General features: G+C 68.9%; 55 protein-coding genes, 2 tRNA genes, 1 pseudogene and 2 riboswitches (1 of these 60 running past the window's edge). Of the genes and pseudogenes, 39 read left to right on the top strand and 19 right to left on the bottom strand.

Translation table 11 applies throughout. The features are described from left to right. Positions 1-848 carry the 3' portion of an Asp-tRNA(Asn)/Glu-tRNA(Gln) amidotransferase subunit GatB gene (gatB, locus tag ACWGID_RS28425; protein WP_452201598.1) on the top strand. The gene continues 652 nt to the left of window position 1, outside the view, so the window shows 848 of its 1,500 coding nt (coding positions 653-1,500); the start codon falls outside the window, past its left edge; it ends in the stop codon at positions 846-848. 36 nt (positions 849-884) lie between these two features. Here gatB and ACWGID_RS28420 read toward each other — a convergent pair whose 3' ends face one another. The 4 genes from ACWGID_RS28420 to ACWGID_RS28405 all read right to left on the bottom strand — a co-directional run bounded on the left by ACWGID_RS28420 (position 885) and on the right by ACWGID_RS28405 (position 5,419). Next, on the bottom strand, positions 885-1,427 hold the full coding sequence (locus ACWGID_RS28420; RefSeq protein WP_452201596.1) for a general stress protein: 543 nt from the start codon (positions 1,425-1,427) through the stop codon (positions 885-887). 73 nt (positions 1,428-1,500) lie between these two features. Then, complete coding sequence (locus ACWGID_RS28415; RefSeq protein ID WP_452201594.1) at positions 1,501-2,445, bottom strand: PQQ-dependent sugar dehydrogenase; 945 nt, start codon at positions 2,443-2,445, stop codon at positions 1,501-1,503. 311 nt (positions 2,446-2,756) lie between these two features. Next, positions 2,757-4,043: a class I SAM-dependent methyltransferase gene (locus tag ACWGID_RS28410; RefSeq protein WP_452201592.1), complete on the bottom strand. Its 1,287-nt coding sequence runs from the start codon at positions 4,041-4,043 to the stop codon at positions 2,757-2,759. Then, positions 4,040-5,419, bottom strand: coding sequence for an FAD-binding oxidoreductase (locus ACWGID_RS28405; protein ID WP_452201590.1), 1,380 nt, complete (start codon positions 5,417-5,419; stop codon positions 4,040-4,042). Before ACWGID_RS28405 ends, ACWGID_RS28410 begins: the two co-directional genes overlap by 4 nt. A gap of 76 nt (positions 5,420-5,495) precedes the next feature. Between ACWGID_RS28405 and ACWGID_RS28400 the strand changes: the two genes are divergently transcribed. From ACWGID_RS28400 to ACWGID_RS28380, 5 genes are all read left to right on the top strand, one after another. Further along, positions 5,496-6,428, top strand: a complete 933-nt coding sequence (locus ACWGID_RS28400; protein ID WP_452201588.1) for a 2-hydroxyacid dehydrogenase — start codon at positions 5,496-5,498, stop codon at positions 6,426-6,428. Positions 6,429-6,442: 14 nt separating this feature from the next. Then, positions 6,443-7,537 carry a WD40/YVTN/BNR-like repeat-containing protein gene (locus tag ACWGID_RS28395; RefSeq protein ID WP_452201586.1) on the top strand — a complete coding sequence of 365 codons (1,095 nt, stop codon included), beginning with the start codon at positions 6,443-6,445 and terminating at the stop codon, positions 7,535-7,537. Continuing rightward, positions 7,534-7,815, top strand: coding sequence for a ubiquitin-like small modifier protein 1 (locus ACWGID_RS28390; protein ID WP_452201584.1), 282 nt, complete (start codon positions 7,534-7,536; stop codon positions 7,813-7,815). Before ACWGID_RS28395 ends, ACWGID_RS28390 begins: the two co-directional genes overlap by 4 nt. Positions 7,816-7,833: 18 nt before the next feature. Further along, positions 7,834-8,379: an AAA family ATPase gene (locus tag ACWGID_RS28385; RefSeq protein WP_452201582.1), complete on the top strand. Its 546-nt coding sequence runs from the start codon at positions 7,834-7,836 to the stop codon at positions 8,377-8,379. A 120-nt stretch (positions 8,380-8,499) separates the two neighbouring features. Further along, positions 8,500-10,755: an MMPL family transporter gene (locus ACWGID_RS28380; protein ID WP_452201580.1), complete on the top strand. Its 2,256-nt coding sequence runs from the start codon at positions 8,500-8,502 to the stop codon at positions 10,753-10,755. Between the two features lie 14 nt (positions 10,756-10,769). Here the strand turns inward: ACWGID_RS28380 and ACWGID_RS28375 are convergent, their stop codons facing one another. The 4 genes and pseudogenes from ACWGID_RS28375 to ACWGID_RS28360 form a co-directional block, all read right to left on the bottom strand. Further along, complete coding sequence (locus ACWGID_RS28375; protein WP_452201662.1) at positions 10,770-10,982, bottom strand: hypothetical protein; 213 nt, start codon at positions 10,980-10,982, stop codon at positions 10,770-10,772. 71 nt (positions 10,983-11,053) lie between these two features. Beyond that, positions 11,054-11,629 (bottom strand): annotated as a pseudogene (locus ACWGID_RS28370) (5-aminoimidazole-4-carboxamide ribonucleotide transformylase); the annotation flags it as partial. A gap of 36 nt (positions 11,630-11,665) precedes the next feature. Beyond that, a riboswitch (ZMP/ZTP riboswitch) is annotated at positions 11,666-11,742 on the bottom strand. A 4-nt stretch (positions 11,743-11,746) separates the two neighbouring features. After that, positions 11,747-12,466, bottom strand: a complete 720-nt coding sequence (locus ACWGID_RS28365) for a class I SAM-dependent methyltransferase (RefSeq protein ID WP_452201578.1) — start codon at positions 12,464-12,466, stop codon at positions 11,747-11,749. Positions 12,467-12,559: 93 nt separating this feature from the next. Further along, positions 12,560-13,084 carry a CHAP domain-containing protein gene (locus ACWGID_RS28360; protein WP_452201577.1) on the bottom strand — a complete coding sequence of 175 codons (525 nt, stop codon included), beginning with the start codon at positions 13,082-13,084 and terminating at the stop codon, positions 12,560-12,562. A 408-nt stretch (positions 13,085-13,492) separates the two neighbouring features. On the opposite strand from ACWGID_RS28360, the gene ACWGID_RS28355 reads away from it, so the two are divergent. From ACWGID_RS28355 to serA, 5 genes are all read left to right on the top strand, one after another. Next, positions 13,493-15,244 (top strand): acetolactate synthase large subunit, encoded by a 1,752-nt coding sequence (locus ACWGID_RS28355; protein ID WP_452201575.1) that lies wholly within the window; start codon positions 13,493-13,495, stop codon positions 15,242-15,244. Further along, positions 15,244-15,900, top strand: a complete 657-nt coding sequence (gene ilvN, locus ACWGID_RS28350; RefSeq protein ID WP_452201573.1) for an acetolactate synthase small subunit — start codon at positions 15,244-15,246, stop codon at positions 15,898-15,900. Before ACWGID_RS28355 ends, ilvN begins: the two co-directional genes overlap by 1 nt. A 27-nt stretch (positions 15,901-15,927) precedes the next feature. Continuing rightward, complete coding sequence (gene ilvC / locus ACWGID_RS28345) at positions 15,928-16,947, top strand: ketol-acid reductoisomerase (protein ID WP_452201660.1); 1,020 nt, start codon at positions 15,928-15,930, stop codon at positions 16,945-16,947. Positions 16,948-17,072: 125 nt separating this feature from the next. Next, positions 17,073-18,260 (top strand): trypsin-like peptidase domain-containing protein, encoded by a 1,188-nt coding sequence (locus ACWGID_RS28340; protein WP_452201571.1) that lies wholly within the window; start codon positions 17,073-17,075, stop codon positions 18,258-18,260. Between the two features lie 141 nt (positions 18,261-18,401). Further along, positions 18,402-20,000: a phosphoglycerate dehydrogenase gene (serA, locus tag ACWGID_RS28335; protein ID WP_452201569.1), complete on the top strand. Its 1,599-nt coding sequence runs from the start codon at positions 18,402-18,404 to the stop codon at positions 19,998-20,000. A 111-nt stretch (positions 20,001-20,111) separates the two neighbouring features. Here serA and ACWGID_RS28330 read toward each other — a convergent pair whose 3' ends face one another. Further along, complete coding sequence (locus tag ACWGID_RS28330) at positions 20,112-20,678, bottom strand: O-methyltransferase (protein ID WP_452201567.1); 567 nt, start codon at positions 20,676-20,678, stop codon at positions 20,112-20,114. A gap of 298 nt (positions 20,679-20,976) precedes the next feature. Between ACWGID_RS28330 and ACWGID_RS28325 the strand changes: the two genes are divergently transcribed. From ACWGID_RS28325 to ACWGID_RS28305, 5 genes are all read left to right on the top strand, one after another. Beyond that, on the top strand, positions 20,977-22,026 hold the full coding sequence (locus ACWGID_RS28325) for a 3-isopropylmalate dehydrogenase (RefSeq protein WP_452201565.1): 1,050 nt from the start codon (positions 20,977-20,979) through the stop codon (positions 22,024-22,026). 81 nt (positions 22,027-22,107) lie between these two features. Beyond that, complete coding sequence (locus ACWGID_RS28320) at positions 22,108-23,196, top strand: branched-chain amino acid aminotransferase (RefSeq protein WP_452201563.1); 1,089 nt, start codon at positions 22,108-22,110, stop codon at positions 23,194-23,196. A gap of 151 nt (positions 23,197-23,347) precedes the next feature. Continuing rightward, the gene (locus ACWGID_RS28315; protein ID WP_452201561.1) at positions 23,348-23,746 is read left to right on the top strand and encodes a hypothetical protein; all 399 of its coding nucleotides are present in this window, start codon (positions 23,348-23,350) and stop codon (positions 23,744-23,746) included. Between the two features lie 228 nt (positions 23,747-23,974). After that, positions 23,975-25,564 carry a citramalate synthase gene (cimA, locus tag ACWGID_RS28310; RefSeq protein ID WP_452201559.1) on the top strand — a complete coding sequence of 530 codons (1,590 nt, stop codon included), beginning with the start codon at positions 23,975-23,977 and terminating at the stop codon, positions 25,562-25,564. Continuing rightward, entirely contained in the window at positions 25,561-25,797 is a 237-nt protein-coding gene (locus ACWGID_RS28305) for a hypothetical protein (RefSeq protein ID WP_452201557.1), read from the top strand. Before cimA ends, ACWGID_RS28305 begins: the two co-directional genes overlap by 4 nt. Here the strand turns inward: ACWGID_RS28305 and ACWGID_RS28300 are convergent. Beyond that, on the bottom strand, positions 25,790-26,038 hold the full coding sequence (locus ACWGID_RS28300; RefSeq protein WP_452201555.1) for a response regulator transcription factor: 249 nt from the start codon (positions 26,036-26,038) through the stop codon (positions 25,790-25,792). The two genes, ACWGID_RS28305 and ACWGID_RS28300, sit on opposite strands and share 8 nt — an antisense overlap. On the opposite strand from ACWGID_RS28300, the gene ACWGID_RS28295 reads away from it, so the two are divergent. From ACWGID_RS28295 to ACWGID_RS28270, 6 genes are all read left to right on the top strand, one after another. Further along, complete coding sequence (locus ACWGID_RS28295; protein WP_452201553.1) at positions 26,025-26,198, top strand: hypothetical protein; 174 nt, start codon at positions 26,025-26,027, stop codon at positions 26,196-26,198. The genes ACWGID_RS28300 and ACWGID_RS28295 overlap by 14 nt on opposite strands. Before the next feature lie 48 nt (positions 26,199-26,246). Next, positions 26,247-26,690 (top strand): MarR family winged helix-turn-helix transcriptional regulator, encoded by a 444-nt coding sequence (locus ACWGID_RS28290; protein ID WP_452201551.1) that lies wholly within the window; start codon positions 26,247-26,249, stop codon positions 26,688-26,690. Then, the gene (locus ACWGID_RS28285) at positions 26,687-28,015 is read left to right on the top strand and encodes an MFS transporter (RefSeq protein ID WP_452201549.1); all 1,329 of its coding nucleotides are present in this window, start codon (positions 26,687-26,689) and stop codon (positions 28,013-28,015) included. Before ACWGID_RS28290 ends, ACWGID_RS28285 begins: the two co-directional genes overlap by 4 nt. Before the next feature lie 12 nt (positions 28,016-28,027). Next, positions 28,028-28,606: an isochorismatase family protein gene (locus tag ACWGID_RS28280; RefSeq protein WP_452201547.1), complete on the top strand. Its 579-nt coding sequence runs from the start codon at positions 28,028-28,030 to the stop codon at positions 28,604-28,606. Between the two features lie 76 nt (positions 28,607-28,682). Then, positions 28,683-29,867 carry an alginate lyase family protein gene (locus ACWGID_RS28275; protein ID WP_452201546.1) on the top strand — a complete coding sequence of 395 codons (1,185 nt, stop codon included), beginning with the start codon at positions 28,683-28,685 and terminating at the stop codon, positions 29,865-29,867. Positions 29,868-29,933: 66 nt separating this feature from the next. After that, a complete protein-coding gene (locus tag ACWGID_RS28270; RefSeq protein ID WP_452201544.1) occupies positions 29,934-30,779 on the top strand; it encodes an alpha/beta hydrolase in 846 nt (281 codons plus the stop codon). A 99-nt stretch (positions 30,780-30,878) separates the two neighbouring features. Here ACWGID_RS28270 and ACWGID_RS28265 read toward each other — a convergent pair whose 3' ends face one another. From ACWGID_RS28265 to ACWGID_RS28250, 4 genes are all read right to left on the bottom strand, one after another. Beyond that, positions 30,879-31,931 carry a ribonucleotide-diphosphate reductase subunit beta gene (locus ACWGID_RS28265; RefSeq protein ID WP_452201542.1) on the bottom strand — a complete coding sequence of 351 codons (1,053 nt, stop codon included), beginning with the start codon at positions 31,929-31,931 and terminating at the stop codon, positions 30,879-30,881. Then, positions 31,928-34,726 (bottom strand): ribonucleoside-diphosphate reductase subunit alpha, encoded by a 2,799-nt coding sequence (locus ACWGID_RS28260; protein ID WP_452201540.1) that lies wholly within the window; start codon positions 34,724-34,726, stop codon positions 31,928-31,930. Before ACWGID_RS28260 ends, ACWGID_RS28265 begins: the two co-directional genes overlap by 4 nt. A 163-nt stretch (positions 34,727-34,889) precedes the next feature. After that, a riboswitch (cobalamin riboswitch) is annotated at positions 34,890-35,057 on the bottom strand. 60 nt (positions 35,058-35,117) lie between these two features. Continuing rightward, entirely contained in the window at positions 35,118-35,699 is a 582-nt protein-coding gene (locus tag ACWGID_RS28255) for a DinB family protein (RefSeq protein WP_452201538.1), read from the bottom strand. Between the two features lie 69 nt (positions 35,700-35,768). Continuing rightward, positions 35,769-37,034, bottom strand: a complete 1,266-nt coding sequence (locus ACWGID_RS28250; RefSeq protein WP_452201536.1) for a Fic family protein — start codon at positions 37,032-37,034, stop codon at positions 35,769-35,771. Positions 37,035-37,125: 91 nt separating this feature from the next. On the opposite strand from ACWGID_RS28250, the gene ACWGID_RS28245 reads away from it, so the two are divergent. Together ACWGID_RS28245 and ACWGID_RS28240 are read left to right on the top strand one after the other, a co-directional pair. Then, on the top strand, positions 37,126-37,950 hold the full coding sequence (locus tag ACWGID_RS28245; protein ID WP_452201534.1) for a class I SAM-dependent methyltransferase: 825 nt from the start codon (positions 37,126-37,128) through the stop codon (positions 37,948-37,950). Next, positions 37,947-38,564: a class I SAM-dependent methyltransferase gene (locus ACWGID_RS28240; RefSeq protein ID WP_452201532.1), complete on the top strand. Its 618-nt coding sequence runs from the start codon at positions 37,947-37,949 to the stop codon at positions 38,562-38,564. Before ACWGID_RS28245 ends, ACWGID_RS28240 begins: the two co-directional genes overlap by 4 nt. A 121-nt stretch (positions 38,565-38,685) precedes the next feature. Here the strand turns inward: ACWGID_RS28240 and ACWGID_RS28235 are convergent, their stop codons facing one another. The 3 genes from ACWGID_RS28235 to ACWGID_RS28225 are packed head-to-tail and all read right to left on the bottom strand — an operon-like array spanning position 38,686 to position 40,217. Further along, positions 38,686-38,883, bottom strand: coding sequence for a hypothetical protein (locus tag ACWGID_RS28235; RefSeq protein WP_452201530.1), 198 nt, complete (start codon positions 38,881-38,883; stop codon positions 38,686-38,688). Between the two features lie 9 nt (positions 38,884-38,892). Then, positions 38,893-39,744, bottom strand: coding sequence for a 3-methyladenine DNA glycosylase (locus ACWGID_RS28230; RefSeq protein WP_452201528.1), 852 nt, complete (start codon positions 39,742-39,744; stop codon positions 38,893-38,895). After that, the gene (locus ACWGID_RS28225; RefSeq protein WP_452201526.1) at positions 39,741-40,217 is read right to left on the bottom strand and encodes a GNAT family N-acetyltransferase; all 477 of its coding nucleotides are present in this window, start codon (positions 40,215-40,217) and stop codon (positions 39,741-39,743) included. The genes ACWGID_RS28230 and ACWGID_RS28225 overlap by 4 nt, the downstream gene beginning before the upstream one ends. 69 nt (positions 40,218-40,286) lie before the next feature. Here ACWGID_RS28225 and ACWGID_RS28220 point away from each other — a divergent pair, with 69 nt between their 5' ends. From ACWGID_RS28220 to ACWGID_RS28170, 11 genes are all read left to right on the top strand, one after another. After that, entirely contained in the window at positions 40,287-41,075 is a 789-nt protein-coding gene (locus tag ACWGID_RS28220; protein WP_452201524.1) for a fumarylacetoacetate hydrolase family protein, read from the top strand. After that, positions 41,068-42,597: a glutamate--tRNA ligase gene (gene gltX / locus ACWGID_RS28215; protein ID WP_452201523.1), complete on the top strand. Its 1,530-nt coding sequence runs from the start codon at positions 41,068-41,070 to the stop codon at positions 42,595-42,597. Before ACWGID_RS28220 ends, gltX begins: the two co-directional genes overlap by 8 nt. Then, on the top strand, positions 42,594-43,499 hold the full coding sequence (locus ACWGID_RS28210) for a CPBP family intramembrane glutamic endopeptidase (RefSeq protein ID WP_452201521.1): 906 nt from the start codon (positions 42,594-42,596) through the stop codon (positions 43,497-43,499). Before gltX ends, ACWGID_RS28210 begins: the two co-directional genes overlap by 4 nt. Positions 43,500-43,617: 118 nt before the next feature. After that, positions 43,618-43,689, top strand: a tRNA-Gln gene (locus ACWGID_RS28205). Between the two features lie 79 nt (positions 43,690-43,768). Beyond that, positions 43,769-43,844 (top strand) — tRNA-Glu (locus ACWGID_RS28200). 336 nt (positions 43,845-44,180) lie between these two features. Beyond that, positions 44,181-45,500, top strand: a complete 1,320-nt coding sequence (locus ACWGID_RS28195; RefSeq protein ID WP_452201519.1) for a sugar ABC transporter substrate-binding protein — start codon at positions 44,181-44,183, stop codon at positions 45,498-45,500. 10 nt (positions 45,501-45,510) lie between these two features. Further along, positions 45,511-46,371, top strand: a complete 861-nt coding sequence (locus tag ACWGID_RS28190; RefSeq protein ID WP_452201517.1) for a carbohydrate ABC transporter permease — start codon at positions 45,511-45,513, stop codon at positions 46,369-46,371. After that, positions 46,368-47,186 carry a carbohydrate ABC transporter permease gene (locus ACWGID_RS28185; protein ID WP_452201515.1) on the top strand — a complete coding sequence of 273 codons (819 nt, stop codon included), beginning with the start codon at positions 46,368-46,370 and terminating at the stop codon, positions 47,184-47,186. Before ACWGID_RS28190 ends, ACWGID_RS28185 begins: the two co-directional genes overlap by 4 nt. Before the next feature lie 25 nt (positions 47,187-47,211). Next, positions 47,212-48,117, top strand: a complete 906-nt coding sequence (locus ACWGID_RS28180; protein WP_452201513.1) for a nucleoside hydrolase — start codon at positions 47,212-47,214, stop codon at positions 48,115-48,117. After that, entirely contained in the window at positions 48,101-49,081 is a 981-nt protein-coding gene (locus ACWGID_RS28175; protein ID WP_452201511.1) for a LacI family DNA-binding transcriptional regulator, read from the top strand. The genes ACWGID_RS28180 and ACWGID_RS28175 overlap by 17 nt, the downstream gene beginning before the upstream one ends. A gap of 57 nt (positions 49,082-49,138) precedes the next feature. Further along, a complete protein-coding gene (locus ACWGID_RS28170; RefSeq protein WP_452201509.1) occupies positions 49,139-50,176 on the top strand; it encodes a hypothetical protein in 1,038 nt (345 codons plus the stop codon). Between the two features lie 9 nt (positions 50,177-50,185). Here ACWGID_RS28170 and ACWGID_RS28165 read toward each other — a convergent pair whose 3' ends face one another. Further along, complete coding sequence (locus tag ACWGID_RS28165) at positions 50,186-50,749, bottom strand: HdeD family acid-resistance protein (RefSeq protein ID WP_452201507.1); 564 nt, start codon at positions 50,747-50,749, stop codon at positions 50,186-50,188. Between the two features lie 74 nt (positions 50,750-50,823). Beyond that, positions 50,824-51,543: an IclR family transcriptional regulator gene (locus tag ACWGID_RS28160; RefSeq protein ID WP_134124286.1), complete on the bottom strand. Its 720-nt coding sequence runs from the start codon at positions 51,541-51,543 to the stop codon at positions 50,824-50,826. A 123-nt stretch (positions 51,544-51,666) separates the two neighbouring features. Here ACWGID_RS28160 and leuC point away from each other — a divergent pair, with 123 nt between their 5' ends. The 4 genes from leuC to ACWGID_RS28140 all read left to right on the top strand — a co-directional run bounded on the left by leuC (position 51,667) and on the right by ACWGID_RS28140 (position 55,906). Further along, positions 51,667-53,091: a 3-isopropylmalate dehydratase large subunit gene (gene leuC, locus ACWGID_RS28155; protein ID WP_452201505.1), complete on the top strand. Its 1,425-nt coding sequence runs from the start codon at positions 51,667-51,669 to the stop codon at positions 53,089-53,091. Positions 53,092-53,105: 14 nt separating this feature from the next. Further along, on the top strand, positions 53,106-53,705 hold the full coding sequence (gene leuD, locus ACWGID_RS28150; protein WP_452201503.1) for a 3-isopropylmalate dehydratase small subunit: 600 nt from the start codon (positions 53,106-53,108) through the stop codon (positions 53,703-53,705). 280 nt (positions 53,706-53,985) lie between these two features. Continuing rightward, positions 53,986-55,167, top strand: a complete 1,182-nt coding sequence (gene corA / locus ACWGID_RS28145) for a magnesium/cobalt transporter CorA (RefSeq protein WP_452201501.1) — start codon at positions 53,986-53,988, stop codon at positions 55,165-55,167. A gap of 157 nt (positions 55,168-55,324) precedes the next feature. Then, positions 55,325-55,906, top strand: coding sequence for an HU family DNA-binding protein (locus ACWGID_RS28140; RefSeq protein WP_452201499.1), 582 nt, complete (start codon positions 55,325-55,327; stop codon positions 55,904-55,906). Positions 55,907-56,057: the final 151 nt, after the last annotated feature.

The raw sequence follows: 56,057 nt of genomic DNA, 5'->3' as shown, positions 1-56,057 counted from the left end.
ACGCGAACGTGTCGCTGAAGCCGCACGGTACGACGGCCCTCGGCACCCGCACCGAGACCAAGAACGTGAACTCGTTCCGCTCGGTCGAGCGCGCGATCACCTACGAGATCACCCGGCAGGCGGCGATCCTGTCGACCGGCGGGAAGATCCTGCAGGAGACCCGGCACTGGCACGAGGACACCGGCATCACCACCTCCGGCCGGGAGAAGTCCGACGCCGACGACTACCGGTACTTCCCGGAGCCCGACCTGGTCCCGGTCGCCCCGTCCCGCGAATGGGTCGAGGAACTCCGCGCGACCCTGCCCGAGGCTCCTTCGGTACGCCGGGCGCGGCTGCAGGAGGACTGGGGTTTCACCGATCTCGAGATGCGCGACGTGATCAACGGCAACGCGCTCGAGCCGATCGTGGCGACCGTCGAGCTCGGCGTCACCCCGGCGGCCGCGAAGAAGTGGTGGCTCGGTGAGCTGGCCCGCTCGGCGAACGAGTCGGGTCAGGAGCTCGACGCGCTCGGCGTCGGCCCGGCGCAGGTCGCCGAGGTGCAGAAGCTGGTCGACGACGGCACGCTGAACGACAAGCTCGCCCGGCAGGTCTTCGAAGGACTGCTCGCCGGGGAGGGCACGCCGGCGGAGATCATCGAGAAGCGTGGCCTGGCGCTGGTGTCCGACGACTCGGCGCTGATCGAGGCGATCGACCGCGCGATCGCGGCCAACCCGGACGTGGTCGAGAAGGTCAACTCCGGGAAGCCGGCCGCCGCAGGTGCGCTGATCGGCGCGGTGATGAAGGACATGCGCGGCCAGGCCGACGCCGCCAAGGTCCGCCAGCTCCTGAACGAGAAGCTGGGTATCTGACGCTGAACTGGGGGTGCCGCACTGGCACCCCCAGGCTCAGGCCGCGTCGCGGTGTTCCTGTGCCGGCTGCTCGGAGTGGGGAGCGTCCGCGATGACCTCGCGCTCGAGCCGGCCGTCGTCCAGGTCGGCCGCGTCCGCGAGCAACGTCTGCGCCACGGCCAGTTCGTCGGCCGGGCAGCGGACCTCGTACTGCGTCGGGTGGATCTCGGTACTCACCAGGTCCGGGCGGTTGCGGACGAGGCCCCGGAACAGACCCCACAGCGTCCCGACGATGAGGCCGTAGACGAAGCCCCAGACCACGACGGCCAGGCCGTTCAGGGTGGTCTCGGCGACCAGGGTGACGAAGACGGCGGTGAGGATCCCGAGCAGGGCGCCCTGCAACGCACCCGTCGCGGTCATCCGCACGACCGGCACCGCTCTGCGTCTGCTCGCCTGCCGGAGACCGGCGCCGACGACCTCCAGACTCGTCGCGTCCATCCCGTAGCTTCTCAGGTAGTCGACCGTTCGCTGAGCATCCTTGTACCTGCTCACCGATGCGATCACGTTGCTGGGGACGCCAGACGCCTGGCCGGTCGGCATGCCGATCTCCTCCTCAGGTCATGGGTTTCTTCAACAAGTACCAGACGCTGCCGGAGCCGAAACGGTTGACTGCTCAGGACGTGCTGATCGTCACCCGGAGGATCCGGTCGTCGCCGTCGCGGGGCTGACCGCGGCCGTCGGTGTTGGACGTGGTGACCCACAAGGAGCCGTCCGGCGCGACCTCCACCGTGCGCAAACGCCCGTACCGGTTGGTGAAGAACGCCTGCGGCTCGCCGACTCGTTTGCCGTTGGCAACGGGTATCGCCCAGAGCCGCTGGCCGCGCAAGCCCGCCATGAAGATGTACCCGCGCGCGAACGCGATCCCCGACGGTGAGGCCTCCGACGTGGGCCACTGGGCGATCGGGTCGGTCATCTCGTCCAGGTGGCTGATGCCCTCGGCGGCGGGCCAGCCGTAGTTCGCGCCGGGGGTGATCGCGTTCAGCTCGTCCCAGGTGTTCTGCCCGAACTCCGCGGCGTACAGCTGGTTGCCGTCGAACGCGAGGCCTTGGACGTTGCGGTGGCCCTTGGTGATCCAGATCCGGCCGTCCGGGTTCCCGGGGGCGGCCTTGCCGTCGGTGGTGATCCGCAGGATCTTCCCGCCGAGCGAGTTGTCGTCCTGCGAGTTCGGCCGATCCGAGCCGTCGCCCGTTCCGGCGTACAGGTACCCGTCCGGTCCGAAGCGCAGCCGCCCGCCGTTGTGGATCGCCGCCTCCGGGATCCCGTCGAGGATCACCTGCTGGTCGGAGAGCTTCCCGTCCTGGTAGGTGATGCGCGCGATCCGGTTGTCGTCGCCGCTGGAGTAGTACGCGTAGATGTACGGCTTCCCCGGATACCCCGGATCCACCGCCAGCCCCAGCAACCCACCCTCGGACGACGACTTCACGCCGTCCACGGTGCCGACGTCACTGACCCGGCCGTTGACGATCCGCTTGATCGCACCGGCGTCCCGCTCCGCCACCAACGCACTCTTGTCCGGCAGGAACGCCAACCCCCACGGCACCTGAATCCCCGTCGCCACGGTCGACGCCACCGTCAACGCAAGCGTCCCGGCCGGCGCCGCCGTACCCGAAGCCGCCGGCGCCGAAGACGACCCCGACCTACTCGGCGTCGCCTCCGAACACCCACTAACCAACGCCAACGCAGCCACCACCACAGCAGCCCTCCCGCGCACGCCGGCCTCCCTCCACTCGCTCTGGCCCCCAAACTAGCGCCCCGGCGAAGTACCGAAGAACGGGTAGTGGTGGCCCTGGCGGACCGGATCTGAGCCGGCGACGGGCGTGGGCGGCGGCGTGCAAGCCACCCACTACCCGTCCTTCGGTACGCAGTTCATCAGCTGCCCCAGGTGGGGCGGAGGGGGAAGTGGGAGTTGCCGCGGTCGTCTGGCTTCACCGCGAGGACCTGGTGGAGTTGGATGGTGTTGTGTTCGAAGCCGGCTCGGCTGGCGGCCAGGTAGAGGCCCCAGATCTTGGCGGTGGCGGGGCCTACCTCGGTGACCGCCTCGTCCCAGTGGGCGACCAGGTTGTCGTTCCAGGCGGCCAGGGTGAGGGCGTAGTGCTCGCGGAGGTTCTCCTCGTGGCGGACCTCGAAGCCGGCGTCCTGGGCCTCGGAGATGATCCGGCCGGAGCCGATCAGCTCGCCGTCGGGGAAGATGTAGCGGTCGATGAACGCGCCGGTGTGCCGGAAGTGGTTGTCCGGCCGCGTGATGCAGTGGTTCAACAGCCGGCCGCCGGGCTTCAGCCGGTCGTGCAGGAAGCTGAAGTACGACGGGTAGTTGCGCACCCCGATGTGTTCGGTCAGGCCGATCGAGCTCACCGCGTCGAAGTCCCGCTCGGGGACGTCGCGGTAGTCCAGGTACCGCACCTCGGCCAGGTCCTCCAGGCCTTCGGCCTTGATCGCCGCGTTCGCCCACTCGGCCTGCGCCGCGGACAGGGTGACGCCGAGCGCCTGGACGCCGTACTCGCGGGCCGCGTGCCGGACCATGCCGCCCCAGCCGCAGCCGACGTCGAGCAGCCGCATCCCGGGCTGCAGGTCGAGTTTCCGCGCGACCAGGTCGTACTTCTCGAACTGCGCCTCCTCCAGCGTCGCGTCCAGCGACGGGTACACGGCGCAGGTGTAGGTCATCGACGGCCCCAGCACCCACTCGTAGAACGTGTTCGACACGTCGTAGTGGTGGTGGATCGCCGACCGGTCCCGCGCCTTCGAGTGCCGCAGCCCCTCGAACGTACGGCGCCACTTCGGCAGGTGCTCCTGCGGCGGGGGCGGCGGCGGCTTCAGGTGACTCCAGCCGAGCCCGCGGAGGATGCGCAGCGCCTCGGCCGCCTTCGGCCGCTGGAGGTGGAACTCGTCGAGGATCAGCCGCATCAGCTGGTACGGGTCGCCGGGGTGGACGCCGGTGATCTCCAGGTCACCCATCACGTACGCGCGGACCATCCCGAGGTCACCCGGCGCGGTGAGGACGTAGGACAGCCCACGCTCGGTGGCCAGGTGCATGTGGATCGGCGAGTCGTCGGGACCGGCCGCACTGCCGTCGTACGCCGTGAACCGGAACGGCAGACCGCCCGGGAGCACGGTCGTGAGGGCTTCGGCGATCGAAACCTGGGTCGCAAGCGTCGTCATCGGCGCGTCACCGCCTTTTCGTAGAGCCCGGTGAGCCGGGCGTTCGGGTCGTAGCGTTGCTTCACCGTGGTCAGGGCCGGCACGTTGTAGAGCCGGTCGAAGGTCTCCCGGTCGTAGTAGGCGTCGGAGTACAGCGATTTGTGGCCGCCGAAGTCGGCGACGGCCTGCTCGATCCGGCGGTTCACGTCGCCGTCCGCGGCACCGGGCGCGATCGGCACGGTGCCCCAGAAGCCGACGTTCACGTAGATCTCGCCGGGCCGCAGCGGGTACAGCGGCCAGGACTCGGATCCACGCAGCCGCAGCGGGCAGAGCCAGACCGGGCGCATCCCGACGTTGGCGTCGAACCAGCGCAGGAACCCGGCCAGCTCGCCGACCGGGATCTCCACGTCCTGGACCACCCGCTCGCGGTCCGGTCGGCCACGCCGGCGGTTGAGGCGGGCCGCGATCTGGTGCCGGTTCTCGAAGCCGACGATCTTGTGGAACACGTCGCTGCGCCGCCAGCGCCGCGGCCACAGGCGCCGTACCACCGGCTGCTGTGCGCCGAAGGCGGCCGAGCACCAGAACCAGTCGGTGTCCCAGCGCCACAGGTAGTCGTGCGCGGTGAGGACGTCCTTCGGTCGTTGCCGGATCGAGCGGTAGTAGATCTGCCGGCCGGTGTAGTCGCTGGTCCGGGCCGCGGCGTCGCTGTTCCGCCCGAGCGTGAGATAGGCCTCGGACGGGCTGAACGCGACCCCGTCGACGAAGTGCACCGGCTCGCCCCCGTAGGTGCCGTCAGCAACGATCGCGGAGATCGCCGGGGCCAGGTCGTCGAGCCCGACGCGGACGTGCCGCAGGGCGACGTACGGCGAGATCCGGTCGAGCTCGATCCGCAGCCGGGTCGCGTACCCGAGGGTGCCGTACGAGTTCGGGAACATCCGGAACAGGTCCGCGTGCTCGCCGGTCGGCCGGGCGGTGACGACCTCGCCGGCGCCGGTGAGGATGTCGAGCTCGAGCACGGACTCGTGCGGCAGGCCGGCCCGGAACGACGTCGACTCGATCCCGAGCCCGGTCACCGCGCCGCCGAGCGTGATCGTCTTCAGCTGCGGCACGACCATCGGCGTCAACCCGTGCGGCAGGGTCGCCGCGACCAGGTCCTCGTAGGTGCACATGCCCTGGACATCGGCGGTCCGGGCGGCCGGGTCGACGCTGATCACGCCGGTGAGCTTCGACACGTCCAGCCCTGGGCTGTCGATCTCGGCTCGCGGGCGGAACAGGTTCGAACTGCGCTTCGCCAGCCGGACCGGCTCACCCTGCGGGATGCGTTCGTACGAATCCCGTAGCCGCCCGACGGCCTGATCGTGTGCGACCGTCGCTGCCACATCCGATGTCGAAGGCACCGATCCATGCTACGACGGTGCCCGCGCTGTGGCACGGGAGTTCACACTGTCCGGCGGGCCGAGTAGGTTCGTGGTCATGGCTGATGTGGTGAAGACATGGCTGCCGTGGGAGGACCCGAACGCGTTCCTCGGCGGCGTCCCGGACGGGTTCGACGTGGACTTCTATTCCGGTGCGGAGCGGCCGAAGTCGCTCGACGAGGTGGAGTTCTACGTGCCCAGTTACATGGGCGGCGGGGACGTGTTCGACGTCATCCGGGAGATGCCTTCGCTGAAGGTCGTGCAGCTGCAGACGGCCGGGTTCGAGCACGCCCAGTCGCGGATCGCCGACGGGGTGACCTTGTGCAACGCGCGCGGCGTGCACGACGCGTCCACGGCCGAGCTGGCGGTCGGGCTGATCCTGGCGTCGTACCGGCGGCTGCCGCGGGCCGTGCGTGACCAGGAGAAGCAGGTCTGGCCGTCGTCGTACGACGAGGTCGACGACTCACTTGCGGACCGGACGGTGCTGATTCTCGGGTACGGCGCGATCGGCGAGGCGCTCGAGCGGCGGCTGAGCGGTTTCGAGTGCGACGTGATCCGGGTCGCGCGGCGCGCGCGGGACGGCGTACACCCGATCTCGGAGCTGCCGGAGTTGTTGCCGCGCGCGGACGTCGTGGTGCTGCTGACCCCGGCGACTCCGGAGACCAAGCGGATGGTGGACGCGAGTTTCCTGGCCCGGTTGAAGGACGGTGCGCTGCTGGTGAATGTCGCGCGCGGTGTCGTGGTGGACACCGACGCGTTGCTGGCCGAGCTCGGGAGCCGCCGGATCAGCGCCGCGCTGGACGTCACGGATCCTGAGCCGTTGCCCACCGGACACCCGCTGTGGTCTGCTCCGAACGTACTGATCAATCCGCACCGGGGCGGTGCCTCGACGGCGTTCGCGCCGCGGGTGGCCCGGCTGGTGCGCGCGCAGCTGCAGCGCTACGCGTCCGGGGAGCCGTTGATCAATGTGGTGGCGGGGCCGCCACGGTAGGAGGAGGGACGACGATGTCCGAGGCCGTGCTGCTGATCGGGACCAAGAAGGGGCTCTGGATCGGCCGGAGCGACGCGGGCCGCCGCGAGTGGCGGCTCGACGGTCCGGTGCCGGAGTTCGAGATGCAGAGTGTGTACGCCGTGGGCGTCGACACCCGCGGCGACCGACCGCGCCTGTTCGTCGGCGGCACCAGTGAGCACTGGGGTCCGGCGGTCTTCCACTCCGATGACGTCGGCGCGACCTGGGCCGAGCCGCCGGAGGGCTCGATCGGGTTCCCCGCCGACGCCGGCGCGTCGCTCGAGCGGGTCTGGCAGATCCAGCCCGCGCCGGCCGCTCAGCCCGGTGTCGTGTACGCCGGGACGCAGCCGTCGGCGTTGTGGAAGTCGACCGATGGGGGAGTGACGTTCGAGCTCGTCCGCGGGCTCTGGGACCATCCGCACCGGTCCGAGTGGGGAGCCGGGTTCGGCGGCCAGGCCGTGCACACGGTCCTGCCGCACCCGACCGATCCGGAGCGGATGAGTGTCGCGATGTCGACCGGCGGCGTGTACCGGACCGCGGACGGCGGCCGGACGTGGGAGCCGGCGAACCAGGGCATCCAGGCGAAGTTCTTCCCCGACCCGTATCCGGAGTTCGGCCAGTGCGTCCACAAGCTGGCCGCGCATCCCGACGTACCGGAGCGGATGTTCGCGCAGAACCACCACGGGGTGTACCGGTCGGACGACGGTGGCGCGATCTGGAAGTCGATCGCGGACGGCCTGCCGTCGGACTTCGGGTTCCCGATCGTGGTGCACCCGCACGAGCCCGAGACCGTGTACGTGTTCCCGCTGGTCGCGGACGCGAACCGGATCCCGACCGAGGCGAAGTGCCGGGTCTACCGCTCGCGCGACGCCGGGTCCACCTGGGAGCCACTGTCCGCCGGGCTGCCGGCCGTGTCCTACGTGCCCGTCCTCCGCGACGCGATGACCACCGACACCGCGGACCCGGCCGGCGTGTACGTCGGGACGCGGGACGGCTGTGTCTACGCGAGCGCCGACGCCGGCGACAGCTGGGTCGAGGTCGCGCGGCATCTTCCCGACGTACTGACAGTGCGGGCCGCGGTGCTGGGATGATCGCTGTCCGGCTGCCCACGGTCCTGCGGCCGTTCGCCGGCGGGGTCGACTGCGTGCAGGTCGAGGTCGACGGTGCACCGACCGTCGGCGCGGTGTTCAGCGCACTCGAGGCCGCGCACCCGGCGCTCCGCCGGCGCCTCACCGACGAGCAGGGCGCGGTCCGCCGGCACGTGAACATCTACCTCGGCAACGACAACATCCGCGACCTCTCCGGCCTCCACACCCCGCTGTCCGAAGGGGACGAGCTCCTGATACTCCCGAGCGTCGCCGGCGGATAACCCGTAGCGTCGGTCGGCATGAGCACCGTCCTCCTGCTGACCGGCCCGTCGGGTTCGGGCAAGACGACCATCGCCCGGCTCGTCGCCACCGACGCGCCGCGGCCGACGATGCACCTGACCACCGACGAGTACTACCGCGGCATCCGCACCGGCTTCATCGCGCCGTACCTGCCGGGATCCCAGCGGCAGAACGAGGTCGTGGTCGACGCGATCGTCGCGACGGTCGCGGTCTATGCCCGCGGCGGCTACGACGTGGTGGTCGACGGGATCATCGGGCCGTGGTTCCTGCAGCCGTTCCGGGACGCGGCCGCGGCCGGCGGCTGGACGATGTCGTACGTCGTTCTGCGCGCGGACCTCGGGACGACGCTGCAGCGTGGGCAGGCCCGGCCCGAGCCCGAGCTGACCGACGCTGACGCGCTGACCGGTTTGCACGGCGCGTTCGCGGATCTTGGCGCTCTGGAGGGACATGCGCTCGACACGACGCGGCTCGGCGTACCGGAGACTGCTGCGGAGGTTCGGGAAGCCGTTGCTTCGGGCTCCCATCGGCTGAGCGCCAGCGGCTGAGGACACGCTGTCACCATCCGCGGCGGGGGGTTGTGGGCCCGGACCGGGCAGACCTACATTCGCCGGTGGGGGCCGACGGCTGGGCCGTCACCTGGGGGGTGCCCGGGGGAGGGGCGCCCTATGCACGCATTTCTGCACCGGCTCGGTCGCGGCGCGGCACATTTCCACTGGTTCGTGATCGCCGGCTGGGTGGTGATCGTCGTCGGGCTGTTCGTGCTCAAGTCGGCGTTCGGCGGCACCTATGTCAACAACTACACGGTTCCCGGCAGTCAGTCATCCGCTGGTTTGAACATCCTGAACAAGGACTTCACCACCGCCGGCGGGTACTCGGGCTCGATCGTGTTCCATGCGAAGACCGGCACTGTCGCCCAGCAGTCCGCCGCGGTCCAGCAGTCGATGACGGCGTTCGGCAAGCTGCCCGACGTCGTCAGCGCGGTGGATCCGCTCGCGACCTCGCAGACGGCGTACATCTCCAAGGACGGCACGATCGTCAACGCCCCGGTCTCGTTCTCGGTGGTCCCGGCGTCCCTCGACAAGACGTACGTCGACAAGATGGACGCGGCCGTCCAACCGGCCCGCGCGGCCGGGCTCCAGGTCGAGTACGGCGGTGGCGCCGGCCAGATCGGGAAGCAGGCCAACGACCTCCCGTCGGAGGCGATCGGTCTGGGGCTCGCGCTGGTACTGCTGTTCCTGATGTTCCGCTCGATCGTCGCGTCCGCGCTCCCGCTGGTGTCGGCGGTGTTCAGCGTTGGCGGCGGGTTGGCGATCCTCGGTCTGCTCGCGGCGGCCAAGGAGTTCCCGACATCTGCCCCGACTGTCGCGACCCTGCTCGGTCTGGGCGTCGCGATCGACTACGGGCTCTTCCTGGTGTCCCGCCATCGTGAGCAACTCGACGACGGGATGGACGTCGAGGAGTCGGTGGGTCGCGCGGAGTCGACGTCCGGCGCGGCCATCCTGGTCGCCGGCGGGACGGTCGTGATCGCGATCCTCGGGCTGTACGTGTCCGGCGTACCGTTCGTGGGCGCGCTCGGGCTGTCGGCGGCGATCGTCGTTGCCGTGACGGTGCTGGCCGCGCTCACCCTGATCCCGGCGATGCTCGGACTCTCGAAGCTGCTGATCCTGAACCGCAAGGACCGCAAGCACCTCGCCGAAGAACGCGACGTCGAGGACGAACTGCCGGACGAGGCCGCGATCGCCGAACACCGCGCGGAGGAACAGGAACGCCGCGATGCCAAGCACGAGCAGAGCGCGTTCGCCCGCTGGGGCCGCCGGGTCAGCGCCCGGCCGTGGCCGTACGGCATCGCCGCCACGCTCGTCCTGCTGGTGCTGGCGATCCCGCTGTTCTCGATGAACCTCGGCCAGCTCGACGCCGGCACCGATCCCGCCCAGGACTCCAGCCGGAAGGCATACGACCTGGTCGCGCAAGGATTCGGTCCGGGCGCCAACGGTCCGCTGACGGTCGTCGTCCAGCTGCAGTCGGTGAGCCCGAGCGACCGGCAGTCGGTGCTCAACGGGCTCGCGTCGACGCTGCAGAAGGAGGCGGGCGTCGCGGCCGTCCAGACGCCGAGTACGAACAGCGCGGGGACGACCGCGATCATCAACGTCATCCCGACCACGTCGCCGTCTGCGGCCGCGACCCAGGACCTGGTGAACCGGATCCGCGACGACGTACTGCCGAGCCAGAAGGAACCGACGTACGTCGTCGGCACCACGGCCGGGTACGTCGACTTCACCGAGAAGGTCGGCAGCCGGATGATCTGGCTGATCGGCGCGGTGGTGCTACTCGCGTTCCTGCTGCTCACGGTCGCGTTCCGCTCGCTGCTGATCGGGGTGAAGGCGGCGATCCTCAACCTGTTGTCGGTAGGAGCCGCGTACGGCGTGATCGTCGCGGTCTTCCAGTGGGGCTGGGGATCCTCGCTGGTCGGGATCGACGAGAAGGTCCCGATCCCGTCGTTCGTGCCGATGCTGATGTTCGCGATCGTCTTCGGGTTGTCGATGGACTACGAGGTGTTCCTACTGTCCCGGGTGCACGAGGCGTGGATCGCGACCAAGGACAGCCACCGCGCGGTGGCGATCGGGATCGGCGCGACCGCGCGGGTGATCACCACCGCGGCCGCGATCATGGTCGTGGTCTTCCTGAGCTTCGTGCTGGACGACGACCCGACGGTGAAGATGCTGGCGGTCGGTATGGCCGTGGCCGTACTGATCGACGCCAGCATCGTCCGGATGATCCTGGTCCCGTCGGTGATGACGCTGCTCGGCCCGCGCGCCTGGTGGCTGCCGCGCTGGCTTGACCGCATCGTCCCCGACATCCAGCTCGAAGGCGGCGAACCACCGGCACCTCCAGCACGGCAGAAGGTCGGCTCCGCTTCCTGAAGCAGTGCCTGAGATCAGTGCCGGAACAGGCGTACGCCGGTCGCGGACCACCGGATCCCGCGCTCGGCGCACGCGGCCGCGACCTCGTCGGACCGGATCGACCCACCAGGCTCGGCGATGTGCGTGACGCCGTACCGATGCGCCTCGTCGACGTTGTCGCTGAACGGCAGGGCGCGTCGGACACCATCGTCACGCCGGTGAGTGGTTCGTCGGACTGGCGTGACCACCAGAGCGCGGCCTTCTCACCGGCCAGCCGCGTGCAGTCCACGCGCGACTGCTGACCGGCGCCGATACCGATCGCCATCGCGTCCTTCACCATCACCACGGTGTTCGATTGGGTGTACCGGGCAACGATCATCCCGAGCACGGCGTCGTCCGGCAGATCACTCGGCAGCGGCAGCTCATCGCGCTCCTGCGTCAGCCGCACGCCGAAGATCTCCCGTACTTCCTCAGCCGGTGGCTCGAACTCCGCGTCGACCTCCAGCACCAGATAGGTCCCGCGCTTCTTCGCCGCCAGGATCTCGAGCACGCCCTCGTCGTACCCGGGCGCGATGATCCCGTCCGACACGACCCGCTTCAGCACACCGGCCAGCTCCAGGTCGACCGGGTGCGAGACCGCCACGAAGTCGCCGTACGACGACTTCGGATCGGCGTCCCGAGCTCTCCCGTACGCCTCCGCGACGCTCGCGCCGAGCGCCGCGCCGGCTGGAGAGACGTGCTTGTACGACGCCGCCGCGGGCCTCCCGAACTGTCGCGCGGCCTCCCGCACCAGCTGCCAGCCGGTCAGGGCGTCGAGGATGTTGATGTACGACGGTTCGCCGGACAGCACCGTGAACGGCGGGTGCTCCAGGGTGGCCGCTTGATGAGGGTTCATGCCGTACCGCAGACGCATCGGGACCTCCGAGTCGATCGGAGGCGCCCAGGCGGACGACGCCTTGTGTACTTCGCTCCCCGGTGGTGACCCACCCTCGCCAGTCGCGGTACCGCCAGCCTACTTCGTGGCGCGGACGACCAGCAGCCGCGAGTCCTCGGCGAGCGACTCGCCGTGCCATCCACCGTCGATGGTCACGTCGGCGAAACCAGCGGTCCGGAGATCGGCCAGCAGTTCGTCGGTCGACCGGAAGTACAGGACGTTGCGATAGACCGCGTCGTGCCCGTCCGGGAACACGTTGTGCGCGTCGAACACCACGCGCCCGTCGGCGATCTCGATCAGCTCGAGCCACTCCTTCAAATGCCCGACCGCGGTGTCGCGTTCGCCGTACGTCGCCTCGCTCGTCCACTGCTCCCACGCACGCGCCGCCGGGTTGCGCGACTCGAACGCGAACATCCCACCGGGACGCAACGCGGCGGCGATCGCGTGCACCGACGCCTCGTGTTCCGCGACGTGCATCATCGTGTTGCCGGCGCTCACCACGAGATCGACATCGCCCGTCGGCTGCACCGCGTGATGGTCCCCGTGCACCCAGGTGACGCCGTCGGCGCCTGCTTGCCGGCGCGCATACCCGAGCATCGTCGTACTCGGGTCGATGCCGATCACCACCCTCCCCGGCGCGACCAGCGAGCGCGTCAGCAGGCCGGTCCCGCAGCCGAAGTCCAGCACCTTGCGGGTCCCGTCCGCGAGCGCCTGGTAGTAGGCGTGGTCCTCGCCGGCCGGGTTGTCCAGGTCGTACAGATGCACCAGTTGTTCGTCGCCGTACGGATCGATGGTCACGCCCTGCATGCTAGGGAGCCACTGCACGGTGGACCAATCGAATATGGGAGCCGGTGCGGGGGACGAGCGCCGCACCGGCTCGATCAGGGGTTTCTAGGTGGCGGAGACCCAGCCGTAGATGTCGGCGGGGCGGCCGGCGTCGGCGGCGTGCTTCGGGTCGAAGGGGCCGTGTTTGCTGACCTGGTTGTTCGAGTTGCCCTCGACCGTGGTGATCTTCCCGTCGGTGCCGACGGCAACGACCACGCCGGTGTGGACGCTGGTGTCGGTGTTGTCGGGGCCCGTGCCGTAGAGGACGATGTCGCCGGGCTTCAGGCCGGTGGAGCCGTCGTGGGTGCGGCCCTTGCCCTGGCCCCAGGTGTAGATGTCACCGGTGAAGCCGTAGTTGGGGATGTCGATGCCGGCCTGTCGCCAGGTCCAGGTGGCGAAGTGCGCGCACCAGGACTCGCAGGGACCGTACGGGTTGCAGTTGCTGCCGGGCGGCGTTTCCTGCTGGCCGATTTCGCCGTTGGCCGCGTTCACGATCGTCGTCCGGGTGTCGGCCGCGGACGCCGTCAGCGAGAACGAGCCGAACAGTGCGATCAGCACGGACGCCACGAGCAGTCGTATCGAGAGGCGCATGTGTCACTCCGATCTGGAGAGGGGGCGGTAAAAACCTTGCGGTCTCACCAGATCAGTATGTGACTAACCAACTTCACAGAGCCATCACAGCGTCATTAAGTTACCGACTCGCCATTCCTAAGACAGGTGTCTCAGGAAATGAGACACCGTCGCGCTGAACTTGACCCGGTCGCGGTGTGTCGGCGAATGTTGCCACATGCGATCGATTCTCCTCGTACTTGTGCGGCGCGCCGACTGACGCGACCACTGAGTCGAGCGCGCCCCTTCAGCCAACCCGGCGGAAGGGGTTTTTTGTTGCCAATGCGACTATCCGCGACCCGGAAGCGCAGCGACAACGGCCACAAGCGAGGATGGATCGGTCGCGAAAAGCCAAACAGCCACAGCGTGACAGGACTAGGGAAGGCACTCATGAGTGAGCAGCTGACCGGGGCACAGGCTCTGATCCGTGCACTGGAACATGCCGGAGTCGACACCGTCTTCGGCATCCCGGGTGGCGCGATCCTCCCGGCGTACGACCCGATGCTCGACTCGACCCAGATCCGCCACATCCTGGTACGTCACGAGCAGGGCGCCGGTCACGCCGCCCAGGGGTACGCCGCCGCGTCGGGCAAGGTCGGCGTGTGCATGGCGACCTCCGGTCCGGGCGCGACCAACCTGGTGACGCCGATCGCCGACGCGTACATGGACTCGGTGCCGATGGTCGCCATCACCGGTCAGGTGGCCGGTGCCGCGATCGGCACGGACGCCTTCCAGGAGGCGGACATCCGCGGCATCACGATGCCGATCACCAAGCACAACTTCCTGGTGACCGACCCGAACGACATCGCCACCACGATCGCCGAGGCGTTCCACATCGCCTCCACCGGCCGGCCCGGCCCGGTGCTGGTCGACGTGACCAAGGACGCGATGCAGACCCAGGGCGTCGACTTCCAGTGGCCGACCGAGCTCGCGCTGCCCGGCTACCGGCCGGTGACCCGACCGCACCCCAAGCAGGTGCGTGAGGCGGCCCGGCTGATCGCCGCGGCCGAGAAGCCGGTGCTGTACGTCGGCGGCGGCGTGATCCGCGCCCAGGCCAGCGCCGAGCTGAAGGAGCTCGCCGAGCTGCTCGGGATCCCCGTGGTCACCACGCTGATGGCCCGCGGCGCGCTGCCGGACACCCACGAGCTGCACTTCGGGATGCCCGGTATGCACGGCTCGGTGTCCGCGGTCGGCGCACTGCAGCGCTCCGATCTGCTGATCACGCTGGGCGCCCGGTTCGACGACCGGGTGACCGGCAAGCTCGACTCGTTCGCGCCCGATGCGAAGGTCATCCACGCCGACATCGACCCGGCCGAGATCGGCAAGAACCGCGCCGCCGACGTGCCGATCGTGGGTGACTGCAAGGAGGTCATCACCGACCTGCTGGCCGCGCTGCGCGCCGAGATCGCGAGCGCCGGCCGCACCCCGTCGTACGAGGCCTGGCGCAAGCAGCTCGAGGGCGTGCGCGCCCGGTACCCGCTCGGGTACGACGAGCCGGAGGACGGCACGCTGTCGCCGCAGCACGTGATCCAGCGGATCGGTGAGATCGCCGGCCCGGACGCCGTGTACACCGCGGGCGTCGGCCAGCACCAGATGTGGTCCGCGCACTTCCTGCCGTTCGAGAAGCCCGGTCACTGGCTGAACTCCGGCGGCCTCGGCACCATGGGGTACGCCGTGCCGGCCGCGATGGGCGCCAAGGTCGCGCGGCCGGACAAGACCGTGTGGGCGATCGACGGCGACGGCTGCTTCCAGATGACCAACCAGGAGCTCGTCACCTGCGCGCTGGAAGGCATCCCGATCAAGGTCGCGGTGATCAACAACCAGTCGCTGGGCATGGTCCGGCAGTGGCAGACGCTGTTCTACGACAAGCGTTACTCCAACACCGACCTGCACTCGGCCCGGATCCCGGACTTCGCCAAGCTGGCCGAGGCGATGGGCGGTGTCGGGCTGCGCTGCTCCGACAAGGACTCGATCGACGCCACCATCGAGAAGGCGATGGCGGTCACCGACGCGCCGGTCGTCGTCGACTTCGTCGTGCACCGCGACGCGATGGTGTGGCCGATGGTCGCCGCCGGCGTCAGCAACGACGAGATCCAGATCGCCCGCGACATGGCCCCGACGTGGGAAGGCGAGGAACTCTGATGACGAAGCACACGCTGTCGATCCTGGTCGAGAACAAGCACGGTGTGCTGGCCCGGGTGGCCGCACTGATCTCGCGCCGCGGGTTCAACATCGACTCGCTCGCGGTCGGTCCGACCGAGCACCCCGAGGTGTCCCGGATGACCATCGCGGTCAGCGTGGACGAGCAGCCACTGGAGCAGATCACCAAGCAGCTCAACAAGCTGGTGAACGTGATCAAGATCGTCGAGCTCGAGCCCACGCAGACGGTTCAGCGCGAACTGCTGCTGGTGAAGGTGAAGGCGGACACCCTGACCCGCGGGCAGGTGCTGGAGACCGTCCAGCTGTTCCGTGCGAAGGTGGTCGACGTGGCACCCGACGCGATCACGATCGAGGCGACCGGTAATCCCGAGAAGCTCGAGGCCATGCTCCGGGTGCTGGAACCCTTCGGCGTCCGCGAGCTGGTGCAGTCCGGCATGGTGGCGATCGGCCGGGGCAGCCGCTCCATCTCCGACCGCACGCTGCGGCCGGTCGCGGTGCCGCCGCCGCACGTCCAGTCGGGGCCTCCGACGGTGCAGGCGCGACCCGCCGACCGTGCGCCGCACCCTGCCCCTCCGCACCACCCGGTGCCGGGGCCGCCCCCGGGCCGCACCGCCGCCGCCGTACCGAATCAACACTAAGGAGAAGTGCCGCAAGTGGCAGCTGAAATGTTCTACGACGACAACGCCGATCTGTCGGTGATCCAGGGCCGCCACGTGGCCGTCCTCGGCTACGGCTCCCAGGGCCACGCCCACGCGCTCTCGCTGCGCGACTCCGGCGTCGACGTCCGGGTCGGTCTGCCGGAAGGCTCGAAGAGCCGGGCGAAGGCCGAGGCCCAGGGCCTGCGGGTGCTCACTCCGGCCGAGGCCTGCGAGGAGGCCGACGTGATCGTCGTCCTCGCTCCGGACCCGGCACAGCGCAAGCTGTACAAGGAGGCCATCGAGCCGAACCTGGTCGACGGCGACGCGCTGGTCTTCGGTCACGGCTTCAACATCCGGTTCGGCTACATCAAGCCGCCGGCGGGTGTCGACGTGTTCATGGTCGCCCCGAAGGGCCCGGGTCACCTGGTCCGTCGCGAGTACTCCGAGGGTCGCGGCGTACCGGTGCTGGTCGCGGTCGAGCAGGACGCCACCGGCAAGGCGTGGGATCTGGCGCTCGCGTACGCGAAGGGCATCGGCGGTCTGCGGGCCGGCGGGATCAAGACCACCTTCACCGAGGAGACCGAGACCGACCTGTTCGGTGAGCAGGCCGTCCTCTGTGGTGGCGTGTCGGCGCTGATCCAGGCCGGCTTCGAGACGCTGACCGAGGCCGGGTACCAGCCCGAGGTCGCGTACTTCGAGTGCCTGCACGAGCTGAAGCTGATCGTCGACCTGATCTACGAAGGCGGCATCGCCAAGCAGCGCTGGTCCGTGTCCGACACCGCCGAGTACGGCGATTACGTGTCCGGCCCGCGGATCATCGACGCGTCGGTGAAGGCCCGGATGAAGGAGGTCCTCGGTGACATCACCGACGGCACCTTCGCGGCCCGCTTCATCGCCGACCAGGACGCCGGCGCGCCGGAGTTCGCGGAGTTCCGCAAGCAGAGCGAGTCGCACCCGATCGAGGCCGTCGGCAAGGAGCTGCGGGGCCTGATGGCGTGGGTGAAGTCGCACGACGAGGACTACGTCGAGGGCTCCGCCGCCCGCTGACGTACGACGCAGAAGGCCCGGACCGTCCAGGTGGATGGTCCGGGCCCTTTTGTTTGACACAATGTGTGACGGTTTGCGGTCTGGACAGGTGCTGTATGGGTGATGTTCGGGGGAGGTGACCGGCGGTGGAGGACGGCAGGAACGCGCTGCCGCGGCCGCCTCGGCGGGTTCCGGCGGGCGCCGGCTCGCTGACCCAGCTGGAGGCCGCCCCGAGCCGTCGTCCGGACGGACCGGCGCCGCGGCGGCCGTGGATCTTCGGCCGGATCCTGGCCGGCTTCGTCGCGCTGCTGGTGATCGTCGCGGGTGGTGCCGGCGCGGGCTGGTTCGTCCGCGCGCAGACCGTCCGGATCGACACCGCCGAGGTCCTGAAGTCGGTCGGCCCGGCCACGGTCCGGGTGCTTGCGACGAGCTGCGCGGGGACGGGCGAGGCTTCCGGCGTACTGATCGACAACGGGCGGGTGCTGACCGCGACGTCCGCGGTCAAGCTGCCGCGGGCGGTCGTGATTGTGATGCCGGACGGCCGGATCCGGCGGGCCAACCTGCTCGGCACCAGCACGGACGGTGTCGCCGTCCTGCAGTCGATCGGCGTCAACGGCACCGCGGTCCAGCTGGCGCCCGCCGCTCCGGACCCGAAGGCCGAGCGAGCGCTCGTCGGCTACACCTCGGCCGGTAAGCAGGTCATCAACCCGATCGGTTCCGCCCACGACCCGACGGCGCTGAGCTCCGTCATGAACGCGGCCAAGCTCGGCGGCCCGGTCGTGGACAAGTCCGGCAACGTCGTCGGACTGGTCGTCGGCGACACGGTGCAGGACAGCTCGATCGTCGGCCTCGACAAACTCCGCGGGTACGTCGCCCCGGCGCCGACCGGCATCACCGTCGCACCCGGTGGGACGTGCCCACAGTCGCGCGGTCCGCAGACGGCGATCGCCCCGCAGTTGCAGGTCGCCCGTACGCAGTTGGCCGTCGAGGTGCGAAGCCTGCTCGGTAACTACCTGACCCTGGAGAACCAGCAGGACTTCGGTGGTCTGCAGTCGCTGTACTCCGAGAAGCTGAAGAAGTCGCTCACCGAGGCGCGGGACCGGCGGAGCCACGTGACGTCGTACTTCTTCGATCCCAGGCTCACCGATGTGAGTCCCGACGGCTCGTACGCGCGGATGTCGTACAACGTCCTGTTCGCGTCCGACGCCGACGGCTCCGCGGGCCGGACCTGCAGCCGGATGGACGTGCGGTACCAACTGGTCCGCGAGGACGGCAAGCTGGTGATCGACAGCGCCAGCCCGACGTCGGCCGCTGTCAGTTGCGAGAACGCCTAATCAGACCGGATGAGCGGAGAGTGACCGGCATGCGGGTCCCGGGCATCCGTGGTCGCGCGGACGGGGTACCATCGATCCAGCGGGCACAGCGCGGTGCTCTGTTCATCATGAGCCCCTACCGCTTCTGCAGGAGATTCCTCCATGACTGACGTAACCCGGCCCGTCGTCCTGATCGCCGAAGAGCTCAGCCCGGCCACCGTCGAGGCCCTCGGTCCCGACTTCGAGATCCGCCACGCCAACGGCGCCGACCGCGCCGAGCTGATCCCCGCGATCGCCGACGTCGACGCCATCCTGATCCGCAGCGCCACCAAGGTGGACGCCGAGGCGCTGGCCGCCGCGAAGAAGCTGAAGGTCGTCGCCCGTGCCGGCGTCGGCCTCGACAACGTGGACGTGAAGGCCGCCACCCAGGCCGGTGTGATGGTCGTGAACGCCCCGACCTCCAACATCACCAGCGCCGCCGAGCTCGCGGTCGCGCTGCTGCTGGCGTCCGCGCGCCGGGTCCCGGCCGCGAACGAGTCGCTCAAGAAGGGCGAGTGGAAGCGCAGCAAGTACTCGGGTGTCGAGCTGTTCGAGAAGACCGTCGGCATCGTCGGCCTCGGCAAGATCGGCGTCCTGGTCGCGCAGCGGCTGGCCGCCTTCGGCATGAACGTGATCGCCTACGACCCCTACGTGCAGGCCGGCCGGGCCGCGCAGATGGGTGTCCGGCTCGCCACCCTGGACGAGCTGCTCGCAAGCAGTGACTTCATCTCGGTGCACCTGCCGAAGACTCCGGAGACCATCGGCCTGATCGGTGACGAGCAGCTGCACAAGGTCAAGCCCGAGGTCATCATCGTGAACGCGGCCCGCGGCGGCATCGTCGACGAGCAGGCGCTGTACAGCGCGCTCAAGGAAGGCCGCGTGGCCGGCGCCGGTCTGGACGTGTTCGCGTCCGAGCCGTGCACCGACTCGCCGCTGTTCGAGTTCGAGAACGTCGTCGTCACGCCGCACCTCGGCGCCTCCACCGAGGAAGCCCAGGAGAAGGCCGGTATCGCGGTCGCCAAGTCGGTGCGCCTGGCGCTGTCGGGCGAGCTCGTCCCGGACGCGGTGAACGTCCAGGGCGGTGTGATCGCCGAGGACGTCCGCCCGGGCATCGCGCTGACCGAGAAGCTCGGCCGGATCTTCACCGCGCTGGCCGGTGGCGTCGCGCAGCAGCTCGACGTCGAGGTCCGTGGCGAGATCACGCAGTACGACGTGAAGGTGCTCGAGCTCGCCTCGCTCAAGGGGGTGTTCGCGGATGTCGTCGAGGACAACGTCTCGTACGTGAACGCGCCGCTGCTGGCGGCCGAGCGGGGCCTCGAGGTCCGGCTCGTCACCGACCACGACAGCCCGGAGCACCGCAACCTGATCACCCTGCGCGGCACGCTGGCCGACGGCGCCCAGGTGTCGGTGTCCGGCACGCTGGTCGGCGTCCGGCAGTCGGAGCGGCTGGTCGAGATCGACGGGTTCGACGTCGAGATCGAGCTCGCGGCGCACCTGGCGTTCCTCACCTACGAGGACCGTCCGGGCGCGGTCGGCCAGATCGGCCGGATCCTCGGCGACGCCGACGTGAACATCGCCGGCATGCAGGTCAGCCGGGACCGCAAGGGCGGCAAGGCGCTGGTCGCGCTGTCGGTCGACTCCGCGATCGCCCCGACCGTGCTCGACGACATCACCGAGGCGGTCCAGGCCGCGACGGCTCGTACGGTGGACCTCGAAGCCTGATTCAGGCGAACGACTGATTTACTGAAGGCAGTCAGCCGCCCGCAGGCGCATGGCGGCTGACCAGGGCCCGAGCTCCATAGCTCGGGCCCGCTTCAGTTCCAGCAGCAGTTTCTAGCGCCGAGTCGCGAGCAGTACGGCGGCGTCCGCGGCGACCATCACCTCGACGGTGGTGAACCGCGGGTCCATCAGCCACTCCTGGCGCAGCGTGTCGACGCGGCCCTCGTACATCGGCGGCCAGACCGCGGACGGCGTGAAGTCGTCGAGCACCACGAAGCCGCCGGGCTCGACCACGTCCGCGATCACGTCGCGGGCGGACAGCTTCGCCTCGCGCGCGTCCACGAACAGCAGCGCGAACGGGCCGCGCTCGATCAGTGCGGTCCAGTCGGCCGAGACGACCTCGATCCGCTCGTCGGCGGCGAACAGCTCACCGACCGCCTTCGCGAGCTGCGGATCGCTCTCCGCCGTGACGATGTTCGTCCCGTCGCCGGCGCCGCTGCGCAACCACGCGGATCCGACGCCGCAGCCGGTACCGAGCTCGCCGAGCAGGCCGGTCCTCGAGGCCGCGAGGGTGGCGAGCAACCGACCGGTCTCGTTCCTGGTGGAGCTGACGAATCCGCGCCGGCCGGACAGGCTGAGGGCCGCCGAGACCAGCGGCGGCAGTTCTGGAGGAGCACTCACGGGCTGAGAGTCGCACAGTTCCGGTCCAGCACCAGCACTGGGATCTCATATCTCGGGACAACCTGCCCGCATAGTGGTGAAATAGTCGGACGTGCGAGTAAATTCGTGCGCACCCTGCCACCCACGCCATATTGGGGAGGAGCAGCATGTACGACATGTATCCAGCCAACTGGCCCGCGATCGACGCGCGCGAACGGAAGGCGACCCGCCGTCGCCGTACCACGCGCCCGGCCGGTGATCAGGTCAAGGCTGTCCAAGAGGCCATGAACCGCCGTGACAATGGGGGAGAACCCAAGAAGTGAGCGATCACAAGAACTTCACGCTGGCCGTCGTCCCCGGTGACGGGATCGGACCCGAGGTCACCGCCGAGGCCCTCAAGGTCCTCGACGCGGTCGCCGCGCAGTACGGCGTGACGTTCGAGCGGACCGAGTACGACCTCGGCGCGAAGCGCTGGCACGCCACCGGTGAGACGCTGCCGGACGCCGAGCTGGAGGAGATCCGCAAGCACGACGCGATCCTGCTCGGCGCGGTCGGGGACCCGAGCGTCCCGTCCGGCGTCCTCGAGCGCGGTCTGCTGCTCAAGCTCCGGTTCACCCTCGACCACTACGTGAACCTGCGGCCCTCGAAGATCTACCCGTCCGTCGGCTCCCCGCTGGCGAACCCGGGCGAGGTCGACTTCGTCGTCGTGCGCGAAGGCACCGAGGGCCCGTACGTCGGCAACGGCGGCGCCCTGCGCGTCGGGACGCCGGCCGAGATCGCCACCGAGGTGTCGGTCAACACGGCGTACGGCGTCGAGCGGGTCGTCCGGGACGCGTTCGCGCGGGCCCAGGCGCGGCCGCGCAAGAAGCTCACGCTGGTACACAAGAACAACGTCCTGGTGCACGCCGGCCACCTGTGGAAGCGCACCGTCGACAAGGTCGCCGAGGAGTTCCCGGAGATCACCGTCGACTACCTGCACGTCGACGCGGCGACGATCTTCATGGTCACCGACCCGGCGCGCTTCGACGTGATCGTCACCGACAACCTGTTCGGCGACATCATCACCGACCTGGCGGCCGCGATCAGCGGTGGCATCGGGCTGGCCGCGAGCGGCAACATCAACCCGGACCGGACCGCGCCGAGCATGTTCGAGCCGGTGCACGGCTCCGCGCCGGACATCGCCGGCCAGCAGAAGGCCGACCCGACCGCGGCGATCCTGTCCACGTCGCTGCTCTGCGACCACCTCGGGCTGACCGAGGCCGCGCGGGCGATCGAGGCGGCTGTCGAGGCGGATATCGAGGAGCGTACGGGTGCTGCCCGCAGTACCGGCGAGATCGGCGACGCGATCGCCAAGCGCGCGGCCGGGTGACCTGATGACGACCTGTGAGGCTCCTGCACCGGCCGGGGGCGATGCTCGCCTGACCAGTCGGTCGAGAGGTACGGTGCGGACATGAGCGCCGATCTGTCTTTCACCGTTGAGCCAACCACCCATCCGGCCAGCGACGACCAGCGCGCCCAGACCCTGGCGAACCCGGGGTTCGGGCAGTACTTCTCCGACCACATGGCGATCGCCACCTGGACGGCCGAGAAGGGCTGGCACGACGCGCGGATCACCGCCTTCGGACCGCTGGAGCTGTCTCCGGCGACCGCGGTGTTCCACTACGCCCAGACGATCTTCGAGGGGATGAAGGCCTACCGGCATCCCGATGACTCGATCCACCTGTTCCGCCCCGAGGCGAACGCGGCCCGGTTCCAGCGGTCCGCGCAGCGGCTCGCGCTGCCGCAGCTGCCGACCGACGCCTTCCTCGACTCGCTGTACAAGCTCGTCGAGATCGACAAGGCCTGGGTCCCGGGCGGTGGCGAGACCTCGCTGTACCTGCGTCCGTTCATGTTCGGCTCGGACCCGTTCCTCGGCGTCCGCCCGTCCAGCCACGTCACGTACTGCGTGATCGCCTCGCCCGCCGGCTCGTACTTCTCCGGCGGTGTGAAGCCGGTGCGGATCTGGCTCAGCGAGGAGTACACGCGGGCGGCGCCCGGCGGCACCGGAGCGGCGAAGACCGGCGGTAACTACGCCTCCTCGCTGCTCGCGCAGGCCGAGGCGATCGAGCAGGGGTGCGACCAGGTCGCCTTCCTCGACGCGGTCGAGAAGAAGTGGGTCGAAGAGCTCGGCGGGATGAATCTGTACTTCGTCCTCGACGACAACACCGTGGTGACGCCGGACCTGTCCGGCACGATCCTCGAGGGCGTCACCCGGGACTCGATCCTGAAGCTGGTCACCGACCTCGGGCACCACGTCGCCGAGCGCAAGATCTCGATCGACGAGTGGCGCGAGGGCGCGGCCTCCGGCAAGGTGCGCGAGGTCTTCGCCTGCGGCACCGCCGCGGTCGTGACCCCGGTCGCGTCGCTGAAGGGCAAGGACGGCGAGATCCAGATCGGCGACGGCAACGGCGGCCCGGTCACCGCGGCCGTCCGCAGCGCCTTGCTGGACGTCCAGTACGGCCGCGCCGCCGACCCGCACGGCTGGATGACCAAGATCTGAACCGCTCCTGATGTCGTGTGCGCGGCCTCCCCGGGCCTCCCCGGGGATGCCGTTCGACACTTCTCGAGCGTCGTTTCACAGGACCTTTTCAGGTCTGGGGGTTGGACCGGTGGTCGCTGTCCGCGGGCCGGGTTCGATAGGGTCGGGCGCCATGAGCAGCTTCCCGGACGACGTCGAGGCCTACTACGCGGAGCTCGCCGAGCGCCGCGGCTGGCCGGCCGAGACCGTCGCCGCGATCCGGTCCACCGCCGAACTGATCCGCGACCTGGACCGCGGCACCGCCCCACGCACGTACGGCGCCGTCGCCGACGACCAGGGGACCGACTGGCTGTACGAGGCGGTCTGGCACGAGCGCGAGTGGGTCGTCATCCGGCAACTCGGCGTCGGCGAGGACGGTGAGACCACGCGGTACTGGTGGCAGCGCCTCGAGGACGACGAGGGCATCCTCACCGACCAGGCCCTCGACCGCGAGGAATGGGGCCTCCGGCCCCTCACCCGCGAGGACTTCTACACCGCCTGGGACGACCCGGGCTGGTCCCTCACCGCCTGACGGGACTGGAGCGGGCGCTGCAGTACTGGTCGGCGTACTGAATGTTCGTGATGCGAGACGGCGCCGTTACCGAGCGGTGATTCTGTGGCAGACTGCGAAACGTCATGAAGCACTATCGGGTGATTATTCGCTAGGCGCGCTCAGCAAGCTGTACCTGAGCGCGCAGACCTCTCGCACCTTGCGGGGGGTTTTTTGTTTGCCCGACAGACCCCTTCCGGAAGGCCGACCATGAGCATCTCGGACGATTTCCACGTCTACGACACCACCTTGCGCGACGGCGCGCAGCAGGAGGGTCTGGCGCTGTCCGTGGCCGACAAGATCGCGATCGCGCAGTACCTGGACGATCTGGGGGTCGGGTTCATCGAGGGCGGTTGGCCGGGCGCGGTGCCGAAGGACACCGAGTTCTTCGAGCGGGCGAAGACCGAGCTGCACCTGCGGAACGCCACGTTCGCCGCGTTCGGCGCGACCTGCAAGCCGGGGAACGGTGCCGCCGACGACCCGCAGGTGGCCGCGCTGCGGGACTCCGGCGCGGACGTCGTCACACTCGTTGCCAAGAGCCACGATGCACACGTCGAGCGGGCGCTCCGGACGACCCTCGACGAGAACCTGCGGATGGTCGCCGACACGGTCCGGCACCTGCGGGAGAACGGTCAGCGGGTGTTCCTCGACACCGAGCACTTCTTCGACGGCTACCGCGCGAACCGGGCGTACGCGCTCGAGGTAGTACGGGTCGCCGCCGAGGCAGGCGCCGATGTCGTGGCCCTCTGCGACACCAACGGCGGGACGCTGCCGAGGGAGCTCCAGGAGGTGGTCCGAGACGTACTGGAATCCACCGGGGCCAGGCTCGGCATCCACTGCCACAACGACGCCGGCTGCGCGGTGGCGAACTCGATCGCCGCTGTCGAAGCCGGCGTCACGCACGTCCAGGGCACGATCAACGGGTACGGCGAACGCACGGGCAACGCCGACCTGCTGGCGATCGTCGCGAACCTGGAGCTGAAGCGCGCGCTGCAGGTGCTCCCGGAAGGCAAGCTCGCGGAGTCGTTCCGGATCGCCCACGCGATCGCCGAGGTGACGAACGTGCCGCCGTCGAACCGGGCGCCGTACGTCGGTCTGTCCGCGTTCGCGCACAAGGCCGGTCTGCACGCCAGCGCGATCAAGGTGGACCCGGATCTCTACCAGCACACGGATCCGGCGCGGGTCGGCAACGACATGCGGATGCTGGTGTCGGAGATGGCCGGCCGGGCGAGTGTCGAGCTGAAGGGCCGCGAGCTCGGGTTCGACCTCGGGAACGACCGGGATCTGGTCAGCCGGGTGACCGATCGGGTGAAGGAGATGGAGAGCCGCGGGTACACGTTCGAGGCAGCCGACGCGTCGTTCTCGCTGCTGCTGACCGAAGAGGTGACCGGGCAGCGGGCGTCGTTCTTCGACGTCGAGTCCTGGCGGGTGATCACCGAGTCGCGTGCCGACGGCGAGGCGGTGTCCGAGTCGACCGTGAAGCTGGTCGCCGGCGGTGAGCGGGAGATCGTCACGGGCGAGGGCAACGGTCCGGTCAACGCGCTCGACCACGCGCTGCGGACCGCGATCGAGCGGGCGTACCCGGTGGTGAACAAGTTCGAGCTGGTGGACTACAAGGTCCGCATCCTCGACCAGGGACACGGCACGGACGCGGTGATCAGAGTTCTCATCGAGACCGCCGACGGCGAGGGGTCGTGGGTGACGGTCGGCGTTGGGCACAACATCGTCGAGGCGTCCTGGGAAGCGCTGGTCGACGGCATGACATTCGGTCTGCTGCGTCACAAGGAGGTCGTCCGATGAGCCTGCTCGCCGTCCAGCGAACGGTGACCGTCTTCACCGCGCGCGTGGTGGAGGTGGAGGGGATGCTGGCCCGCATCGCCGTGCTGCTGAACCCGTACGACGTCCGCGAACTCGCCCTGTCCCTGGACGCCGGCGAGCTCCGGGTCGTCGTCGAGGGCAACGGTTTCGACGCCGGGCGGGTGGCCGCGCGGCTCGCGAAGGTGATCGGCGTCCTCGAGGTGACGATCAGCTGAGCCCCGCGTAGTGCGCGAGGATCGCGGCCTGGACGCGGTTGGTGAGCTGCAGTTTGGCCAGGATCCGGCTGACGTGGCTCTTCACAGTCGCCTCGCTCAGGTACAGCCGCTCGGCGATCGCGCTGTTGGCGAGTCCGTCACCGACCGCGGCGAGTACCTCGCGCTCCTTGTCGGTCAGCACCTGAAGCCGCAGTACGGCGTCCTCGCGCCGCGGATCGGCCGCACCGGTGAAGCGGCGCAACAGCCGCCGGGTACGGCATCCGGATGTCTATCAGGACGACGTCCGGCCGATGCAGGCGGACCTCGTCGACGGCCTGGCGCCCGTCCTCCGCCTCGCCGACGGCCTCGATGTCGTCGGGCGTTGCATCCTCCCGACCCTCAAGCGCCGCCGCACGCGCTAATGACAGTCTGAACTGATCAGTCTGGACTGATGAGTTATGGTGGGCGGTATGGAGATCTCAGCGTCCGCGATGCGTGCGGCGAGTGAGGTGCGGGTTGTGTTCGGGCGGGTCAAGCGGCAGTTGAAGGCGCTTGCGGACACCGACGACCTGACGCCGTCGCAGTCCTCGGTGCTCAGCCGGCTGGACAAGGACGGACCGGCGTCGGCCAGCGTGCTCGCCGGCGCCGAGCGGGTGCGGCCGCAGTCGATGGCGGCGATTATCGCGGCCCTGCGCGCGGCCGATCTGATCGAGCGGCATCCCGATCCGGAGGACGGCCGGCGGCAGGTCGTGTCGCTGACCTCCAAGGGCCGGCGCCGCCTGCAGGGCGACCGCAAGGTGCGGCAGGAGTGGCTGGCGCAGACCTTGCAGGACCACTGCACCGAGGCCGAGCGGCAGACCATCATCCGGGCGCTGGCGTTGCTCGATCACGCCGTCGAGGCGGCCGGGCGTTGACGGAGCAGCGCTTCGACCGGCGCCTGATCGCGCCGATGATCGTCGGTTCGTCGCTGAACCCGATCAACTCGTCGATGCTCGCGGTCGCGCTGATCCCGATCGGCGCCGCGTTCGGCGTACCGCCGTCGGAGACCGCGTGGCTGGTGACCGGCCTGTACCTCGCGACCTCCGTCGGTCAGCCGGTGATGGGCCGGCTCGTCGACCTGTTCGGTCCGCGACCGCTCTACCTGATCTCGACCGCGCTCGTCGGCGTCGCCGGTCTGCTCGGCGCGCTGGCCCCGAACCTCGGCGTACTGATCCTCTCCCGCGTCCTCCTCGGTCTCGGTACGTCGGCGGCGTACCCGGCCTCGATGTCCTTGATCCGCAGCGAGGCCGACCGCACCGGGATGGAGACACCCGCGGTCATCCTGAGCAGCTTGTCGATCGCGAACCAGGTGATCGCGGTGATCGGCCCGACGCTCGGCGGCCTGCTGATCGGGCTCGGCGGCTGGCATCTGATCTTCACGATCAACGTCCCGCTGTCGGTGATCTGTGTGGTCCTCGGCGCGCTCTGGCTCCCGCGGACACCGCGCTCCCGCGTCGCCGGGCAGATCGACTTCGCCGGCATCGCGCTGTTCGCGTCGACGCTGGTGTCGGCGATGCTGTTCCTGATGAACCCGCAGGTCTCGCGGTGGTATCTGGTGGTGCTCGCGCTGGGTCTCGGGGTGACGTTCGTGATCACCCAGTTGCGGATCGTTGCCCCGTTCATCGATCTGCGGGTGCTCGGTGGCAATCGGCCGCTGATGCTGACGTACGCGCGCCAGGTGCTCGCGTTCGTCGGCGCGTACTCGTTCCTCTACGGCTTCACCCAATGGCTCGAGGAATCACGCGGCCTGAACGCGTCCTCGGCCGGTCTGCTCCTGCTGCCGCTGTCCCTGGCCGCGGTCCTGTTCACCGCGCTCACCGGTCGCAGCCCGCGGATCCGCGGCAAGCTGATGTTCGGTTGCGTCTTCCTGATCCTGGCCGCGGCCGCACAGCTGCTGGTCGGCCCGAGTACGCCGATCTGGATCCTGGCCGTGGTCGGCGTGATCGCGGGCATCCCGCAGGGCCTGAACAACCTGGCCAACCAGACGGCCCTGTACCAGCAGGCCGATCCGGCCCGGATCGGCTCGTCCGCGGGCCTGCTGCGCACTTGCGTGTACGTCGGTGCGCTGATCTCCGCGGCTGCCAACGCGCACTTCTTCCAGCACGGCGCGACCACGGCCGGACTGCACGACATGGCGATCTTCCTGCTCGTCGTGTCCGGTCTGCTCGCGCTGGTCACGTTCCTGAAACTCCCTGAATAGAGAGGTCCCTCCGTGTCCGTCACCACCCTTGACCCGAAGACCGCCCTGGTCGTCATCGACCTTCAGAACGGCGTTGCCACCATCCCGGGCGAGCCGCACGCCACCTCCGACGTGATCAGCAAGAACGTCGAACTCGCCGACGCGTTCCGCAAGCACAACCTGCCGGTGGTCCTGGTCCGAGTCAGCTTCGCCGCCGACGGTGGGGACCGGCTCACCGGCCGCACCGAGCGTCCGGCCCGCTCGGCCGGCGGGACGATGCCGCCCGGCGCCGACCAGATCGTCGACCAGTTGGCCGGGAACGCCGACGACATCATCGTGACCAAGCGCAACTGGGGCGCCTTCCACGGCACCGATCTGGACGTCCACCTGCGCCGCCGCGGCATCACGCAGATCGTCCTGACCGGCGTCGCCACCAGCATCGGCGTCGAGTCGACAGCGCGCGCTGCGTACGAGCACGGGTACCACGTCACGCTCGCCACCGACGCGATGACCGACATGTCCGCCACCGCCCACGAGAACTCCCTCACCTGGATCTTCCCCCGCCTCGGCGAGTCCGGCACCACAGCGGAGATCCTCGAACTGCTCGGCTGATCTTTGGTTAGTAAGGTTTACTAATAGTTGCAGTCGGGCTAGCTTGCTGTCTCCGCCCCAATCGCAGGAGGCAGCCATGCGACTGCACCGCCCACTCCTTCTCACCCTGGCACTGACGCTGGTCGCGGCGTCCGCCGTACTGTTCGCCGCCCGGCCCAGTACGGCGGCGCCGCCGACGTTCAAGCACCCCGGCGTCCTCGTCGACAAGGCCCAGCTCGACTTCGTGAAGCAGCAGGTCAAGGCCGGCGCCCAGCCACAGAAGGCGGCGTACGACGCGATGAAGGCCAGCTCGTACGCCGCCTTGTCGTACACCCCGAAACCGCGCGCGATCGTCGAGTGCGGGTCCAGCTCGAACCCCAACTACGGGTGCTCCGACGAACGCAACGATGCGCTCGCTGCGTACACCCACGCGCTGCTCTGGTATGTCACCGACGACGATCGCTACGCCAAGAAGGCGATCGCGATCATGGACGCGTGGTCCGCCGTACTGAAGGACCACACGAACACCAACGCCCCGCTGCAGACGGGCTGGTCCGGCGCCTCGTTCTCGCGGGCCGGTGAACTGATCAAGCACACGTACGGCGGATCGTGGTCGCAGCGCGGCCGCTTCGAGAAGATGCTGCGCGACGTGTACCTGCCCGAGGTCCGCAACGGCGCCGGCTGCAAGAACGGCAACTGGGAACTGATCATGACCGACGCCGCGATCGGGATCGCCGTGTTCCTCGACGACCGGGCCGCGTTCGACAAGGCGGTCAGCATCTGGCGCGGCCGGCTGCCCGGGTACGTCTACGAGACCACCGACGGCTCGTACCCGAAGGCGCCGTCGACCTGCTCGTCGAAGGACACCCGCGAGGAGATCGTCGACTACTGGCAGGGCCAGTCGACGTTCTCGAACGGACTCGCCCAGGAGACCTGTCGGGACTTCGGGCACACCGGCTGGGGCCTCACCGCCGCCACCCACGTCGCCGAGACCGCCTACCACCAGGGCGTCGACCTGTACGCCGAAGCGGGCAGGCGACTCACGGACGGCTTCTACTTCCACACGCGGCTCGAGAACGGTGCGCCGACGCCGTCGAACCTCTGCGGAGGGACGGTGAAAAAGGGCCTCGGGCCGGTCACCGAGATCGTCTACAACCACTACCACAACCGGCTCGGCCAGCAGCTGCCGACGACGCTGCAGTACACCGAGAGCAAGCGGCCGGCCGGCGCGAACTATTTCTTCGCGTGGGAGACGCTGACCCACGCGGACAATCCGCGCTGAATCGATTCCCAAGGGGGGTGGTGAGGGGCTAGCGTCGCGGGCATTCCTGACCTGGAGGGGGTTTCGATGGGGCTGACTGATCGCGAGCGGGCCGAGGTGGACTCGGCCAACGCGTCCGGTAAGCAACCTGTGGTTTTCGTGCACGGGCTCTGGCTGCTCTCGAGCAGCTGGGACCGGTGGCGGCGGTTGTTCGAGGAGAACGGGTACAGCACGGTCGCTCCGGGGTGGCCGGACGACCCGGAGACGGTCGCGGAGGCGCGCGAGCACCCGGAGGTTTTCGCACACAAGATGGTCCTGGCGGTCACCGATCACTACCTGGACGCGATCGGCGGCCTGGACCGGAAACCCGCCGTGGTCGGGCACTCGTTCGGCGGGCTGATCGCCCAGAAGATCGCCGGCGAGGGAGCGTCGGCCGTGACCGTGTCGATCGACCCGGCGCCGGGTCGCGGCGTACTGCCGCTGCCGGCGTCGGCGTTGAAGTCCGGGTCGCCGGTCCTCGGCAACCCGGCGAACGCGCGGCGCTCGGTCACGCTGAGCTTCGACGAGTTCAAGTACGGATGGGCCAACGCCCTCGACGAGGACGAGGCCCGGCAGTTGTACGACGAGTTCCATGTGGCGGCGTCCGGCGTACCGATCTTCCAGGCCGCTGTCGCGAACCTGAACCCGTTCAGCGAGACCAAGGTCGAGTACAAGGCCGAGAACCGCGGGCCGATCCTGCTGGTGTCGGGGGAGAAGGACCACACGGTGCCGCACGCGATCACGCACGCGGCGTACAAGCAGCACGCGAAGAACTCCGGCATCACCGAGTTCGTCGAGCTGCCGAACCGCGGGCACTCGCTCGTCATCGACCACGGCTGGGAAGAGGTCGCCCGCACCGCACTCGACTTCATCCAGAAGCACGGCCCGGAGTGAGCTGCCCGGAGTGAGCTGCCCGGTGTGAGTTGCCCGGAGTGAGTTGAAGGAAGGCCCGCGGAGCGGCGAGTTGCACCGCGGGCCTTCCGGATCGGGGTGTCAGTCCCAGCTGAGTCCGCTGGAGGACTGGTACTCGATCACTCTGGTCTCGAAGAAGTTCTTCTCCTTCTTCAAGTCCATCACCTCTGACATCCATCCGAAGGGGTTCCGCGTTTCACCAAACAGCGGAGAAATTCCGATTTGTTCCGCTCTGCGGTCCGTGATGAACCGCATGTACTGCTCACAGAGGTCCGCGGTGAGGCCGAGCATGCCGTTCGGCATCGTCGCCCGGCCGTACGCGACCTCCAGCTCACAGGCCTCGGCGAGCATCTGCCGGACCTCGGCCTGGAAGGCGGCCGTCCACAGGTGCGGGTTCTCCTGCTTGATCTGGTTGATGCAGTCGATGCCGAAGTTCAGGTGGATCGACTCGTCGCGCAGGATGTACTGGTACTGCTCGGCGATCCCGACCATCTTGTTCCGCCGGCCGAGCGACAGGATCTGCGCGAACCCGGTGTAGAACCACATGCCCTCGAAGACCACGTAGAACGCGATCAGGTCGCGCAGGAACGCGGTGTCGGCCTCCGGTGTCCCGGTGCGGAAGTCCGGGTCCTCCAGGTGCTGGGTGTACTTCAGCGCCCACGCGTCCTTGTCCGAGATCGACGGCACCTCGCGGTACATGTTGAACAGCTCGCCCTCGTCGAGACCGAGCGACGTACAGATGTACTGGAAGGTGTGGGTGTGGACGGCCTCCTCGAACGCCTGGCGGAGCAGGTACTGCCGGCATTCGGGGTTGCTGAGCTGGCGGTAGACCGCGAGGACGATGTTGTTCGCGACCAGGGACTCGGCCGTGGCGAAGAAGCCGAGGTTGCGCTTGAGCATGAGCCGCTCGTCCTCGGTGAGGCCGTCTTTGGCCCCTGATGGACGCCGCCACAAGGCGATGTCGGCCTGCATGGACACCTCGGTCGGCATCCAGTGGTTGTTGCAGGCCGCGAGGTACTTCTCCCAGGCCCACGTGTACTTCAGCGGGAGGAGCTGGTTCACGTCCGCGCGGGAGTTGATCATCGCCTTGTCGGCGACCTCGACACGGGCCGCTCCGATCGACAGAGAGCTCACTGGCAGGCCTCGCAGTCCGGGTCGTCGAGGGAGCACACGGCTCCGGTGGGCTCAGTGAGAGCAACGGGTACGGCGTTGAGCCGGCCGTCGGTGCCTTGAAGCGTGGATTTCTCCACGTGGGTTGCTGACTGGGAACGCAGGTAATAAGTCGTCTTGAGGCCAAAGCGCCACGCTGACCGGTAAAGCCCATCCAGCGCGCGGCCGGACGGTTTCGCCATGTAGAGGTTCAGCGACTGCGCCTGGTCGATCCATTTCTGCCGCCGCGACGCCGCCTTCACCAGCCAGAGCGGGTCGATCTCGAACGCCGTCGCGTACAGCTCACGCAGATCGGCCGGGATCCGGTCGATGCCGGCCAGCACACCGTCGTGGTACTTCAGGTCCGACACCATCACCTGGTCCCACAACCCGCGGTCCTTGAGGTCGGCGACGAGGTACGGGTTCGCGATCGTGAACTCACCGGACATGTTCGACTTCACGAACAGGTTGCTGTACGTCGGCTCGATCGACTGGCTCACGCCGGAGATGTTGGAGATCGTCGCGGTCGGGGCGATCGCCATCACGTTCGAGTTCCGCATCCCGTCGCGCAGTACCTTCGCCCGCAGGGTGTCCCAGTCCAGCCGGGTACTCCGGTCGATGGTCACGTCACCGCCGCGCGCGGTGTGCAGCAGGTCGAGCGAGTCGATCGGCAGGATCCCGAGACTCCACAGCGATCCGTCGTACGACGAGTAGCGGCCGCGCTCGGCGGCGAGATCGCTGGACGCCTCGATCGCGTGGTAGCTGATCTGCTCCATCGAGCTGTCGGCGAACTCGACCGCGGCCTCGGAGGCGTACGGGACCCGGAGCGTGAACAGCGCATCCGCGAAGCCCATCAGACCGAGGCCGACCGGCCGGTGCCGCTGGTTGGCGCGCTCCGACTCCGGCGTGGTGTAGAGGTTCACGTCGATGACGTTGTCGAGCATCCGGACCGCTGTCCTGACGGTGTCCCGGAGCAGGTCGTCGTCCAGGCCGGTGTCGGTCAGGTGCGCGACCAGGTTGACCGAGCCCAGGTTGCAGACCGCGGTCTCCTCGACCGTGGTGTTCAGGGTGATCTCCGTGCACAGGTTCGACGAGTGCACGACACCGCTGTGCTGCTGCGGTGAACGCAGGTTGCAGGCGTCCTTGAAGGTGATCCACGGATGCCCGGTCTCGAACAGCACGGTCAGCATCCGGCGCCAGAGGTCAACCGCCTTGACCCGCTTGAAGGTATGGATCTCGCCACGATCCGCCGCCTCCTCGTACGCGCGGTACGCATCGGCGAACGCGGTGCCGTAGAGGTCGTGCAGATCCGGCACCTCGTCCGGCGAGAACAACGTCCACTCACCACCGGCCTCGACCCGCTGCAGGAACAGGTCCGGCACCCAGTTCGCGGTGTTCATGTCATGCGTACGCCGCCGCTCGTCCCCGGTGTTCTTCCGCAGATCCAGAAACTCCTCGACGTCGATGTGCCACGTCTCCAGATACGCACACACCGCGCCCTTACGGCGCCCGCCTTGGTTCACCGCGACCGCGGTGTCGTTGGCAACCTTGAGGAAGGGGACGACGCCCTGGGACTCGCCGTTGGTGCCGCGGATGCGGGCGCCGATGCCGCGGACCGGGGTCCAGTCGTTGCCGAGGCCGCCGGAGTACTTGGCGAGGAGGGCGTTGTTGCGGATGCCGTGGAAGATGCCGGCCAGATCGTCCTCGACCGTGGTGAGGAAGCAGGACGACAGCTGCGGCCGGGTGGTGCCGGAGTTGAACAGCGTCGGCGTCGACGACATGAAGCGGAACGAGCTGAGCAGTTGGTAGAACTCGATCGCCCGCGCCTCCCGGTCGTCCTCGCGCAGCGCCATCCCCATCGCGACGCGAAGGAAGAAGGCCTGCGGCAACTCGTACCGCACTTTGTCGATGTGCAGCAGGTAGCGGTCGTGGAGCGTCTGCAGCGCGAGGAACGTGAAGGTCAGGTCGGCGTCCGGATCGATGGCCTCGGCGAGCCGCTCGAGGTCGAACTCGGCGAGCCGGGGGTCGAGCTGCCCGGCCTCGATCCCGACCCGGATGTACCGCGGGAAGTAGTCGGCGTACGCCGCGGTCATGTCGGCCTGGCTGGCCTGCCGGGGCTCGCCGTACACGCGGCCCAGCGTCTCGCGGCGGATCCGGTCCAGCAGGAGACGTGCGGCGGCGAAGCTGTACTGCGGCTCGGTCTCGACGTACGACCGGGCGGCCATCACCAGCGCGAGCTCGACCTCGTGCTGCGCGATGCCGTCGTAGCAGGCGCCGAGGGTCTCGTTCAGGATCAGTTCGGGGTCGACCGCGTCGAGACCGGCAGCTGCCTCGGCGACGACCACTTGGAGACGATCGACGTCTAGCGGGGACCGGGTGCCGTCGGCGGCGCGGACGGACGGCGCCGGCTTCTCGGTGACGCCGGACGCGTCGGCGGGGGTGCGGGCCTTGGTCCGCTCCTCGCGGTACAGGACGTAGGCGCGGGCGACCTGGTGCTCGCCGGCGCGCATCAGCGCCAGCTCGACCTGGTCCTGGATGTCCTCGACCTGCACGCTGCGCCGCCCGGACAGCGAATTCAGACCGCGGCTGGTCAGGGCACCGACGACCCGGCCGGTCAGGTCGGTCACCAGGTCGCGGACCCGGTGGGTGGCGGCCGCGTCGGCGCCCTCGACAGCGAGGAACGCCTTCGTCACGGCGACGGAGATCTTGGTGGCGTCGAACGGAGTACTGCTGCCGTCGCGACGGACGACGGTCAGCTCGATCTCCCGGTCCGTCGCCACAGAGGCTGACGATGAGGAAGCAATGGTCACAGGTGTGCGCTCCAGAAGTGTTCGGAGACCCGGCACCACGCGAGCAGGCGCACGACGAGACGGCAGCACCGGCCGGTACCACTGCCCGTCACGCCCTGCGACCCACCCGCGAGATCTCGGACCGCGTGTACCGGCGGTACACGCACCGGTGGCAGGTATCCGGACTCGCGGACGCAGCTGGACGTCACGACCGCTCACCGTTGCGGGGCAGTTCCGGACTCGCACCGGATTCCCCTGTTGCCTCGAGATGAACAACATGTTGTGTCGTCGACCATCCCGAACCACCAGCAGTAGTGATGCTAAGTCGGAACATCTAGATCTTGTGGTAGCGCCACGCCGCGTGTCGCACATCTTGTGGTCCTCACGCCGCGACCGCATACAGATCCTGGAGCGTCATGATCTCGGAGCCGTGATGGATCAGCTCGCGATTGAGGCGCAGTACGACGTGGCCGAACGGCTCGGCCGCGTCGAGTTCGTTGGCCTGGCTGAGGCCGACCGTCGTCACCGCGTCCTCGTCGAGGCCGGCGATCGCGTCCTGCCAGGCCTCGACCCAGTGGGTCAGCCAGGCGACCGCATCCCGCGCGTTGCCGTGCAGGGTGATGTCCGCGCGGCCCTGCCGGCTTTCGCCGAACGTCCACTCCCAGCGCTCGAAGAACGTCTCGGTCAGGTGCGCGATCAGCCAGGCGATCGTCCGTGGGCCGCGATGGTCCGGCTCGTCCGGCCATTGCGCGACCCATTCGCCGGACCCGAGTGCGCGGAAGTGTCCTGTGTAGTGCCGCCGGACGACGGTGAGCGCCTCGCTGCTCGGGCGCCAGAAGTACTGCTCGTCGGTCAGCCGGGCCAGCCGGCCGGACAGGACCATCCAGCTGAAGCCGAGCTGGCCGCGGACCATGGCCATCGCCGATGGCCTGTGCAGGATGTCCCAGTCGAACGGCTCCGGCATAACAGCTCCCCTGTACGATCGAACATATGTTCGAATTCTTGCTCCACAGGGAACGGAAAGTCAAACCACCTAGCGTGTCGGTCGTGGCCTCGACGGAACGGGTCTGCTAGGCGGCTCGATCTGCGTGTCCGCGGCCGGGCTCGCGAAGCGGCGCTCGAGCAGCGTGAAGGCGTCGATCAGCTCGGGCGCCTCGTAGACGCGGTTCCGCCGGCCGTCGGTGACCTCGCGCAAGATCCGCGCCTCGACCAGTCGGGCGAGGCCCTGGTTGGCGGCCTGCTGCGAGCGGTCGATGAGCTGCGCCGCGGCGGCGAGTGTGAGGACGGGTGCGGCCGGCAGGGCCTCGATCAACAGCTCGGTCGCCGAGCCCGCGCGGACCGGCGCGGCGCGTTCCCGCCAGGACGCCTTCAGATCGACGGCCGTCTGCTCGAAACGGGCGGCCTCCGCGGTCGCGTGCGTACAGGCCAGCGCGAACATCCGCAGCCACGGATTGGCGGCCGCGCGGGCCTTCGCGGTCGTCGAGCGCCCGACGTACCGGAAAGCGGTCAGGGTGTCGACGTACTCCGTCGCGTGGGTGGCGAGCGCCAGTGAGACCGGCGGCACCGTGCGCGTCACCAGGCCGTCGGCACGCAGGATCAGGTGGATCAGGGCCCGCCCGGTCCGGCCGTTGCCGTCGGCGAAGGGGTGGATGGTCTCGAACTGGGCGTGCGCGATCGCGGTCTTGGCGAGCACCGGCAGCGGCGACTCGCGGACGAAGGTCATCAGGTCCGCGAGCAGTTCCGGGATCAGTTGCGCCGGCGGCGGGACGTAGTAGGCCTCGGCGGGGGAGCGGCCGCCGATCCAGTTCTGCAGGTAGCGGATCTCGCCGCCGTACTCCGGGTTCGGCGACTGCGCCATCAGGAGCCGGTGTGCCTCGAGCAGATGGTCGACCTCGAGTTTGTCACCGGCCTGGACGGACTCGGTCACCCAGGTCATCGCGTCGACCGCGCCGAGTACCTCCTCGGCCGTGACGTCCCGCGCCCGATCCCGCAGTACGTCGGCCTTCAATAGGCGGCGGGCTCCGACGACGAGACCCTCGATGTGGGACGAGCCGACCGCCTCGGCGCGCAGCAGGAGTCGCGCGAGGGCCTCGCTGTTGGTCAGGACGGCGGCGGTCGCGTCCAGACGGGCGAGATCGCCGGCGGCGTCCTCGAGTGCCGCGAGAACGTCGTCGCTCAGGTTGAACTCCCGACCGACCAGCGGGTCCGGGAAGTACAGCTCGTACGACCCGCCCAGCCGCTCGGCCCGGGTGAACCCATCGGGGTGCCCGGGCCAGCGGTGTAACTCCACCCTCGCCATACTCTTATTCAACCTTATCCACAAACCTTGAACAAGGCTGTGGATGGGAGTCTGCCAGGCTGTGGACCCGGTTGTGGGCAGACTGCTTGGTGTGACTCTCGACGCGCAGACGCAGGACATGGTGGCCGCCAACGAGGCCGACTGGAACGCGAGGGCGCCGCTGCACGCGGCAAGCGACTTCTACGACCGCCCCGCCGAGTTCTGGTTCGCGGACTACGAGTGGGACGACCTCGGTCCGCTGGAGGGGCGCGACGTACTGCACCTGCAGTGTCATCTCGGGACGGAGACGATCGAGTTCGCGCGGCGGGGTGCACGGGCCAGCGGTCTCGATCTGTCGGAGAAGTCGCTGGATGCGGCGCGGGGGATCGCGGCCGCGGCCGGAGTCGACGTCGACTACGTCCACGCGAACGTGTACGACGCGGTGCAGGCGGTCGACGGTCGGCAGTTCGACATCGTCTACACGGGCAAGGGCGCGCTCTGTTACCTCCCCGACCTGAAGCAGTGGGCCGAGGTCGTACGGGAGCTGCTCAAGCCCGGGGGCGCTCTGTACGTCGTCGAGTTCCATCCGTTGCTCAATGCGCTGCGCGAGGTCTCCCTCCCCGGCGAGTCGGACGACCTGGTCATCCGCGCCGACTACCTCGAAGGACGCGGGCCGATCGCGCACGACTCAACCGTCACCTACACCGGCGACGAGGTCCCCGGTCGCCAGACCAGCTACGAGTGGCGGCACGGCATGGGGGAGATCGTCAGCACGCTCGCCGGCGCCGGCTTCCAGCTCACCAGTCTGCGCGAATCCGAAGTACTCCCGTGGCCCCGCTGGCCATCCATGCAGCAAACCCCGGAGGGCTGGTGGCGCCTCCCTGACCCCGCCCCGCGAATCCCACTCCTCTTCGCCCTGAAGGCGACCAAGTCATGAATCGTGAGAACCGCGAGCAGGACCTGATCACCTACTACTCCAACGAGGTCCAGGCCCGGTCCGACCGTGAGCTGCCGGATGCTCGGGTGGACCGCCGTACCGCTTATCTCAGCCAATTGCAGGCCGAGGGGCGTCATTCGGTGCTGGAGATCGGCTGTGGTCCGGGCCGGGACGGTGCGGCGATCGCGGCGGCGGGATTCGATTACACGGGAGTGGATCTGGCGCCCGCGAGTGTCGAGGCGTGCCGCGAGCTCGGGTTGCGTGCCGAGGTGGCGTCGGTGCTCGAGTTGCCGTTCGGCGACGGGACGTTCGACGCAGGCTGGACGATGAGCACGTTGCTGCATGTGGCCGACGAGGACCTGGATCTGGCGTTGCGCGAGATCGTGCGCGTGCTGAAGCCCGGCGCACCGCTGGCCATCGGCCTCTGGGGTGACGTGAGTGGCGGTGAGCGCGTGTGGGAAGACAACACGGGTTATGGACCCGGGCGGTTCTTCAGCATCCGCTCCGATGAGGGAGTGCGTGAGGTTCTCCAGCGGTACGGCGCGGTGGAGGACTGGGCCACCTGGGACGACGGCCGCGTCATGCACTACCAATGGGCGATCGTGCGCGTCTGAGTCCGGCCGCTCGACAGTACGTATATGCCCACTGTGAGGGTTTCTCCGGTTGGTTGAGCGTGGGCGTTGGCCAGTGCCGGGCACACGTCCTGTCGAGCTGCTGATTCTCGAGCCGGCTCGGTCAGCTTCGTTTCTTCGGTCCGCGGAGTGCGACGTACAGCAGTGCCACTCCGAAGGCGGCGATGATCGGGCCGACAGTGGCCCACAGGGTGCTGCCGGTCATCGAGCTGCCCTTGAGGTAGCCCAGGCCCTGCATGGTCCAGACACCGCCGGTGGCGATGAGCAGGACGCCGAAGGCGATCGCGACGATCTTTCCCATGCTGTGAGATTAGCTCAGCAGCTGGTCGCAGAGCTCCACGAGTCGCCGGCGCAGCGGCCTGGCGCGGTCGGCGAAGGAGCGTTGGGCAGTCGTGTACTCCGCTTTGCCGGCCGCCGTCTCGATGCGCACGGGGGAGTAGCCGAGCTTCGCGAGATCGTACGGCGAGGCCTGCATGTCGAGAGTGCGGATGTCGCGCGCCAGCTCGAAGCAGTCCAGGAGCAGCGTGCTGGGGGTGAAGGGCATCAGCTTCGTCGCCCACTTGTAGAGGTCCATGTTGGCGTGCAGGCAGCCGCCCTGCTCCAGCCGCGGCTGGGACTCGCGGGTCGGTTGCAGGGAGTTGAGCGGCCGCGCGGGATCGGTGAAGAACCGGAACGCGTCGAAGTGCGAGCAGCCGATCTTGTGCGACTCGACGACCTGATCGGTGCCCTCGGCCCCTAACCGGAGCGGCCAGGACGCGTGCCGTACCTCGGGAGTCCGGTACACCATCGCCCATTCGTGCAGGCCGAAACAGCCGAACTGCGGTTGCAGATCGAGCGTCGCGGCGAGCAGCCGCCGGATCCAGGTGATGCTGTCCGCCCGGCGCTCGATCTCGGCTGGGTCGAGCGCGGCAGTTCCGTCGTTCACGACGTACCCGCGTCGCTCGGCGTAGACCGCGGCCTCCTGCAGGTGGACGCCGGGGCCGGGGTGCCAGATGCGGAGCTGGTTCGGACGGGTCGGGTAATAGGTGAAGAGGAAGTCCTCGACCGGATGCGGCTCGCGGCGCCGGCGGCGTTCCAGATGACCGGCGAGCAGTACGTCGACCCGCTTGGTGTGCTCCGTCGCGTACGCCGACCACTCGTCGAAGGGCAGCGTGACGGTCATAGGTCGAGGGCGAACGCGTAGAGATCGACGCCCGGGATGGGAGCCCAGTCCCGCTCGGGGATCCGGGTGAACCCGAGACGCTCGTAGATCCGGTGGGCGGTGGCCATGTAGTTCGCGCTGCTCATGACGATCCGCCGCAGGCCCTGCTCGCGGGTCCGCTCGATGCAGCGCTCGGTCAGCGCCCGGCCGATGCCCTGCCCGCGCGCGCGTCCCGCGACACCGAGCATCCGGAACTCGCCCTCGTCGTCGCGGCCGATCTCGCGGTACACCGAGCCCACCGGGCAGTAGGTGACCGTGCCGAGCAGACCGTCTTCGTCCGCGGCCACCCACAGTTCGGCCTTGGCGGCCCGGTCCGCTGCCGCACGCAAAGTCATCGCGTAGTCACCGCGCACGAGACCGTCGTGCGTGTACGCCGCCACCGTCAGCTCGCCCACCGCGTCGTACTCGTCCTGGCGGGCCAAGCGAATCTCCATCGTCACCACATCACTGTCTCATCGTCACCACATCACTGCCGCATTCGTCGCCGACGGTAGGCTCGGCCCGTGCGTATCGCCAGATTCTCCGTGGAGGACGAGCCGAAGTACGGCGTCGTCGAGACCGACGACCCCGAAGGGCTCACCGGCACTGTCAACGTGCTCGACTCGGACCCGCTGTACCGGTCGGCCCAGTTCACCGGGGAGAAGCTGCAGCTGGCTGACGTCCGGCTGCTGGCGCCGGTGATCCCGCGCAGCAAGGTGGTGTGCGTCGGGCGGAACTACGCGGCGCACGCGGCCGAGCTCGGCAACGACGTACCGACGCAGCCGATGATCTTCCTGAAGCCGAACACCAGCGTGATCGGCCCGCGGGACGGCATCGTCTACCCGGAGCAGACCAACGACCTGCAGTTCGAGGGCGAACTGGCGATCGTGATCGGCCGGATCTGCCGGGACCTGCCCAAGGAGCGGGTCAACGAGGTGATCTTCGGCTACACGATCGCGAACGACGTGACCGCGCGCGACCTGCAGAAGTCCGACGGGCAGTGGGCCCGGGCCAAAGGGTACGACACGTTCTGCCCGCTCGGCCCGTGGATCAGCACCGAGCTCGACGCCGCTGACCTGCGGGTCAGCACCGAGCTGAACGGCGAGCTCAAGCAGGACGGGCGGACCTCGCAGTTCATCTTCGACATCCCGGAGGTGCTGGCCTACATCACCTCCTTCACCACGCTGCTGCCCGGCGACGTGGTGCTCACCGGCACCCCCGCGGGTGTCGGCCCGATGCTGCCCGGTGACGAGGTCTCGATCAGCGTCGAAGGAATCGGAACTCTGACGAACAAGGTGATCGTGCGTGACTGACCGGGCCGTGAACGACGTACTGGGTGGCCTGGAACCGCATCAGGTCCGAGTGCGCTTCCCACCGTCCCCGACCGGCCTGCTGACCGTCGGCAACATCCGCAGCGCCCTGTTCAACTGGGCCTTCGCCCGGCACTACGGCGGCAAGCTGGTGCTCCGGATCGAGGACACCGACACCTCGCGGAACACCGAGGAGGGCTACCGGTACACCTACGACGCCCTCCGCTGGCTCGGCCTGCTCTGGGACGAGGGCCCGGAGGTCGGCGGCGACTTCGGGCCGTACCTGCAGTCCGAGCGGATGGACACCTACGCCGACGTCGTCAGCAAGCTCCTCGCCGCGCAGAAGGCGTACCACTGCTACTGCTCGCAGGAGGAGCTCGACCAGCGCCGCGAGGCCGCGCGCACCTCCGGCCAGCACAGCGGGTACGACGGTCACTGCCGCGACCTGCCGCCCGAGCAGCTGCAGGCGTACGTCGACGAAGGCCGCCGGCCCGTGGTCCGGCTGCGGATGCCGGATCGCCCGATCGTGTTCGACGACCTGGTCCGCGGCGAGATCACCTTCCTCCCGGAGAACCTGGGGGACTACGTCCTGGTCCGGGCCAACGGTTACCCGCTCTACCCGCTGGTGAACCCGGTCGACGACGCGCTGATGGAGATCACCCACGTCCTGCGGGGTGAGGACCTGCTGCCGTCGACGCCGCGCCAGATCGCGCTCTACGAGGCGCTCGCGGACATCGGCGTCGGCAGCGGCCGGACGCCCCGGTTCGGGCACCTGCCGTTCGTGATGGGCGAGGGCAACAAGCGGTTGTCCAAGCGGGACAAGGGTTCCGGACTCACCGAGTACGCCGAGCGCGGCTTCCTGCCCGAGGGTCTGCTGAACTACCTGGCGCTGCTCGGCTGGTCGATCGCCGAGGACCGGGACGTGTTCACGATGGCGGAGATGATCGAGGCGTTCGACATCCGCAAGGTGAACGCGAACTCGGCCCGCTTCGACCCGAAGAAGTGCGAGGCGATCAACGCCGCGCACATGCGGATGATCCCGGCCGAGGAGTTCGCGGAGCGGATGATCCCGTTCCTGGCGGGTGGCGGGGTGCTGCCCGCCGAGCCCGCTGAGCCCTCGGACGCGCAGCTCGCGGTACTGCGGGCCGCCGTACCGCTGGTGCAGGAGCGGATGAACACGCTGTCCGAGTCGGTCGACATGCTCGGGTTCCTGTTCGTCAGCGAGGACAAGTTCTCGATCGACCCGGACGCGGCCGCGAAGGGGCTGGCCGGGGACGCGGACGCGGTCCTCGACGCCTCGATCAAGGCGCTGACCGACGTCGACTGGACGACCGAGGCGATCGAGGCGGCGTTGCGGGCCCCGCTGATCGACGGGCTCGGGCTGAAGCCGAAGAACGCATTCGGCCCGGTCCGGGTGGCGATCTCCGGCCGCCGGATCTCCCCTCCGTTGTTCGAGTCACTCGAGCTGCTCGGCCGCGAGACATCGCTGCGCCGGCTCGAGCAGGCCCGTCGTACGACGGCATGACCGTGCCCGCGAAGGACGTGACCCGCAAGAGCGGGACGAAGTACCAGGACCTGCTCCGCACGCCGGAGGCACCCCGTGGGTACGTCGTCCTCGGGTCGCTGGCGATCCTGGTCGGCTGGATGGTCGCCAGCCTGGTCATCCTCGGTGTCCAGCAGGCGATCCGGACCGATCCCGAGGGCACGATGTCCTGGTTCGGGCTGCTCGCCACGAACCTGTCGCTGATCGTGCTGATCCCGCTCAGCATCCTGGTCGCCCGCAAACTCAACCGCCAGCCACCGGGGCTGCTGTCCTCAGTGGTCGGCGGGCTGCGCTGGCGGCCGCTGGCGTGGTTCGCGCTCGCCGCGATCGTGATCGAGCTGCTGGCGCTCGCGGTCGTCCAGTTCGGCAACGTCGAGCTCGCGACCGGCGAGCGGCACAGTGGTGGCGCGGCGTCGGACGCGGTCGCCGTGATCGCCGTCACGCTGCTCACGTCGACGTTCCAGGCCGCGGGGGAGGAGTACTACTTCCGCGGGTACCTGCTGCAGGCGATGGGCGCGCTGGCCCGTAGCTCGGTGGTCGTCGTCCTGGTGACCGCTCTGCTCTTCACCGCCGCGCACGGGATCTGGCCGTGGCAGAGCCCGGCACTGTTCCTGGACCGGTTCGCGTTCGGTCTCGTCGCCGGGGTGCTCGTGGTCCGCACGGGCGGCCTGGAAGCGGGCATCGCGGGGCACGCTGCGAACAACGTGGTGACGTTCGTGTTCGCGGCCCTGACGAACAGCGTCGGCGCGAGCCTCGGCGTCAAGGACGCGCCGTGGTCGCTGGTCATCGTCGACGTGGTGAAGTTCGCGGCGTTCGGGGCGGTCGCGCTGTGGATCGCGGGCCGGATGAACCTGACGACCGAGCGTCAGGAGGGTCGGGTGTGACGGGAGTGACAACGCGCCCGAGGGACCCCGTTTTGGTGTCCGGTCGCATGCTCGGGTAAGCTCTCCGAGCCGGGATGGTGAGGGCGGAAACAAACTCTCCAACTCAGTGAAATGCCTTTGGGGTATGGGGTAATTGGCAGCCCGTCTGATTCTGGTTCAGTTAGTCTAGGTTCGAGTCCTAGTACCCCAGCGGATTGGACCGCACCGATGAAAATCGGTAAAGTTCGACCTCGTTGCCCGGGCCGAAAGGTCCGGATGACAAAACCTCTGGCCCCGTTGTGTAGCGGCCTAGCACGCCGCCCTCTCAAGGCGGTAGCGCGGGTTCGAATCCCGTCGGGGCTACCAGAGAAACAGCGCCTCCCACCGAGTGGTGGGGGGCGCTGTTGCGTTGCGCCGGAGGTGGGTGCGGGGCGGGTGGGATCGGCTGGGGAACCGGTCGCGGGTGGGTGGGGGTTGCGCGCGTGCGGGGTGCGTGCGGAGCTGGTCGCGTGGGCTGGGGCTGCGTGGGGGCGGCCGGCCGCTTCGGGTGAGGGCAGCGGGTTTGTGGAAGAAAAGGTGCGGTGGGTGGCACTGAAGTTCCACACAGGGGGAGTGCTGGACAGACCCGAGTCTAAGCGCTTAGAGTCTACGCGCTTAGACCTCCCGTCGGCCGTTCTGGCCCGTCGTTGAAAGGGGATTGCCGTGCCGCGGAACCTCTTCCCCCGTCCCGCCGCGCTGATCGCTGCCCTGGGTGCGGTCGTGCTGCTCGCCGCCGGCTGTGGCGGTTCGGCGGATTCCGGCGCCCCGGCCGCCGCGGACCAAGGTCCGCAGACCGGGACCATCACGTTCGCGGGGACCGACAACACCGAGACCTACCAGCCCGTGATCAAGGCCTTCGAGGCGAAGAACCCGGGGATCAAGGTCACCTACACGCAGATCCCGTTCGACCAGTTCAACGCGACCATGCAGCAGCGGCTGGCTGCGAAGGACACCGGGATCGACGTCTACACGGTCGACGAGCCGCGGGTCTCGCAGCTGGCCGCCAAGGGGTTCCTGACCGACCTCAGTGACCTCGACGGCCGCGTGAAGAGTTCGGTGAGCGCGACGGCGTACAAGACCAACCACTTCCGCGACAAGCTGTGGTCGTTGCCGATGTGGAACTCGACGCAGTTCCTCTTCTACAACAAGACCGCGCTGGCCAAGGCGAAGGTGACGCCGCCGACGGCGGACCCGCAGCAGCGCTGGACCTGGGAGCAGGTCGAGGCGGCCGGCCGCAAGGCGATGCAGGCGGGCGGGACGAAGTACGGACTGTTCATGGAGCAGCCCGAGGCGTACTACCAGCTGCAGCCGCTGGCCGAGTCGCTCGGCGGCGGCTCCGGGATCAAGGGCGACGACGCGCTGACGCCCGCCATCGAGACCGACGGCTGGAAGAAGGCCATGCAGTGGTACGGCGCCACGTTCGCGAGCGGACTGTCGCCGCGGGGGATCGGCGGGTTCCAGACCGGTCCGGTGTTCGCGGCCGGCAACGTCGCGTTCTTCGTCGGCGGCCCGTGGGACCTGAAGATTTTCGGCAGCTCGAAGATCGACTGGGGCGTCGCGCCGCTGCCGTACTTCCAGGGCGGCAAGCCGGTCACGCCGACCGGTTCGTGGTCGCTCGGCATCAACCCGGCGTCGAAGCAGCAGGGGATGGCGCGGAAGTTCCTCGAGTTCGCGACGCTCGACCCGGCCGGCAACCTGGCCACCACGAGTACGACGACGATCATCCCGGCGAACCTCGCCGCGCAGAAGCAGTACACCCCGCAGATGGATGCGTTCTCCGGTGCGAAGACGGCCGGTGCCGCGGCGATCACGACGTACGAGAGTGAGCACACCGCGGTGCCGCGGCCGGTGAGCGTCGGGTACATCCAGTTCGAGGAAGTGCTGGCCAAGGCGTTCGCCGACATCCGCAACGGGACGAACCCGGACGCGCGGCTGCAGGAGGCGACACGGCAGCTCGACGAGGCCTGGAAGTCGATCAAATGAGGCGGATCAAGTGAAGCAGCGGCAGGGGCTGATCGCCCTGGCCTTCCTGGCGCCGGCGCTGGTGTGTCTCGCCGTACTGCGGATCGTGCCGGCGATCTCGGCCGTGACCGAGAGCTTCTACACCGAGAGCCTGCTGCGCGGCGGGCGGGTGTTCGCCGGGCTGGGCAATTACACCGATCTGCTGTCGAACAAGGACTTCCGGCAGGCGGTCGGCGTGACGCTGCTCTTCACGGTGCTGGTCAACCCGATCCAGGTGGTCGTCTCGTTCCTGCTGGCGGTCCTGTTCACCCAGAAGGCCGCCGGCTCGAAGCTCTGGCGGACGTTGGTGATCCTCCCGATCGCCACCCCGCCTGCGGTCTCGGCCGTGATCTGGAGCGTCATCTACCGGCCGGACGGCCTCGCGAACGGCGTACTCGAGCGATTCGGCCTCCCGGCGCAGCCGTTCCTCACGTCGTCCAGCCAGGTGCTGCCGTCGCTGATCGTGCTGCTCTCGTGGATCGGCGTCGGGTACTGGATGCTCTTCCTGATCGCGGGAATCCAGGAGGTCCCGGTCGAAGTACGGGAGGCCGCGCTGCTCGACGGCGCCGGTGCGTGGCGCCGGATGGTGTCGGTCATCCTCCCGCTGGTACGGCGGCCACTCGCCTTCGTACTCGTCGCCGACACGGTGTCGAACCTGCTGGTGTTCGCGCCGGTCCAGATCCTCACCAAGGGCGGCCCGAACGGCAACAGCAACCTGCTGATGTACGACGTCTACACCCGCGCCTACGCGATCGGCGACATCCACGTCGCGCAGGCCGAGGTCGTCATCCTGGTCGCACTGACGCTCGCGATCGTGGCGGGGCAGTTCCGGTTGTTGCGGGGTGACCAGTGAAGCGGGTCAGCCTCTCGGTGCTCGGTGGAGTCGTCGGACTGCTGTTCTTCCTGCCGCTGCTGTGGGTCGTCACGAACTCGCTGCGGCCGGGCTCGGAGACGTTCGCGAACCTCAGTCCGTTGTCGTGGCAGACGTTCTTCGAGCTGCGGCCGACCCTGACCAACTACTCGGCCTTGCTGAGCAGTGACATCGGTCGCGCGACACTCAACTCGATCGTCGTCAGCGCCGCCACGGTCGTGATCGGGCTCGCCGTCTGCGCGACCGCGGCGTTCGGGCTGGCGGCGTTCGAGTTCCGCGGCCGCGGGCTGGTGTTCGGGATCGTCGTACTGAGTTTCCTGGTGCCGTTCGACGCGATCGCGATCCCGTTGTCGTCGATGTTCCGGGACTGGCAGCTGACCAACACGTTCACCGGCCTGGTGCTGCCCGGGATCGGCAACGGGATGGCGATCTTCCTGCTCCGGCAGTTCTTCCTCGGCATCCCGGCCGAACTGGTCGAGGCCGGGCGGCTCGACGGACTCGGCTGGTTCGGCGTCTTTCGCTGGATCTACCTGCCGCTGTCCAAACCCGCGCTGATCGGCGCCGGCCTGATGCTGTTCCTGTTCCAGTGGCAGTCGTACGTCTGGCCGTTGCTGATCGGCACCGACGCGCGGCACGTCCTCGGTCCGGTCGCGCTCTCGAACCTGCAGGGCCAGAATTTCACCGACTACGGTCTCGTGTTCGCGGGGGCCGTCGTCCTCACCGTCATCCCGCTGGTGGTCATCGCCGGCTTCCAGCGGTACTTCGTCCAGTCCGTCTCGAGCAGTGGCCTGAAATAGGGAGACCATGCATTCCATGCCCGCTATGCGATCCATCATTCTGGACACCGACATCGGCTCCGACGTCGACGACGCGATGGCGCTCGCCCAGATCCTGGGCAGCCCCGAACTCGACCTGCTCGAGGTGCACACCGTGTACGGCGACACCCGGCTGCGCGCGCAGCTGGCCCGCCGGTACGGCGTCCTCGCCGGCCGCGAACTGGACGTCGTACCAGGGGTTGTGGAGCCGGTGTCGGGGCGTGAGGTCTGGTGGGCCGGCCACGAGGGCACGCTGCACGACGACCTCGACCACGAGGCGATCAGCGCGGACAGTGCCCCCGAGCGACTGGTCGCGGGACTGCGAGCACAACCTGGTGAGCTCGACGTCGCGGCGATCGGACCGCTGACCAACCTCGCTGCCGCGCTGGCGCTCGAACCCGAGGCGGCGCGCTGGATCCGGCATCTGTGGGTGATGGGCGGCTCGTTCGGCGACGAGGTGTCGGAGCACAACTTCAAGTCCGACGACGTCGCGGCGCAGGCCGTCCTGACCGCGGGCATCCCGACCACCATCACGGGTCTGGAGATCACGCGCCAGGTGACGATCGAGTCCGCGCGACTCGAGCGGATCCGGGCTGCGGGTGCCTTGGGCGCGGCGTTGGGCGCGGACATCGAGCAGTGGTGGGCGTTCTGGAGCGAGACCTGGAACGTGCCGCACGACCCGATCGCCGTACTGACGCTGAGCCGGCCGGAGCTGTTCACGTTCTCGGAGCCTGGCCGGATCACGATCGCTGTCGGTGGCGAGCGGGCCGGGCACAGCACGTTCACCGCGGATCCCGAGGGCACCGTGCGGATCGTCACCGGGGTCGACGCCGAGCAGGTGGCCGAGGAGATCACGGCGCGCATCGTGACGGCGGGCGGGGCGCACGGGGAGTCCGATGGCGACCGCGCGTGATGTCGCGGAGCGGGCCGGAACGTCCACCGCGGTCGTCAGCTACGTCTTCAACAACGGCCCCCGGCCGGTGTCGGCGGAGACCCGTCGGCGCGTACTGGAGGCCGCGGCGGAGCTGGACTACCGGCCCAACATCCTCGCCCGTGCACTGAGCGCGGGACGCACGTACTCGCTCGGTCTGCTGATCCCGCAGATCCGCAACCCGTACTTCGCCACGCTCGCCGAGCACCTGGAGAGCTTCGCGCGGCAGCACGATCACCTGCTGCTGATCGGTGACTCGTCCGGCGATCCGGAACAGGAGTCGGCGCACATCGGATCGTTCATCGAGCGCAAGGTCGACGGTGTCGTGCTCGTCTCGTTGCTGGTCGAGCCCGCGATCCAGCGGTTCGCGGCGGCCGGCGTACCGGTCGTTGCTCTGCACCCCGTTCCCGAGGGGGTGACCGTGTCGACGCTGTCCATCGACTACGTCGCCGCCGCCGAGGCCGCGGCCGAGCACCTGCTGTCCCACGGCTACCGCACCCTCGGCATCGTCACGGGCCCCGAGGAATCACCGGGTACGGCGGAACACCGCAGCGGTATCGAGAACGCACTGAAGGCCCATCCACGCACGTCGGCCCGGTACGTCGCCGCGCCGGTGTCACGGTTCGCGGCAAGGGACGCCGTACGGGCGTGGTTCGGGGAGAGGCGGCCGCCGCGGGCGATCTACTGTTCGACGGACGAGCAGGCGTTCGGGGTGCTGTTCGCTGCCTGGGAGGCCGGGCTGCGGGTTCCGGAAGACGTTGCGGTGATGGGGTTCGACGGCACCAGCGAGTGCTTGGTGACGATCCCGCCGTTGGCCAGCGTTCGGCAGCCGATCGAGGACACCGCGCGGAGCGCCGTCGAGTTGCTGCTCGATCGCTCCGACCGGGTAGCGGCACGGCACGTCCTCGACTACGAGCTGGTTCCGAGCACGTCCTGCGGTTGTTAACCGCGTCGTCGGGTGGGCGAGTCTCGGCGTTTGCCGGGTGGCCGCACAATCCGGCCTGTGGCAGAGGAACCAGTCTCGAAGGCAGCGGCACGGTTCGTCGACGAGTGGGAGGCCGCGGTCCGGGAGCGGCTGCAGGAGAAGCCACCGGAGCGGTACGACCGCAGGGTGCTGCTCGGTCCGTACTTCTCGCCGGAGAAGCTGCGCAGCGGCGTCCTCGGCGTCGGGGTCAGCGGGGGCGAGGACAAAGGCGACGGACTCAGGCTCGACAGGCTCGGTCGCAGCACGACCTGGCGTAAGACGCGTAGCTGGCCGACCGGCGGCGAAGTGTCGAAGGTGCAGCAGCTCGGACTCGGCCTGACCCGTGAGCTCAGTGCCGGCGCGGGCCGTGGGGCGGCGCGCCAGGTCCAGGACCGGCAGGGCCAGCAGCTGTCCGACGCCATCGGCTCAGCGGTCGGCCGGTTCCACTACCCGCATGTGGTCGACCAGCTGGAGGCCGCGCAGACGATTTCCCCGGCGGTGGCGCGGAGCCTTCGGAGCGGCAACGGCTGGGCGCAGGACACTCCGCGCGAGCGACTCGTCGGCGCGTTCGCCGGCATCGTCGATCCGGTGGAGCAGCGGGGCACCGGGGACGGCCGACTGCTTGACCGCGTGCACGCCTCCGAGCGGCTCGACAAGGCGATGGTGACGGCCGAGATCCTGGTCAACCGTTCGCCGGTGCTGCAGCAGGCGGACACCGCCGTACGGGCGGCGGCGACCGAACGGCTCACGTCCGTGATCGGCGATCAGCTGGCCGTCGCGATGAAGGAGCTGGACGAGTCGCGCGAGTCGCAGACGGTGCTCAAGCAGCGCGGCGACATCCTCGGCCGGCGGATCGGCGAGGACGTCCAGCGCGCGATCGGCCGGCTCGAGAACGAAGCCGCACCGGGTGCCGCCGCCGAGGCGACCCGCGAGGCGGACGTCACGGCGGCGGCGCGGCTGGCCGGTGACGGCGTCGCGGGAGCGGGTACGGCGGCGCGCGCCGAGGGCGGCCCCGGCGTCGACCCGGCAACGGCAGCCAAGGACCGCACCAGAGAAACCGGAACCGCCCTCGGATAGCGACAGACGTCAGGCGGGTGCCGGGGTGGCTTCGGCCGGGCCCGGCGTGATGCGTCGTACGGACAGGGCGACGCCGATCAGCACGACGCCCCAGACCAGGGCCGAGATCCCCAGCACCACGGCGAGGCTCACCGCGCCGGCGCCCGGCTTGGCGGCGAACAGCACGCCGATCAGCAACGACAACAGACCGTTCAGCACCAGCAGCCAGCGCGGCATCACCTGCCGGCTGCTGAAGGCGCCGGCGAGCTCGAAGATGCCCCGGATGATCAGCCAGATCCCGAGGATCCAGGTCAGCGTGGCCGCGGTCATCCCAGGGCTGGTGATCGCGAAGAAGGCCGCCAGCAACGCGATCACGCCGAGCGCCACCAGCCAGATCCGGCTCCCGCGGGACTCGGGCTGGAAGGCCTGGACGATCGAACCGATGCCGTCGGTGAGGGCCCAGAAGCCCCACAGCAGCGCCAGCGCGATCGCCGTGTGGATCGGCCAGGCGATCGCGAGAATGCCGAACACGATGCCGATCGCGCCGCGCACGAGCAGCATCTTCCATCCGAGAGTCAGCCAGTCACGCTCCATGTCGACCTCCTTGAGGGGTTAACCCTCATGGTGATCTCAGTTACGCCGTGTGACAACCACCCTGGCGCGCGCCGCTACTCCGAGGCGCGCCGCAGGGCCTCGGAAAGTCGCTCGGCGGCCGCCATCACGGCGGGCGCGTGCATCCGGCCGGGCTGCCGGGACAGCCGCTCGATCGGGCCGGAGACCGACACCGCCGCGATCACCTTGCCGCTGGGGGAGCGGACCGGCGCGGAGACGGACGCGACGCCCTGCTCACGCTCGCCGACCGAGTGCGCCCAGCCGCGCCGGCGGACGCCGGCCAGTGCGGCCGCGTTGAACGAGGAGTTGTGGAGGCCGCGGTGCATCCGCTCGGGGTCCTCCCAGGCAAGCAGTATCTGGGCAGCGGACCCGGCCGCCATGGTCAGCTGGCTGCCCACGGGGACGGTGTCGCGGAGGCCGGACGGGCGCTCGGCGGCGGCGACACACACGCGGTACTCACCCTGGCGGCGGAACAGTTGCGCGGATTCACCGGTGATGTCCCGCAGTCGCGCCAGCACCGGGCCGGCGGTCGCGAGCAGTCGGTCCTCACCGGCGGCCGAGGCCAACTCGCTGAGTCGCGGGCCCAGCACGAAGCGTCCCTGCATGTCACGACCGACCAGGCGGTGGTGCTCGAGGGCGACCGCCAGCCGGTGGGCCGTCGGACGGGCCAGGCCCGTCGCCGCCACCAGGCCGGCCAGGGTCGCCGGCCCGGACTCGAGGGCGGACAGTACGAGGGCTGCTTTGTCGAGAACACCGACTCCGCTAGAGTTGTCCATGAGACGATATTGCCGTCTCGAATCGTGGAACGCAAGTCGCTTCTACAGCCTAATTGAGAGCACTGTGAGCGATGACGCACCAGTGGCGGTGCGGATCCAGCAAACCCCGAAGGAGAAAGTCTGATGGGTAGGACGTTGTCGGAAAAGGTCTGGGACGCGCATGTCGTGCGCCAAGCCGAGGGAGAACCCGACCTTCTCTACATCGACCTCCATCTGGTCCACGAGGTGACCAGTCCACAGGCCTTCGACGGGCTGCGCCTGGCGGGCCGCACGGTCCGCCGTCCCGACCTGACGATCGCGACCGAGGACCACAACGTCCCGACGTTCGACGTGGACAAGCCGATCGCCGACCCGGTGTCGCGCACCCAGGTGGACACGCTGCGGAAGAACGCCGAGGAGTTCGGCATCCGGATCCACACCCTCGGCGACCCGGACCAGGGCGTCGTACACGTGATCGGCCCGCAGCTCGGCCTGACCCAGCCCGGCATGACCGTGGTGTGTGGTGACAGCCACACCTCGACCCACGGTGCGTTCGGGGCGATTGCCTTCGGCATCGGTACCAGCGAGGTCGAGCACGTGCTCGCCACCCAGACGCTGATGCAGGCCCGTCCGAAGACGATGGCGGTGACCGTCGACGGCGTACTGCCCGACGGTGTCACGGCCAAGGACCTGGTGCTGGCGCTGATCGCGAAGGTCGGCACCGGCGGCGGCCAGGGCTACATCGTCGAGTACCGCGGCGAGGCGATCCGGGCGCTCAGCATGGAAGCCCGGATGACGATCTGCAACATGTCGATCGAGTGGGGCGCCAAGGCCGGCATGATCGCGCCGGACGAGACCACGTTCACGTACCTGCAGGACAAGCCGCACGCGCCGCAGGGCGTCGACTGGGAAGCCGCCGTCGAGTACTGGAAGAGCCTCGCGACCGACGAGGACGCGACCTTCGACCGCGAGGTCGTCATCCGCGCCGAGGAGATCGCGCCGTTCGTCACCTGGGGCACCAACCCGGGTCAGGGCCTGCCGCTGTCGGCCAACGTGCCGTCGCCGGACGAGTTCGACAACGAGAACGACAAGGTCGCTGCCGAGCGCGCCCTGGAGTACATGGGCCTGACCGCCGGTACGCCGCTGCGCGAGATCCATGTGGACACGGTGTTCCTGGGCTCCTGCACCAACGGCCGGATCGAAGACCTGCGGGCCGCCGCCGGCGTGCTGGCCGGCCGGAAGGTTGCCGAGGGCACCCGGATGCTCGTCGTCCCGGGCTCCGGCCGGGTCCGGCTGCAGGCCGAGGCCGAGGGCCTGGACACGATCTTCAAGGACGCGGGCGCCGAGTGGCGCGGCGCGGGCTGCTCGATGTGCCTGGGGATGAACCCGGACACGCTGGCCCCGGGGGAGCGCAGCGCCTCCACCTCGAACCGGAACTTCGAAGGTCGCCAGGGCAAGGGCGGTCGCACCCACCTGGTGTCCCCGCTGGTCGCCGCCGCGACCGCTGTCACCGGGACCCTGGCCGCTCCGGCCGACCTGCCGCCCGTCGCCGTACCTGCGAACGTCTGAGGAGCAACGCAACCATGGAAGCCTTCACCCAGCACATCGGTACGGCGGCCCCGCTGCGCCGGAGCAACGTCGACACCGACCAGATCATCCCGGCCGTGTACCTGAAGCGGGTCACCCGGACCGGTTTCGAGGACGGCCTGTTCGCGGCCTGGCGCAACGATCCCGAGTTCGTGCTGAACCAGCCGCAGTACGGCGGCGTCTCGGTGCTCGTCGCGGGACCGGACTTCGGCACCGGATCGTCGCGTGAGCACGCGGTCTGGGCGCTGCTCGACTTCGGGTTCCGGGTAGTCGTGTCGTCGCGGTTCGGCGACATCTTCCGCGGCAACTCGGGCAAGGCCGGGCTGCTCGCGGCCCTGGTCACGCAGGACGTCGTGGAGCAGCTGTGGGCCGCGGTCGAGTCCGACCCGGGCACGAAGGTCACGGTCGACCTGGAAAACAAGACGATCTCGGCCGGTGACGTCTCGGCACCCTTCGAGATCGACGACTACACGCGCTACCGGCTGCTGAACGGTCTGGACGACGTCGGCATCACGCTGTCGCACGCGGACGAGATCGCTGCCTACGAAGCGACTCGGCCGTCCTTCAAGCCGGCAACCCTTCCGGCGAAGGCCTGAATCTCCGCCAGAAGCATGCACAGAGTGGTCGCCGCCGTAACGTTCGGAGGACCGGCGGCGATAACTCTGGTGTTACCCTGGCATCGTCCCCGAAGGACGTGTCAGTACAAGGCTTGCGAGACCAAGGAGGTGAGGCGCTGATGAACAGCGAGCCCTCCAGACATACCGGTCTCGCTCGGCCGCCGAGGAGCTGACCGCTCTCAGTTTTCTCCTCCAGTAGTTGCGGGTCGGGCAGACGTGCGCCCCTCTTTCACTTGTTGCCACCGCACCTGGAGGACACATGTCCGACCTGCGCCTTCGCACGATCCGTGCGTTCAGCCGCACCCCGTCACTGCGCGCCGCCGCCCGCAAGCACGCCGCCACCGCGGCCCCTGCACCGCTCGAGCCGGCCGAGAAGCCGTCGCGCGACCAGCAGTTGCCCAACGGGCACAGCGTCGTCGACAGCGCGATCTACTGTGGCGGGCGCCGGGTCTCGACGCCGAGTTCGCTGGCGGACACCTATTCCGCCTTGCACACGGCGATCGAGAGCCCGGCCGCACAGAGCCTGGCCTGGATCGGCCTGTACCGGCCGGACCGCCGCGAGCTCGCCTCGCTGGCGGAGGAGTTCGACCTGCACGAGCTGGCCATCGAGGACGCGAACGAGGCCCATCAGCGGCCGAAGCTGGAGCGCTACGGCGAGACCCTGTTCGTGGTCCTGAAGGCCGCGCGGTACCGGGACGCGACCGAGGAGGTCGAGTTCGGTGAGGTGCACGTCTTCGTCGGCCCGGACTTCGTGGTGACGGTCCGGCATGCCGAAGCGCCCAACCTGGCAGCGGTACGGCGCCGTGTCGAGCGCGACCCCGAGCTCCTCAGCCGCGGTGCCGAAGCGGTGCTGTACGCGATCGTGGACAAGGTCGTCGACGGGTACGCGCCGGTGGTCGCCGGTCTGGAGAACGACATCGACGAGATCGAGACCGAGGTGTTCCGCGGTGACCCGAAGGTGTCGCGGCGCATCTACGAACTGTCCCGTGAGGTGATCGAGTTCCAGCGCGCCACCCGGCCGCTGATCGGCATGCTCGAGCAGCTCCGCGGCGGCTTCCAGAAGTACGGCGTGGACGAGGAACTGCAACGTTCACTGCGGGACGTGGCCGACCACGTCACCGAGGTGGTGGAGAAGGTGGACGGCTTCCGCGAACTGCTCCGGGACATCCTGACGGTGAACGCGACCCTGGTGGCCCAGCAGCAGAACGAGGAGATGAAGAGCCTCGCGATCGCCAGCAGCGAGCAGAACGAAGAGGTGAAGCGGATCTCTGCCTGGGCGGCGATCCTGTTCGCCCCGACGCTGATCGGGACGGTCTACGGGATGAACTTCGACAAGATGCCGGAGCTGCACTGGCAGTACGGATACCCGTTCGCGATCGGCCTGATGGCCTTGGTGTGTGGAGGTCTGCACCAGATCTTCAAACGCCGCGGATGGCTCTGAAAAGGGCTCTCCAGGGCCGAAACGGGCGAAATTGTGGCCCGAATCGCCCAAAACAAGGCCGAATTGCCGCGTTGGTGTTTGTGAACGGCGTGTTGAGTCCATAACGTTCCTGTGAGATCGAGCGCTGTGCTCGACGCCTAGTTCACGGAGGGAAGCAGTGAACAAGAGCCAGTTGGTCGAAGCGCTCGCAGTGCACTTCGACGGAAACCGCCGCCAGGCCCAGCACGCGCTGGAATCGGTGATCGACACCGTAGAGCGCGAGCTGACCAAGAAGGGCGGCAAGGTCGCCATCACCGGTTTCGGTGCCTTCGAGGCCATCGAGCGTGGGGCGCGCATCGTGCGCAACCCGCGGACCGGTGAGACCAAGCGTGCCAAGAAGACCGTGGTTCCGAAGTTCCGCGCGGGTGCGGAGCTGAAGGCCGTTGTCTCCGGTGCCAAGAAGCTGCCGAAGCTGGTCGTCCCGAAGCCGGCCGCGACCGCCACCAAGGCGGCTGCCCCGGCGAAGAAGGCCGCGCCGGCCAAGGCCGCTGCCACCAAGACCGCCGCCGCGAAGAAGACGGTCGCCAAGAAGGCCCCGGCCAAGACGGTCGCCAAGAAGGCGCCGGCGAAGACCGTTGCCAAGAAGGCTCCGGCCAAGACCGTTGCCAAGAAGGCCCCGGCCAAGAAGGTTGTTGCGAAGAAGGCGCCGGCCAAGAAGGCCCCCGCCAAGAAGACCGCGGCGAAGCGTACCGCTCGCTGATCTTCACGCACTGCGGCACCAGCAGTCACCAGTAGTACAGCGAATGGGGGGGGCCCCCCACCCGGGGGGGTGCGGGCGGCGCCCGGGGGGGGGCCGCCCCCAGTGGGAGGTGGGAGCAGCCACCCCGCCCAGACGCGGGGGCAAACAGGGG

This window comes from Kribbella sp. NPDC054772, assembly GCF_053611945.1.
This window is presented reverse-complemented; position numbering and strand designations above follow the sequence as displayed.

What these genes read in the sequence shown, in the direction of transcription:
- ACWGID_RS28420 (WP_452201596.1), bottom strand. Translation starts at nt 1,427, where the DNA reads ATGCCGACCGGCCAGGCGTCTGGCGTCCCCAGCAACGTGATCGCATCG.
- ACWGID_RS28410 (WP_452201592.1), bottom strand. Translation starts at nt 4,043, where the DNA reads ATGACGACGCTTGCGACCCAGGTTTCGATCGCCGAAGCCCTCACGACC.
- ACWGID_RS28400 (WP_452201588.1), top strand. Translation starts at nt 5,496, where the DNA reads ATGGCTGATGTGGTGAAGACATGGCTGCCGTGGGAGGACCCGAACGCG.
- ACWGID_RS28395 (WP_452201586.1), top strand. Translation starts at nt 6,443, where the DNA reads ATGTCCGAGGCCGTGCTGCTGATCGGGACCAAGAAGGGGCTCTGGATC.
- ACWGID_RS28390 (WP_452201584.1), top strand. Translation starts at nt 7,534, where the DNA reads ATGATCGCTGTCCGGCTGCCCACGGTCCTGCGGCCGTTCGCCGGCGGG.
- ACWGID_RS28385 (WP_452201582.1), top strand. Translation starts at nt 7,834, where the DNA reads ATGAGCACCGTCCTCCTGCTGACCGGCCCGTCGGGTTCGGGCAAGACG.
- ACWGID_RS28380 (WP_452201580.1), top strand. Translation starts at nt 8,500, where the DNA reads ATGCACGCATTTCTGCACCGGCTCGGTCGCGGCGCGGCACATTTCCAC.
- ACWGID_RS28360 (WP_452201577.1), bottom strand. Translation starts at nt 13,084, where the DNA reads ATGCGCCTCTCGATACGACTGCTCGTGGCGTCCGTGCTGATCGCACTG.
- ACWGID_RS28355 (WP_452201575.1), top strand. Translation starts at nt 13,493, where the DNA reads ATGAGTGAGCAGCTGACCGGGGCACAGGCTCTGATCCGTGCACTGGAA.
- ilvN (WP_452201573.1), top strand. Translation starts at nt 15,244, where the DNA reads ATGACGAAGCACACGCTGTCGATCCTGGTCGAGAACAAGCACGGTGTG.
- ilvC (WP_452201660.1), top strand. Translation starts at nt 15,928, where the DNA reads ATGTTCTACGACGACAACGCCGATCTGTCGGTGATCCAGGGCCGCCAC.
- serA (WP_452201569.1), top strand. Translation starts at nt 18,402, where the DNA reads ATGACTGACGTAACCCGGCCCGTCGTCCTGATCGCCGAAGAGCTCAGC.
- ACWGID_RS28320 (WP_452201563.1), top strand. Translation starts at nt 22,108, where the DNA reads ATGAGCGCCGATCTGTCTTTCACCGTTGAGCCAACCACCCATCCGGCC.
- ACWGID_RS28315 (WP_452201561.1), top strand. Translation starts at nt 23,348, where the DNA reads ATGAGCAGCTTCCCGGACGACGTCGAGGCCTACTACGCGGAGCTCGCC.
- cimA (WP_452201559.1), top strand. Translation starts at nt 23,975, where the DNA reads ATGAGCATCTCGGACGATTTCCACGTCTACGACACCACCTTGCGCGAC.
- ACWGID_RS28305 (WP_452201557.1), top strand. Translation starts at nt 25,561, where the DNA reads ATGAGCCTGCTCGCCGTCCAGCGAACGGTGACCGTCTTCACCGCGCGC.
- ACWGID_RS28290 (WP_452201551.1), top strand. Translation starts at nt 26,247, where the DNA reads ATGGAGATCTCAGCGTCCGCGATGCGTGCGGCGAGTGAGGTGCGGGTT.
- ACWGID_RS28275 (WP_452201546.1), top strand. Translation starts at nt 28,683, where the DNA reads ATGCGACTGCACCGCCCACTCCTTCTCACCCTGGCACTGACGCTGGTC.
- ACWGID_RS28270 (WP_452201544.1), top strand. Translation starts at nt 29,934, where the DNA reads ATGGGGCTGACTGATCGCGAGCGGGCCGAGGTGGACTCGGCCAACGCG.
- ACWGID_RS28255 (WP_452201538.1), bottom strand. Translation starts at nt 35,699, where the DNA reads ATGCCGGAGCCGTTCGACTGGGACATCCTGCACAGGCCATCGGCGATG.
- ACWGID_RS28250 (WP_452201536.1), bottom strand. Translation starts at nt 37,034, where the DNA reads ATGGCGAGGGTGGAGTTACACCGCTGGCCCGGGCACCCCGATGGGTTC.
- ACWGID_RS28240 (WP_452201532.1), top strand. Translation starts at nt 37,947, where the DNA reads ATGAATCGTGAGAACCGCGAGCAGGACCTGATCACCTACTACTCCAAC.
- ACWGID_RS28235 (WP_452201530.1), bottom strand. Translation starts at nt 38,883, where the DNA reads ATGGGAAAGATCGTCGCGATCGCCTTCGGCGTCCTGCTCATCGCCACC.
- ACWGID_RS28230 (WP_452201528.1), bottom strand. Translation starts at nt 39,744, where the DNA reads ATGACCGTCACGCTGCCCTTCGACGAGTGGTCGGCGTACGCGACGGAG.
- ACWGID_RS28225 (WP_452201526.1), bottom strand. Translation starts at nt 40,217, where the DNA reads ATGGAGATTCGCTTGGCCCGCCAGGACGAGTACGACGCGGTGGGCGAG.
- ACWGID_RS28210 (WP_452201521.1), top strand. Translation starts at nt 42,594, where the DNA reads ATGACCGTGCCCGCGAAGGACGTGACCCGCAAGAGCGGGACGAAGTAC.
- ACWGID_RS28180 (WP_452201513.1), top strand. Translation starts at nt 47,212, where the DNA reads ATGCGATCCATCATTCTGGACACCGACATCGGCTCCGACGTCGACGAC.
- ACWGID_RS28175 (WP_452201511.1), top strand. Translation starts at nt 48,101, where the DNA reads ATGGCGACCGCGCGTGATGTCGCGGAGCGGGCCGGAACGTCCACCGCG.
- ACWGID_RS28165 (WP_452201507.1), bottom strand. Translation starts at nt 50,749, where the DNA reads ATGGAGCGTGACTGGCTGACTCTCGGATGGAAGATGCTGCTCGTGCGC.
- ACWGID_RS28160 (WP_134124286.1), bottom strand. Translation starts at nt 51,543, where the DNA reads ATGGACAACTCTAGCGGAGTCGGTGTTCTCGACAAAGCAGCCCTCGTA.
- leuC (WP_452201505.1), top strand. Translation starts at nt 51,667, where the DNA reads ATGGGTAGGACGTTGTCGGAAAAGGTCTGGGACGCGCATGTCGTGCGC.
- leuD (WP_452201503.1), top strand. Translation starts at nt 53,106, where the DNA reads ATGGAAGCCTTCACCCAGCACATCGGTACGGCGGCCCCGCTGCGCCGG.
- corA (WP_452201501.1), top strand. Translation starts at nt 53,986, where the DNA reads ATGTCCGACCTGCGCCTTCGCACGATCCGTGCGTTCAGCCGCACCCCG.